Raw genomic sequence first — 55686 nt, 5'->3', positions numbered from 1 at the left:
AGCGCGGCCCGCATCGTGGTCGCCGCCACGTGCGAGAGGTCGACGAGCATGCCGGCCCGGTTCATCTCCCGTACGACCTCGTGGCCGAAGGGCGAGAGTCCGCCGACGCCCGGCTCGTCCGTCGCCGAGTCCGCCCACGCGATGTTGTCGTTGTGCGTGAGCGTCATGTAGCGCACGCCCAGGGTGTGCAGCGCGCGCAGCGTGGCCAGCGAGTTGTCGATGGAGTGGCCGCCCTCGGCGCCCATGAGGGACGCGATACGGCCCTCGGTGCGGGCGGCCTCCATGTCGGCGGCCGTCAGCGCGCGGCGCAGGTCGGCCGGATAGCGCTCGATCAGCTGCTGGACGCAGTCGATCTGCTCCAGGGTGGCGCTGACGGCCACGTCGCCGGCCATGTCCGAGCGCACGTACACGGACCAGAACTGCGCGCCGACCCCGCCGGCCCGCAGCCGGGCCAGGTCGGTGTGCAGATGCGCGCTCTGGTCGACGGCGATGTCCCGCGCGTCGATGTCGTACGCGACCTGCTCGCGCAGTGCCCACGGCAGGTCGTTGTGGCCGTCGACGACGGGGAAGTCGGCGAGTATCGCGCGGGCCCGCTCCAGGGAGGTGGTCATCGCGGTCACTTCCCGAAGCCGAAGCCGGACGCGCCCTCGACCTTGGCGCGCAGTCGCTTGCCCTTCTCCGTGGCCTGGTCGTTCAGCTCCTGCTGGAACTCCCGCATGCGGCCGAGGAGTTCCTCGTCGTGGGTGGCGAGGATGCGGGCCGCGAGCAGGCCCGCGTTGCGCGCGCCGCCGACGGAGACGGTGGCGACGGGGACGCCCGCGGGCATCTGCACGATGGACAGCAGGCTGTCCATGCCGTCGAGGTACTTCAGCGGGACCGGGACGCCGATGACGGGCAGCGGGGTCACGGAGGCGAGCATGCCCGGCAGGTGGGCGGCTCCCCCGGCGCCCGCGATGATCGCCTTGAGGCCGCGGCCGTCGGCGTGCTCGCCGTACGCGATCATTTCGCGCGGCATGCGGTGCGCGGAGACGACATCCACCTCGTAGGGGATCTCGAACTCGTCGAGAGCCTGGGCGGCGGCCTCCATGACGGGCCAGTCGGAGTCGGAACCCATGACAATGCCAACGACAGGGGACGTGCTCATTCGGTGATCGTTCCTCTGAGGTAGCCGGCTGCGTGACGGGCGCGCTCCAGCACGTCGTCCAGGTCGTCGCCGTAGGTGTTGACGTGGCCGACCTTGCGTCCGGGCTTCACGTCCTTGCCGTACATGTGGATCTTGAGCTTCGGGTCGCGGGCCATGCAGTGCAAGTACGCGGAGTACATGTCCGGGTAGTCGCCGCCGAGGACGTTGCACATGACCGTCCAGGGGGCGCGCGGGCGCGGGTCGCCCAGGGGGAGGTCGAGGACGGCGCGGACGTGGTTCGCGAACTGCGAGGTCACGGCCCCGTCCTGGGTCCAGTGGCCGGAGTTGTGCGGGCGCATCGCCAGTTCGTTGACGAGGATGCGGCCGTCTCGGGTCTCGAAGAGCTCCACCGCGAGGTGCCCGACGACACCGAGCTCCTTCGCGATGCCGAGGGCCAGCTGTTCGGCGCGCAGGGCGAGATCCTCGTCGAGGCCGGGGGCGGGCGCGATCACCGTGTCGCACACGCCGTCGACCTGCTGGGACTCGACGACGGGGTAGGCCACGGCCTGGCCGTGCGGGGAGCGGACGACATTGGCCGCGAGCTCCCGTACGAAGTCGACCTTCTCCTCCGCGAGGACGGGGACGCCGGCCTTGAAGGGCTCGGCAGCGTCCTCCAGGGACCGTACGAACCACACCCCCTTCCCGTCGTAGCCGCCGCGCACCGTCTTGAGGATCACGGGGAACCCGTCACTGGTGGAATCGCCGTCAGCGGCGCCCTCCGCCGCGAAGGCCGCCACGTCGGCGGGGTCCTTCACCATGCGGTGGCGCGGACAGGGGGCACCGATCTGCGTGAGCTTCGCGCGCATCACACCCTTGTCCTGGGCGTGCACCAGAGCATCGGGTCCTGGGCGCACGGGGATGCCGTCCGCCTCCAGGGCCCGCAGGTGCTCCGTGGGCACGTGCTCGTGATCGAAGGTGATCACGTCACAGCCCCGTGCGAAGTCACGCAGCGTGTCCAGGTCGCGATAGTCGCCTATGACGACATCGCTGACCACCTGCGCCGCGGAATCCTGAGGAGTGTCACTGAGGAGCTTGAACTTGATGCCGAGCGGGATGCCCGCCTCGTGTGTCATACGAGCGAGCTGCCCCCCGCCGACCATGCCGACTACCGGGAACGTCACACCCCCAGGGTATCGGCCGCCCCGCGGTGCCAGGATTACCGGCGTCCCCAGGCGCCCGACCAGCCGCCTGGTTAGCATGACGGGGTCGATATATCGGAATCTACGGGGGCTGGGGCAAGCACGATGAACGGACCTGCCACATGGCGTGCGCGGCTCGACCGGCTCGGCCGCGAGGTCGCCAAGTTCGGTGCCGTGGGCGCGCTCGGGACCCTGGTGAACTTCGGCGTCTCCAACTTCCTGTGGCACACCACGAACCTTCAGGCCGTGCGGGCCAACATCATCGCCACGGTCATCGCCATCGCCGTCAACTACGTGGGGTTCCGCTACTTCACCTACCGTGACCGCGACAAGAGCGGGCGGACGCGGGAGCTCTCGCTCTTCCTGGCGTTCAGCGCGGTCGGCCTGGTGATCGAGAACGGCGTGCTGTACGTGGCGATCTACGGCTTCGGCTGGGACAGCTCGCTCCAGCGCAACATCTTCAAGGTCGTCGGCATCGGCATCGCGACGCTGTTCCGCTTCTGGTCGTACCGCACGTGGGTCTTCAAGACCCTGCCCGGCCACGAGACCGCCACCCGGGCCGAATCGTTCCTGGAGACCCGGGACGGCCGGGACGGGCGCGAGGACCGCCGCTCCGACGTGCAGCGCACCCACCGCTGACCGGGCCGGGTCCGCTCACCAGCCAGCCGGCTAGCGGACCGTCTCGGGCCCGTCACCGGGCGCCGGCTTCTTCAGGGGCGTACGCGACAGGAACAGCCCGAACACCGGCGGGTTCGTCTGGAGCATCTCCAGACGGCCGCCGTCCGCCTCGGCCAGGTCGCGGGCGACCGCGAGGCCGATACCCGTCGAGTTGCGGCCGCTGATGGTCCGCTCGAAGATCCGCGCGCCCAGATCCGCCGGCACCCCCGGCCCCTCGTCCGTGACCTCGACGACGGCCTGGTTGCCGGTGACGCGGGTGCGCAGCGCGACGGTGCCGCCGCCGTGCATGAGCGAGTTCTCGATCAGCGCCGCGAGGACCTGGGCGACGGCGCCCGGTGTGCCCACGGCCTTCAGATGCCGCTTGCCCGAGGAGACGATGGCGCGGCCGGCGCTGCGGTAGGCCGGACGCCACTCCTCCAGCTGCTGCTTGATGACCTCGTCCAGGTCGAAGGAGACCGCGGACCCGGTACGCGGGTCGCGCGAGTTGGTCAGCAGCCGCTCCACGACGTCCGTGAGGCGCTCGACCTGCGCGAGCGCGATCGTCGCCTCCTCCTTCACCGTGTCCAGGTCGTCGGTGACGGTGATCTCCTCCAGGCGCATGGAGAGCGCCGTGAGGGGCGTACGGAGCTGGTGCGAGGCGTCGGCGGCCAGGCGCCGCTCGGCGGTCAGCATGCGGGCGATCCGCTCGGCGCTGGAGTCGAGGACGTCGGCGACCCGGTCCAACTCGGTCACCCCGTAGCGGCGGTGGCGGGGTCGGGGGTCGCCCGAGCCGAGGCGCTCCGCGGTGGAGGCGAGGTCGGTGAGCGGGGACGTGAGCCGGTTGGCCTGGCGTACGGCGAGCAGGACCGCGGCGATGACGGCGAGCAGCGCCACCCCGGCGATGATCAGCAGGGTGCGGCCGACCTCGCGGGTGACGGAGGAGCGCGGCTCCTCGACGGTGACCGTCTCGCCCTTCTCGCCCTTGGCCGTGGACTGGATGACTTCCCCTGCGGGGCGCTCACCGATCTCGATGGGGGTGCGCTCCGGCAGCTCGATCCTGGCGTACCGGTCGGGGCCGACCTGGTTCCTCAGGATCGCGCCGGTGACCTGTTCGTCACCGAGGAGCCGGCTGTCGACGATGCTGACGAGCCGGACCGCCTCGGAGTCCACCCGCTCCTGGGCGCTGTTGGTGATCGTGCGGGTCTCGACGATGACGAGCGAGACCCCGAAGACAGCGATCACGACGAGCACGACGGCGAGCGTGGAGTTGATCAGACGGCGGCGCATAGCTGTACCCGTACGTCAGCTCTTCTCGAAACGGAAGCCGACGCCGCGCACCGTGGCGATGTAGCGGGGATTGGCGGCGTCGTCGCCGAGCTTCTTGCGCAGCCAGGAGATGTGCATGTCGAGGGTCTTCGTCGAGGACCACCAGGTGGTGTCCCAGACCTCGCGCATCAGCTGGTCGCGGGTGACGACGCGGCCGGCGTCGCGCACCAGGACCCGCAGCAGGTCGAACTCCTTGGCGGTGAGCTGGAGTTCCTCGTCGCCCATCCACGCGCGGTGCGACTCGACGTCGATGCGGACGCCGTGCGTGGCGGGCGGCTGCTGGGGCTCGGCGGCGCCGCGCCGCAGCAGCGCCCGTACGCGGGCGAGCAGTTCGGCGAGGCGGAACGGCTTGGTGACGTAGTCGTCGGCGCCGGCGTCCAGGCCGACGACGGTGTCCACCTCGTCGGCGCGGGCGGTCAGGATGAGGACGGGCACCGTGTGCCCCTCGGCGCGCATCCGCCGGGCCACCTCGAGGCCGTCCATGCCGGGCAGCCCCAGGTCGAGTACGACGAGGTCGATGCTGCCCTGAAGTCCGGCGTCGAGCGCGGTCGGGCCGTCCTCACGCACTTCGACCTCGTAGCCCTCCCTGCGCAGGGCACGGGCCAGTGGCTCCGAGATGGACGCGTCGTCCTCGGCGAGCAGTACACGGGTCATGCAGTGATGGTAGTCCGCGCCGGACCGCGGCCGGGGGGTGATCCACCAGGGCCGTGACCCGGCCGGGCGGGCCTGCGGCTGTGGGATGAGATCCTGGCGGGCGCCTTCGAATTCGCGTGAACGGTTCCATCAAGACCTGTGATCCATGTCTCAAGTCCTTCCATATGCCGCACTGTGGTGTCGTATGGTGAATCAACGCCTGATGCACTAAGGAAAGGCCTTTGAGCGCACCGCGCTGCGAAGGTCTCTTTCATGTGTGAGCTGGTTACCGCCAGCGTTGAAGGAATGACCTGTGGGCCGGACCCCGGACGCGAAGTCGCGCACGGGGTGTGGATCCCGGAACAGCCGTACCTGGCCTCCGTAAGCGTCTTCGCACGCGGAGGCGATCCCCTGTGGGCGTGGGGAAGAGGACGGCATGTTGCGGTGCCGGCCACCCCCCTCACTGGCCGCGCGGTCACCCACGACCCGCGACCCGTACCAGCAAGGAACTTCCATGGCGACCAGCCTGACGAAGGAATCCACCGGGGCACCCTCCGGCGGCAAGACCTTCTTCGGCCACCCTCGCGGTCTGGCCACTCTGTTCATGACCGAGATGTGGGAGCGTTTCTCCTACTACGGCATGCGCGCCCTGCTTCCGCTGTACCTGGTGGCCCCCGAGGGGCTCGGCCTCGACGCGGGCACCGCGATCGCCATCTACTCCGTCTACGTCTCGACGGTGTACCTGCTCGCCATGCCCGGCGGCTGGTTCGGCGACCGCGTGTGGGGTCCGCGCAAGACGACCGCGATCGCCGGTGCGGTGATCATGGTTGGTCACCTGCTGCTGGCCGTCCCGTCGAACGGCGTCTTCTACGTCGGTCTGCTCTTCGTGGCCGTCGGTTCGGGTCTGCTGAAGTCCAACATCTCGACGATGGTCGGCCACCTGTACAACGGCCCGGACGACCCGCGCCGTGACGGCGGCTTCACCGTCTTCTACATGGGCATCAACCTCGGTGCGTTCGCCGCGCCGCTGGTCATCGGCACCGTCGGCCAGAACGTGAACTGGCACATCGGCTTCGCGCTCGCCGCGGTCGGCATGGCGATCGGCCTCGGCCAGTTCCTGCTGGGCACCCGCCACCTGTCGGAGAAGTCGTCGGTCGTCCCGAAGCCGCTGGACGCCGCCGAGCGCGCCGCCACGCTGAAGAAGTCGATGATCTGGCTGCTCATCGCGGTCGTCTTCTACGGCATCGTCGTGGGCACCGGCACCTACACCCTGAACTGGGTGATGGTCCCGCTCATGCTGATCGGCCTGATCGTCCCGATCGTGGTCCTCGGCCGCATCAAGCGCGACAAGGAACTGACGAGCGCCGAGCAGTCGAAGGTCTCCGGCTACATCTGGTTCTTCGTCGCCGCCGCCGTCTTCTGGATGATCTACGACCAGGGTGGCTCGACCCTGTCGATCTTCGCCGACAGCCACGCCAACACGAGCGTCTTCGGCTGGGACTTCCCGGTCTCCTGGTTCCAGTCCGTGAACCCGGTGATCATCATGGCGCTGGCCCCGGTCGCCGCCATGATCTGGCTGGCGCTGGCCCGCAAGGGCAAGGAGCCGAGCACGGTCACCAAGTTCTCGATGGGTCTGGCCCTCGTCGGTATCTCCTTCTTCGTCTTCCTGCTGCCGCTGACGGCCGCGGGCGACGGCAAGGTCAGCCCCTGGTGGCTCGTCCTGATCTACTTCGTCCAGACGGTCGGCGAGCTGACGCTCTCCCCGGTCGGCCTCTCGGTGACCACCAAGATGGCCCCGGCGAAGTACGGCTCCCAGATGATGGGTGTCTGGTTCCTCGCGGTGACGGCGGGCGACGCGGTGACAGGTCTGCTCTCCACCTACGGCGCCGACCTCAACGGCTCGGGCGTCGTGGCCCTGGAGGCCGCACTCGCGGTGATCGCGGGTGGCGCGGTCTTCATGTACCGCAAGAAGGTCAAGGAGCTCATGGGCGACGTCCGCTAGTCGCTCCGCTCTGCCGGCAGGCAGCTGATCGGCCTGCAGACATCTGAAGGGCCGCCGCACCGGATTCGGTGCGGCGGCCCTTCGGCGTTACGGGGCGTGCCCGGTCAGCGCAGCCGCGCCCGCCGCTTCGGCAGGAAGGTGAAGACCGCTCCGCCCAGGAGGATCACGGTGCCTGCCACCAGGCCGAGGGCCCGCAGGATGCCGTCGTTCGAGGAGCCCGTTTCCGCGAGGCCGCCGGACGTGTCCGAGCCGCCCGCCGAGCCGGAGCCCGAGCCGCCGGCCGCGCCGCCCGGCTGGGCCGCCGTGTCGATCTCCAGGGAGACCTCCGTCTTCGACGGGGTGCAGGTCGTCGTCGTACCGAGGGCCTTCACCGTGAGGACTCCGGGCGAAAGGGTCGACTTGCCGTCCGCTCCCGGCTTGTACGTGCCCGTCAGGTCGGGGATGTTGATGGGCTGGCCCGACTTGATCGGCTCCGCGTTCGTCGGGCCCTCCACGTGGACCGTGCCCTTGTCGGAGCCGCCCAGCTTCACCTCCATCGACGGCTTGACCGAGTCCTTCGGGATGTCGGCCGGGCTGTCCATGACGGACTTCTTGAACTTCACCGTGAGGCCGTAATTCCCGCCGTCCTTCTTGGCGTTGATCTGCACGGGCGAGGTGGCGTTCTTGTCGCCGATGGGCGTCTTGCACTTGTAGGGGATCTGGACTTCCTTGCCGGTGAAGTCGCTCTTGCCTCCCCCGCCGCTGCCGCCGGTGCTGGAGCCGCCGCTGTCACTGCCGCCGGAACCGGAGCCGCCGGTGCCGCCGCCGCCCGTGCCGCCGCCCGGCAGGCCCGTGGGGAGCCCGGTGGGCAGGCCGGTGGGCACGCCCGTCGGAAGCGCCGTGGGCAGGCCGCCCGTCGTCGCGCCGCCTGTACCGCTCCCGCCGGTGACCTTGATGGTCGCGCCGGGCTTCACGGTCTCCTTGGGCGAGCACTTGGTGTCCGTCGATATCGGCTTGCTGACGTTGATGTTGTACTTGTCAGGCGTCAGCGTCACCTCGCCGGGCGCCGTCAGCTTGATCTTGCCCTTCATGTCGGAGAGCACCATGGGGCTGTTCTTCTTGATGGGCGGGTTGGAGCGGGCGCCCTCCACCGCGAGGTCCGCGGTCTGCGCGCCGCCCACCTTCACCGTGCCCGTCGGCTTGACGGTGTCCTTGTCCAGGTCGAGGACGTCAGGGTTGTTCGAGGCGGCCTGTGTCGTCTTCCAGACGACCTCGACCTCGTCCCCCACCTTCGCCTCGGCGGGCGCCGTGATCTCCACCTTGGTCGTGCCCTCCACTGGGGGCAGGCCGGAGATCGAGGGCGGGATGCACTCGGTCTTGTACGCGACTTCGGCGGCCTGTGCCGGTGCGGCGGCGAGCAGGAGGCCCGCACCGCCCAGCATCAGGGCGACGCCGGCCGCGCTCACTCTCCGTTGGGTGCTCACGTGTTTCCCTTCGTTGTCGGGCTGTTGTCTGACGGTGCGGAGAGCTGACCGGCCGGTGCGCCCGGATCGGTGTCCGGGGTGAACCAGGGCAGGGCCGTAGTGGTGGTGGTACGCGTGACGGCTTCCGTGGGGTCGTCCGGCTGTCGCGCCGTGCGCGGGTGGAACTTGGGCCTGCGCGCGGCCAGTTCGGGAAAGTGCAGCGCACCCCGGTGCCTGCCCGCGCCGCCGGACCGTCGGGGGCGTAGGCGGTCGACGACGGCCATCCCGATCCGGAACACGGCGCCCGGTACGACGACGCAGAGCAGGATCCAGAAGAGCGTCACGCCCCAGGGACGGCCGACGCCCCACGGCTGCTCGGCGAGGACCTTGCCGCCGAACTTGAGGGAGACCAGGTAGTTGCCGTGTGCCCCCGAGGCGAGTTCGACGGGCAGCTTGATCTGCGCCTTCCTGCCGGGGGCGATCGTGCCGCGCCACTGCTGGTCCTCCCACTGCGGGGCGAACACGCCGTGGGAGGTGCCGACCTGGAAGACCGGGTCCTTGAGGGGGGCCGAGCCGACGTTGCCGACGGTGAAGACGAAGGTGCGCGACGCCGGGGCGCCGAACCAGGTCAGGACGCCGCTCGAACCGTCGAGCCGGGTGTCGCTGAGGACGGACAGCTTGCCGGCCCCCGACTGCGCGGGGAGCGCCCTGACCGGATGGCCCGCGACCTTGAGCACCGCGTCCGCCTGCGCCTTGTCGCCGGTGACGGTCGCCACGTGGACGACGCACGGGCAGGGCACGGGCGGCTCGGCGACCGGGAGCTTCTTGCTGAAGGTTCCCTTGTCCCCGGTGGTGACGGCGCGGCCGTCGGCGTTGGCGCAGGAGTTCGTGCCGCCGATGACTCCCCTGCCGGGTTCGGACTGACCGCAGATCAGCATCATGAGCAGCGTCTTGGGACGCCAGCCCGAGCCGCTGACGGTGATGGAACCGCCCGTGCCCGCCTGGGACTTGGAGAGGGTGACGGCCGGCCCCTCGGCGGCGGAGGCGGCCCGCAGCGGCAGGGCGGCGAGGCCGAGCGCGGTGACGAGGACGAGCGCTGCCGCCCACAGCCGGGGCCCGCAGCGGTGGCGGCGGTTCATGACCAACTCCCTTGGATCTCTTGGCTCCCGTGGTTCCCGCTGTTCGCGCCGTTCTCGTCATTGCCGCCGGTCGCGCCGTTCTCGCCATTGCCGCCGGTCGCATGCCGCCGTCGGCGTACGAACCAGAAGGCCGCGCCCCCGGCGGCCAGGATCACGGCGCACGCTCCGGCGACCGCCGCCCACGGCACGAACCGCTTCGTCGCCGTCGCCTCGCCGTGCGCGCCGCCCCCGGCCGTGACCGTGAGCCGCACCCGGACCGAGTCGAGGGCGGGGGCGTTCTTCCAGGGCTCGCTGAGGGTGACGCGGCGGCCGGGCAGCAGCTCGACCGGCAGGGTGCGCGGGCGCCGGTCGAGCGCCCGGCCGAGTACGCCGTCGGCGCGCACGGCGAGCCTCGGGGTCAGGACGGTGTTGCCGCGGTTGACGAGGTCGTACGAGATCCGGCCGCCGGCGACCCGGACCCGCTCGACGGTGAGCGCCGAGAGGGTGGGGCCGCTGACCCGCAGATGGACGCTGACCCCGGAGTCCCGCCCGTTCGCGCTCGCCACGACGGCGCCCGGGTGGTCGCCGGGTGTGGCGTCGGCCGGGACGGTGACGGTGAAGGGCACCTCGGCGCGGGTGCGCGCCGGGATCTTCACCTCGCGCCGGGCGAAGGTGATCCACGCGCCCGTGTCGGTCGACCTCGTGCGCAGGGAGAGGGCGCCGGTGCCGGTGTTGTCGGCATCGGCGCCACGCAGCCGTACGGTCAGGGGGCGGCCGCCGGGGTTGGTGACGGCCACCTTGTCCTGGAGCACGGTGCCGGGCACCCCCTCCGCGTAGAAGTAGGGGCGCCCGTCCTGCGCGGGCCTGGTGCCGCCGCCGGCCGACGGCGAGACGGACCAGGCGGGCGCCGTGCCGGCCGCGGCCGCCGGGACCCCCGCCCCCGCGGTCAGCAGGACGGCGGCCCCGCACAGCGCGCGCAGGCGGGCGCGGGCCCGGGGACTGGACGGCATCGGCGGCTCCAGGTCGTCGCGTACGGATGTCGGACGGGCACGGCCGCCGAGGTCAGCGCGCCGCCTGGTTGCGCCGCGTCAGCCACAGCACGCCCGCGGCGCCCGCGAGCAGCACCGTGCCGCCGAGGGTGCCGAGCGCGATCGCGGAGTCCTCGGGTCCCGTCTGCGGCAGCTCGCCGCCGGACGGGGTGCCCTGCGAGCCGCCCGAGGATCCACCCGAAGTGCCGCCGCCCCCGGCCGACTTGACGTCCAGGGTCAGTGACGGCTTCGGGCTGTTCGCGGGTGTGCACGTGGTCGTGGTGCCGAGCGCCTTGATGGTGAGGACACCCGCCGTGAAGGTGACCTTGCCGCTCTTCGCCGGGGTGTAGGTGCCCGACAGGTCGCTGATCTTGATGGGGGTGTTGGCGGGGACCGCCTCCGCGTTCGGCGGCCCGGACACGGGCAGGGAGCCGCTCTCCGCGCCGCCCAGTTTGATGACGGCGCTGGGCTTCATGGCGCCCTTGCCGAGCTCGACCGGGCTGGACGAGACGCCCTTCTGGAAGGACATGGTGATCTTGTAGCCGCTGCCGCTCTTCACGCCCTTGATGTCGATCGGGGAGACCGCTCCCTTGTTCCCGATCGGCGTCTTGCACTGGTAGTTGACGTCCTGCACATCGGCCTGGGCTGCGGGGGCGGCCATCAGCACCCCGGAGCCGGCCAGGGCCGCGGCCAGCGCGAGCGCTGTCGTTCGCTTCTGGTACGTCCGGTACGACACCTCGAGTTCCCCTCATGCCGGGAGTTCCTGAGTTGCACGCGCCAAGTTACTGACGGCACATCAGATTGGGCGCTCAAGGTACGCCGGGGACCTTGTCGAGGGAAGACATAAGTGCGCGCCGGATCCGATGGGATCCGGCGCGTGCGAAGAGACGTGCGAACCCGGGGTAACCCCAGGCCCCCCAAGGGCTCCCGTCAGGCGGGCGCCCCGACTTCGGCCCACACGGTCTTGCCGGGGAGGCCCGCGGTCCTGACGACCCCCCAGTCCACGCACAGGCGCTGCACGATGAACATCCCGTGCCCTCCGGGGCGGCCGGCGCGGTGCGGGGTCCGGGGCGCAGGCTGACCGGACCCCCGGTCGGAGACCTCGATGCGCAGCACCTTGCTGTCGCTGGAGATGCGCAGCTCCTCGGGGCCCTCCGCGTGCAGACAGGCGTTGGTGACCAGCTCGGAGACGACGAGCAGGACATCCTCGGCGGCGGCCCGCCGGTCGGCGGTGTCCGCGGGCATCCAGCCCCACGCGTGCAGCGCCTCGCGGGTGAAGTCACGGGCCAGGGGGACGATGCCGGCCGCCCCGACCAGGTTCAGCCTGCGGCTCTGGCGCCCGGCTGCCCGCCCGACGTCGACGGGGGGCAGACCTGGCGTGCCACCGGTTTCGCCGGCGGCTTCCGGCTCCGGGCCGCGGTCGCCCGGCGAGTAAGGCCGGGTGGTGCCCATCAGCACTTCACCTCACCGAGACTCTTGACGTGTGATGTGTGGAAAAGATCCGCCGTGGCGGCGTGGTCCGACGTGGGACCCAGCATGTCTCCTGCCCGACCGATCCGTGAGAACACCCACTTGTTCGGCATGACTGGTGTGACGCTGGTAACGCCTCGATCACGTAGAGACAACTGACGCGTAACTTCCGTGCTTCACCTGCGTACGCGTCCTGTCAGTCGTCGAGAGCCGCGCTCAGCGACTCATGGACGGTGAAGACGGCTTCCGCGCCGGTGATCTCGAAGACCCGGGCCACCACGGGCAGCATCCCGGCCAGATGGACTCCGCCGCCGGCGGCCTCCGCCTTGAGGCGGGCACCGAGCAGCACATTGAGCCCGGTGGAATCACAGAACTCGAGCCGTGAGCAGTCGATCACCAACCGTGAGAATCCGGCGGTGAGACAGCTCTCCAGGGGTTCTCGCAATAGATCGGCGGTGTGGTGATCCAGCTCACCCACCGGAGTCACGACGGCGCTGGCGCCCTCTTCCCGCACCTCGACCAGAAGCCGGCCCCGATGCGCGCTGCCGACTGTCCCGCGGTCCATGACGTCTCTCTCTTCCGAGTCTGCTCGACCGTCGTGGCTGTTCATTGACGCCCTCGAACACTACGCCCTCAGTATGCCCTCCGGTACCCGAACAACCCCTAGGAATCGGACATTTACGCACAGAACGCACTTGCGGGCAGAGCGTAAAAGCGGGTAGGCCTAGTAAGGACAGCTATCGACCACGGCCGGCTTTGGAGGCGCCGCACACCGCAGTGCACGTATTGGCACCGGCAGCCATATGCCGAGAACGATGGAGGACATCATGTCACCCCGGCTCGACGAATCGCGTACTGACCAGGCGTCGACGTCGACACCCCCACCGGAACACGAGGCCTTCGACCACCTGGCCGGCCTGCCGGAGATCCCGCCTTTCGACGAGGTGGGCCCCGTGGATGCCCGGGCCCTGTCCAAAACGCTTTTCGAACGGCTGGAGTCCCTCGAAGAGGGCACCCACGAGTACTCGTATGTCCGCAACACGCTGGTTGAACTCAATCTCGCCCTGGTGAAGTTCGCGGCGTCCCGGTTCCGCTCCCGCAGCGAGCCGATGGAGGACATCATCCAGGTCGGCACGATCGGCCTGATCAAGGCGATCGACCGCTTCGAGCTGAGCCGCGGCGTCGAGTTCCCCACGTTCGCGATGCCGACCATCGTCGGCGAGATCAAGCGCTTCTTCCGTGACACGTCCTGGTCGGTCCGCGTCCCGCGGCGGCTCCAGGAGCTTCGTCTCGACCTTGCCAAGGCGGGCGACGAACTCGCCCAGCAGTTCGACCGCGCACCGACGGTGGGCGAGCTCGCCGAGCGCCTGGGCATCACGAACGACGAGGTCGTCGAGGGCATGGCCGCCTCCAACGCCTACACGGCCAGCTCCCTGGACGCGCAGCCCGAGGAGGACGACTCCGAGGGCGCGCTCGCGGACCGCATCGGGTACGAGGACCACGGGCTCGAGGGCATCGAGTACGTCGAGTCCCTGAAGCCCCTGATCGCCGAACTCCCGTCCCGGGACCGGAAGATCCTCTCCCTGCGCTTCGTCGCCAACATGACGCAGTCGGAGATCGGTGAGGAGCTGGGCATCTCCCAGATGCACGTGTCCCGGCTGCTGTCGCGCACGCTGGTACGCCTGCGCAAGGGCCTCACGCTCGAGGAATAGCCGTCACGCCGGAACCATGACCTCCGTCGCCTCCGCGCACGCAGCGCGGAGGCGACGTGTGTGTCACGGCTCAGGCGGCGCGTACTCCGCGCCGCCAGACCGCCGACACCAGCGGCACGCCCGGCCGGTACGCCAGGTGCACATGGCTCGGCGCGTCGAGCAGGGCCAGGTCCGCGTACGCGCCCGGCGCCACGCGGCCGACGTCGTCTCGGCGCAGCGCCCGCGCGCCACCCGCCGTCGCGGACCAGATCGCCTCGTCCGGCGTCATCCCCATGTCCCGTACGGCCAGGGCGATGCAGAACGGCACCGAGGACGTGAAGGACGAGCCCGGGTTGCAGTCCGTGGACAGCGCCACGGTCGCTCCCGCGTCCAGGAGACGGCGGGCGTCGGGCCACTCCGCACGCGTGGAGAACTCGGCGCCGGGCAGCAGCGTGGCGACCGTCCCGCTGTTGGCGAGGGCGTCGACGTCCGCGTCCGTGAGGTGCGTGCAGTGGTCGGCGCTCGCCGCGTCGAGTTCGACGGCGAGCTGGACCCCTGGCCCGTGTCCGAGCTGGTTCGCGTGGACGCGGGGGTGCAGGCCACGGGCCTTGCCGGCCGTGAGGATCGCACGGGCCTGGTCGCCGTCGAAGGCGCCCTTCTCGCAGAAGACGTCGACCCAGCGGGCGTGCGGGGCGCAGGCGTCCAGCATCTCGCCGGTGACGAGCGCGACGTAGGCGGCCGGGTCGTCCGCGTAGTCCGGCGACACGATGTGCGCGCCGAGGTAGGTGACCTCGTCGGTGTGCCTTGCGGCGATGCGCAGCGCCCTCTCCTCGTCGGCGGTGGTCAGCCCGTAGCCCGACTTCGTCTCGAACGTCGTCGTGCCCTGGCGCAGCGCCTCGGCGAGGTAGTGGGTGAGGTTCGCCTCCAGCTCCGCGTCCGTGGCGGCGCGGGTGGCCGCGACCGTCGTACGGATGCCTCCGGCGGAGTAACTGCGGCCCGACATGCGGGCGTTGAACTCCTGGGTGCGGTCGCCCGCGAACACCAGGTGGGAGTGCGAGTCGACGAAGCCGGGGATGACGGCGCGGCCCTCGGCGTCGTGGGTGGCGTCGGCGGCGGGGGCCTTCTCCTGCGGCCCCACCCAGACGATCCGGTCGCCCTCGACGACCACCGCCGCGTTCTCGATGAGCCCGAGCGGGCTGTCGCCGTGGGCCGGGTCGTTGGTGACCAGGGAGCCGATGTTGGTGATGACGGTGGTGGTCATGGTTCCTCTCCGTGGGTGGGAAATCCTCAAACGCCGGAGGGCTGTTGTGTCAGCCCGTCCGGCGTTCGAGGACATTCGGGAAGAGGCGGGCTGACGGAGAGGAGACAGCCTTACGCCCGCAGCGCCCCGATCGCGGCGGCCAGCGCCCCGGGGACGTCTCCGACCAGCTCGTGGCTGCCGTCACGGACGATGTGCCGGCCGCCCACGACCGTGTGCCGCACGTCCGCGGCCGACGCCGCGAACACCGCCGTCTCCGCCCCGAGGCGCGGCACGGGGCCCGCCGTCCGTACGGAGTCCAGCGCGACCGTCGTGAGGTCGGCGAGGGCCCCGCGTTCGATCCGGCCGGCGTCGTTCCAGCCGAGCGCCGCGTGACCGTCGGCCGTGGCGGCGCGCAGCAGCGCCGCCGCCGTCCAGTGGCCCCGTGTCCGCGTGCGCAGCCGCTCGTTCAGCTCCATCGCCCGCGCCTCCTCGAAGAGGTCGATGACGGCGTGGCTGTCCGAACCCAGGGAGAGCGGTGAGCCCTCCTTCTGGAGGGCGACGGCGGGACCGATGCCGTCGGCCAGGTCGCGTTCCGTGGTGGGGCACATGCACGTGCCCGTCCCGGAACCGCCGAGCAGGGCGATGTCCTCGTCGGTGAGGTGCGTGTTGTGGACGCCCGTGGTGTTCGGGCCGAGCACACCGTGGTCCGCGAGGAGCCGGGTCGGCGTGCAGCCGTGCGCGGCCAGGCACGCCTCGTTCTCCGCGGTCTGCTCGGAGAGGTGGACGTGCAGGGGCGCGCCGCGCGTCCCCGCCCACTCGGCGACCGTGCCGAGCTGGTCCGCGGGGACGGCCCGCACGGAGTGGATCGCCGCGCCGATGCGCGCGTGGTCGCGGTCCTTGAGGAGCGTGGCCCGCTCGGCCCACGCCTCGGTGGTGCCGTCGGAGAAGCGCCGCTGGTGGCGGTCCGGCTCCTTGCCGCTGTGCTTGTCCCCTATGGCCGACGAGACATACGCCGTGTCGAGGAGCGTGATGCGGATGCCGGCCTCGGCGGCCGCCGCGATCAGGGCCTCGCCCATCGCGTTGGGGTCGTCGTACGGGGTGCCGCCCGGCGCGTGGTGCAGATAGTGGAACTCGCCGACGGTGGTGATCCCGGCGAGCGCCATCTCCGCGTACACCGCCCTGGCCAGCGCGTGATACGTGTCCGGGGTCAGCCGGTCCGCGACCGAGTACATGACCTCGCGCCACGTCCAGAACGTGCCCGAGCCCACCTGGACGGTGGAGCGCAGGGCGCGGTGGAAGGCGTGGCTGTGGGCGTTGGCCAGGCCGGGGACGGTCAGGCCGCGCAGAACGGTCGCGCCGGGGGGCGGGGTGTCGACGCCGGTGCGCACGTCCGCGATGCGGCCGTCCCGCGACACCTCGACGACCACGCCCGGCTCGACCTCCGGGTCGAGCCAGGCATGCTCCAGCCAGTACGTCACCTGCACGCCAAGCCCTCCAGTACGTCGGCGAGTGCGCTCACTCCGGCGAGGCAGTCGTCCTCCGCGGCGTGTTCGGCCGGGGAGTGCGAGACGCCCGTGGGGTTGCGCACGAACAGCATGGCGGTCGGCACGGAGTCCGCGAGGATTCCGGCGTCGTGTCCCGCGCCGGTGCCGAGCACCGGGACGGTGAGCTGGTCGTCGGTGCCGAGGATGCGGCCCAGCTCGTCGCGCAGCGCGTGGTCGAACTCGACGACCGGCGTGAACGACTCGCGCACGGTCTCCAGGTCGATGCCGTGCGCGTCGGCGTACTCGCGGGCCGCCTTCTCGACGGCCGTGACGACCGTGTCGAGGGTCTGCTGGTCGGCGGCGCGGGAGTCGAGCCAGCCGCGGACCAGGGACGGGATGGCGTTGACGCCGTTCGGCTCGACGGAGATCTTGCCGAACGTGGCGACGGCGCCCGCGAGTTCCGCCTCGCGGCGGGCCGCGAGGACGGTCTGCGCGTACGACAGCATCGGGTCGCGGCGGTCCACGAGACGCGTGGTGCCCGCGTGGTTGGCCTCGCCGCGGAAGTCGAAGCGCCAGCGGCCGTGCGGCCAGATCGCGCTCGCGATGCCCACGGCGTCGCCGGACAGGTCCAGGGCACGTCCCTGCTCCACGTGCAGCTCGACGAAGGCGCCGATGCGCGCGAGCCGCTCGGGGTCGGGGCCGATCGCCTCCGGGTCGTGGCCCGCCCGCTCCATGGCCTGCGGGAGGCTGACGCCGTCGCCGTCCCGCAGCTGCGCCGCCTGCTCCGGGGTGAGCCGGCCCGCGGTGAGGCGGGAGCCGACGCAGGCCAGGCCGAACCGGGCCCCCTCCTCGTCACCGAAGTTGGTGAGGGCGAGGGGGCGGGTGAACTCCGCTCCCCTGCGGCGGAGTTCGTCGAGGGCGGCGAAGGACGACACGACCCCGAGGGGCCCGTCGAACGCGCCGCCGTCCGGTACGGAGTCCAGGTGGGAGCCCGTGACGACGGCGTTCCCCGCGGCGGGGTCACCGAGCCAGGCCCACTGGTTGCCGTTGCGGTCGAGTTCGTAGGTCAGGCCGCGGGACTCGGCCTGGTCCTTGAACCAGGCCCGGCAGTCGGTGTCGGCGGCGGTCCAGGCGAAGCGACGGTAGCCGCCGCTCTCGCTGTTGCGGCCGATGGGCGCGAGGTCGCGCCACATCTCGCCGAAGGAAGAACTCGTCACGCGTCGTCACCCTCGCGCATCGGCACCCGCACCCCGCGCTCGGCCGCGACGTCGGCGGCGTGCTCGTAGCCCGCGTCGACGTGACGGATGACGCCCATGCCGGGGTCGTTGGTGAGGACGCGCTCGATCTTCTGCGCGGCCAGCTCGGTGCCGTCCGCGACGCACACCTGACCCGCGTGGATGGAGCGGCCCATACCGACGCCGCCGCCGTGGTGGATGGAGACCCAGGTGGCACCGGAGGAGGTGTTGACCAGGGCGTTGAGCAGCGGCCAGTCGGCGATGGCGTCGGAGCCGTCCTTCATCGCCTCGGTCTCGCGGTACGGGGAGGCGACCGAGCCGGAGTCGAGGTGGTCACGGCCGATGGCGACCGGGGCGGAGAGCTCGCCGGAGGCGACCATCTCGTTGAACTTCAGGCCGGCCAGGTGGCGCTCGCCGTAGCCGAGCCAGCAGATACGCGCCGGGAGACCCTCGAAGGCGATCCGCTCGCCGGCCATGTCGATCCAGCGGTGCAGGTGCTTGTTCTCCGGGAACAGCTCCTTGATCGCCTTGTCCGTCTTGGCGATGTCCTCCGGGTCGCCGGACAGGGCGGCCCAGCGGAACGGGCCGAGGCCCTCCTCGAACAGCGGGCGGATGTGCGCCGGGACGAAGCCGGGGAAGTCGAAGGCGCGCTCGCAGCCGGCCTTGCGGGCCTCGTCGCGGATGGAGTTGCCGTAGTCGAAGACCTCGGCGCCCTTGTCGAGGAAGCCGAGCATGGCCTCGACGTGGAGGCGCATCGAGTGGCGCGCCTTGTCGGTGAAGCCGGCCGGGTCGGCCTCGCGCTCCTTGTCCCAGTCCTCGACCGAGATGCCGACGGGCAGGTAGGCCAGCGGGTCGTGGGCGGAGGTCTGGTCGGTGACGATGTCGATCGGGGCGTCGCGGCGCAGCAGCTCCGGGAAGATCTCGGCGGCGTTGCCGACGACGCCGATGGACAGGCCGCGGCGCTCGTCGCGGGCCTGGACCGCGAGCTCCAGGGCGTGGTCGAGGTTGTCGGCCTTGACGTCCAGGTAGCGGGTGCCGATGCGGCGGTCGATGCGGGTCTCGTCGACGTCGACGCAGATCGCGACGCCCTCGTTCATCGTCACGGCGAGGGGCTGGGCGCCGCCCATGCCGCCGACGCCGGCGGTGAGGGTGATCGTGCCGGCGAGAGTGCCGTTGAACTTCTTACGGGCGACCGCGCCGAAGGTCTCGTACGTGCCCTGGACGATGCCCTGCGAGCCGATGTAGATCCACGAGCCGGCCGTCATCTGGCCGTACATGGTGAGGCCCTCGGCCTCCAGCTTGCGGAACTCCTCCCAGTTGGCCCAGTCGCCCACCAGGTTGGAGTTGGCGAGCAGCACGCGCGGCGCCCACTCGCTGGTGCGCATGACACCGACCGGCTTGCCGGACTGCACGAGGAGGGTCTCGTCCGACTTCAGCGTCTTGAGCGTGCGCACGATCGCGTCGTACGCCTCCCAGGACCGGGCCGCCTTGCCGGTGCCCCCGTAGACGACCAGCTTGTCGGGGTACTCGGCGACCTCTGCGTCGAGGTTGTTCATGAGCATTCGCAGGGCACCCTCCTGCTGCCATCCCAGGGTGTTCAGTTCCGTACCGCGCGGGGCTCGTACGGGGCGGGGTCCTGACATGGCTGCCTCCTAGAAACTGTTGCCGTAGTTATTCACATCCTGGCGTTCTGAATAGAGCTAGTCAATACATCTCCGCGGCCGGTTGCCGCGCCGCCGCGCCGGACATGGGTGATTGCCTGGTCACGGAGATCTTCAGGAAGGTCCGGCGGGCAACGCTCCGGAGGGCCCTGCCGGAGCCCCGAGGGGGCTGCGAGGGGGCCCTGAGAGGGCTCCGGGAGGGCCACGCAGAGGGGCTTCCTCCGGGCAGGGCGGCACCCCCGACTCCCGCGGGTATCAGGCCGGTTGGCGGATTTTAGTCGCCCCACGCATGTTCCACCGGAAAATGCCAGAACCCTCACCTGGCCTCCGTACGTTGCGTAACGTCGTGCACACGGCCGAACGTCACGTACGGGAGGAGTCCGGTGTGCCCGGAATCGACGAGTGCCTGCTGGAAGCCATGCGGCTGCCCGGTGCGCGGGGTGCCTCCGTGGTCGACTGGACCAGCGGACTCGCCCTCGGCACCGTCGGGGACTCGCCGAACGGGGACCACGAGGCGACCGCCGCGGAGGCCGCCGAGCTGGCCCGGATGACGGCCGAGCACCGCGCCTTCGCACCCGCGGGGGGCGCTGACTGGTCCGCCGGCGAGCCGCCGGTCGAGGACGTCATCGTCACCAGCCGGGACGGCTATCACGTACTGCGCTTCGTGCGGACCACGTTCGACAGCAGCGTCTTCCTCCATCTCTGGCTCGACCGCGAACAGGGCAACCTGGCGCTGTCCCGCATCCGGCTCGGCGAGATGGCGGACCGGCTGGTGCTCGGGTGACCACGACGGCGGCGGCCAGGGCCGAGGGCCGCACCACGACACCGGCCGGGGTCTCCCCCATGCTGCGCCGCCTCGCCGAGGAGCGGGCCACCGGCGCCCTGCTGCGCGACCGCGGCACGCTCTATCTCGCCGACGGGCAGGTCGTGCACGCCGAGAGTCCCGCGACGCCCGGCATCGACGTCCTGCTCACCACCGGCGGCGCCCTGCACCCCGACCGCTGGTGGGAGGCCGTCGACGCGGCCGGGACACGGCAGCGGGTCGGCCGGTACCTCGTGGAGAGCGGCCGACTCACCGACGGCGCGCTCGAACTGTGCCACCTGGGCGCCCTCTACGACGCCGCGTTCTTCGCACTCGCGCCCAGCGGCGCCCCGGCCCGCTTCCGCTACGGGGCCGCCCACTGGTTCGGCACCGTCCACCCCGTCTCCGTCGCGTCCGTGGAGGCCGAGACGCTGCGCCGGCGCGAGCTCCTACACGGCATCTGGCCCGACGCCGCCGCTGACACGGCACCGCTCGAACAGGGCGGCGGCCACAGCCCCGCGGTCCCGCCGCGCCAGCGCGCCGTGCTCGCCCTGGTCGACGGGGCGCGCACCGCGGCCGACATCTCCCACGTCCTCGGCAGGCCCGCCTTCCACACCCTGGTGGATCTGCGCAGGCTCGCCGCCGCCGGCCTCGTACGGGCCGCGGTACCGCGTCCGCTGCCGCCCCCGACCGCGCCCGCCTGGGCGGGCGCGGCGTCGACCGACCCCGATGTCGCCCTGTTACGCCGCCTCAGAGACGCGCTGGAGGCCCTGTGAGACGCGCGCTCCGCCAGCGTGCCGAGAGGAGACAGCTGATGACGGCCGAGGCCGAAGTCCTCGAAGAACTGCACCGGTTGAGAGCCCGCGTGCCCCGCCTCACGGGTGCGCTCGCGGCAGGTGTCGACGGGCTCGTCCTCGCCCACGACACCCCGGGCGTGGAGGCCGAGGGTATCGCCGCGCTCACCGCCGCCGCGCTCGGTGTGGCCCTGCGCATGGCCGACGCGACGGGGCGCGGCGACCTCCGCGAACTCCTCGTGCGCGGCACGCACGGCTATGTGGCCACCTACGCGGCCGGCCCGTCCGCGGTCCTGACGCTGCTCGCGGACGACCAGATCAGCGTCGGCCGCCTGCACCTGGAGGGCCGCCGCTGCGGGGCGCGTATCGGCGAACTCGTGGCGGACGTCCTGACACCCGTCGAACCGCCCGCGCCCGACCGGCGCCAGCCCCGGCCGTCGACCCGGCAGCAGCGGCTGCCCACCCGCCCCGTACCGCCCCAGTCCGCTTCCTGAACGAAACCACCGCACACGCGATCCCTCGAAAGGACCGACCATGGCCAACACCGAAGCCGCCCTCAAGGACGCCGTCACCTCGATCGAAGGCGCCGCCGCCGCCGCGCTCGTCGACTACACGAGCGGCATGGCGCTCGGCACCATCGGCGGCACCAAGGACTTCGACCTCGAAGTGGCCGCCGCCGGCAACACCGACGTCGTACGGGCCAAGCTCCGCACCATGGAGCACCTCGGCCTCAAGGACGAGATCGAGGACATCCTGATCACGCTCGGCACCCAGTACCACCTGATCCGCCTGCTGTCGGGGCGCTCAGGCAACGGCCTCTTCCTCTACCTGGTCCTCGACAAGAGCCGTGCCAATCTGGCGATGGCACGCCACCAGCTGAAGAAGATCGAGGCCGACCTCGAGGTCTGAGCCTCCCGCCGCCCAGGAACGGCGCCGCGCCCCGACGGGCGCGGCGCTCCGGGCGGCGGTACCGGGTCTCAGTCCTCCCAGTCCGACGTCTCGCGCTGCCTGCGCGTCGCCCCGAACCTCGGCATCCCCCGCACCGCGTGCAGCGCGTTCACCCCGACGATGCCGGTCCAGGCGATCAGCAGGCCGGGCAGATCGGCGTTGACGACGGCGATCGCGGACAGCGGGATGGCGAGGACCAGGGAGACGATGCCGAAGCCGAAGCGCTCGCCCCAGCTGTCGCCGTCACCGCGCGGGGAGCGCGCGCCCCGGGCGACCACCATCTGCTGCTCCGCCAGCTGCCGCCGCACGCGGCGGTCCACGGCACCGTCGAGGCGCTGCTCGACCTTGTCCAGGAACGAGTCGACGAGCGCGGACTCGTACTCTTCGCCGAGTTCCCTGCGTGCGTGCAGGGTGGCGTCGAGTTCCTTCTTGAGTTCGGCGTCACGGGCTTCCATACCGGCCAACGTTACGGAGCCGGCGCCGCCGTGACAGTGGGGCTAACCCCCCTCTTGTCCCTGGGCCGTGCCCTACTCGGCCGCCACCGGCTCACGCAGCGTCCGCTCGGGGATGTGCGCCGTGTTGCGCCGGGCCACGGCCCAGTACAGGACGGCCGGCACCACGAGCCCCACGATCCAGGAGATGTCGGCGCCGCCGAGCGGCCCGACGAGCGGGCCCGTGTAGAAGGCCGTGGCGAGGAACGGGAGCTGGGCCAGGAGCCCGACGACGTACACGGAGAGCGCGTCCCAGCGCCAGGCCCCGTAGCGCCCGTGCGGGTCGGAGAGGGCCGGGATGTCGTACCGCTCCTTGGAGATCAGGTAGTAGTCGACCAGGTTGATCGCCGACCACGGCGTGAAGAACGTCAGCAGGAACAGCAGGAAGTCCTTGAAGGACGACAGGAAGCTGTCCTTGCCGACCAGCGCGACCGCCGTGCCCGCGATCATGATCAGCGCGATGTACACGGCCCTGGCGCGCTGCGAGAGGACCTTCTGCCCGCGGAATCCGCTGACGCTCGTCACCATCGACATGAAGCCGCCGTACGTGTTGAGCACGTTGATGGTCAGCTTGCCGAGCGCGATCACGAAGTACAGGAACGAGGCGATGATCCCGGCGCCGCCGAGACCGACCACGTAACTGACCTGGTTGTCGAGGAACTTCGCGCCCGCCGTCGCCGCGACGAGGACGCCGAACGTCATCGACCACTGCGAGCCGATCGCCGACCCCGACAGCGTCCACCAGAACGTCGACTTCGCCGACGTCGTGCGGGGCAGATAGCGCGAGTAGTCCGCGACGTACGGGCCGAAGGCGAGCTGCCAGGACGCGGAGAGCGAGATGGCGAGCAGGAACATCGGGGCGTCGAAGTGCGCGTCGTGCAGCAGCGCGGAGAGGTCGACCCGGTCCAGGAGCCGGATGCCGAGGTAGACGAAGGCGATCGCACACACGATGCTGGCGACCCGGCCGAGCGCGTGGATGACGCGGTAGCCGACGGTCGCCATCGCCCCGGTGACCAGGGCGAACACGACGATGCCCGTGGTGTCCCCGGTATGCGTGAGCTCGCCGACGGCCTGCCCGGCGAGCACGCTGCCGCTGGCGAAGAACCCGATGTACATCAGGATCACCAGGAGCAGCGGGACGACCGCGCCGCGCACACCGAACTGAGCGCGGGACTGGATCATCTGCGGCAGGCCGAGCCTGGGGCCCTGCGCCGAGTGCAGCGCCATGACGGCGCCGCCCAGCAGGTTGCCGACGACGAGACCGACGAGCGACCAGACCACGTCGCCGCCGAAGACGACGGCGAGCGCGCCCGTCACGACGGCGGTGATCTGGAGGTTCGCGCCGAGCCAGAGCGTGAACTGCGAGAACGCCGTGCCGTGGCGTTCCGCGTCGGGTACTACGTCGATGGAGCGCCGCTCCACGAGTGCTTCGGCCATGATCCGACTCTCCTTCAGCCCTTGCTGATCCCGTGCTGACGCGCGTACGCGTCGGCGACGTCCTGGGGATCCTTCTTGTCCTTGTCCACCTGCCGGTTGAGCTCGGTGAGCTGCTCCGTCGTCAGTACGTTGCCCAGGCGCGCGAGCGCCTTGCGGACCGTCGAGTCGGCCTTGCGGTCGGCGACGAGCGGGACGACGTGCTGGCCGGGGACGAGGTTCTTGGGGTCGGTGAGGACGACCCAGTGGTTGTCGACGATGTCCGTGTCGGTGGTGAAGAGGTTCGCCACGTCGACGTCGCCCTTCTTCAGGGCGCCCTTGACCAGCGGCCCCGACGAGTCGAGGGACTTGAACTCCTTGAACTCGACGCCGTACACGTCCTTCAGGCCGACCGCGCCGACCTGGCGCTTCTTCACCTCGGGGGCGGCGCCGATGACGAGCTTGCCGTTGTGGTTCGCCAGGTCGGCGAGCGAGGTCAGCTTGTACTTCCTGGCCGTCTCGCGGGTGACGACGAACGCGTCGGAGTCCTCCGCCAGGCCGTAGGGCAGGATCTGCAGGCCCTTGGGCAGGGCGACGGCGAGGGCGTTCTGCATCTCGCCCTCCTCGGTGGCCTTCGACTTCGGGTCGAGGTAGTGCAGGAGGGCGCCCTGGTACTCGGGGAGCAGGTCGATGTCGCCGCCCTCGAGGGCGGGGATGAGGATCTCGCGGGTGCCGAGGTTGGGACGGACCTTCGTCTTCACGCCGGCCGCTTCGAGGGCGGCCGCGTACAGGTAGCCGAGCACCTGGTTCTCGGTGAAGTTGGCGGTGCCGATGGTGACGCCGTTCTTGCTGGAGCCGCCGCCCCCGCCGCCCGAGCCCTGGCCGTCGAGGGAGGTGATGCCGCCGCCGCACGCGGCGAGCGCGGGGACGGAGGCTGCGGCGAACAGGCCGCCGATGACAGTCCTGCGGTTCATCTTGCGTGCTCCTAGGCCGACTTGGCGGGGCGGTGGCGGAAGAGGGCGCGCTGCAGTGCCGAGAGCGCGAGGTCGAGTACGACGGCGACGACCGCCACGAGGACGGCACCGCCGAGCACCTGCACGAGGTCGCGCTGGGCGAGCCCGTCGAAGACGTAGCGGCCGAGGCCGCCGAAGGAGACGTACGCGGCGATGGTCGCCGTGGCGACGACCTGGATCAGGGCGAGCCGCAGGCCGGTCATGATCAGCGGCATCGCGAGCGGCAGCTCCACCTGGAACAGGACCTGGTGGCCGCGCATGCCCTGGCCGCGCGCCGCGTCCTTGACCTCCGGGTCGACGGCGCTCATGCCCGCGTACGTGTTGGTGACGATCGAGGGGACCGCGAGGGCCACGAGCGCGATGTAGACCGGCCACATGGACAGGCCGCTCGCCAGGAAGACGAGGACGACGAGACCGACGGTCGGCAGCGCGCGGCCGAAGCTGGACAGGTTGATCGCGAGGAACGCGCCGCGCCCGGTGTGGCCGATGAGCAGGCCGAGCGGCAGTGCGATGACGGCCGCGATGAGCGTGGCGAGCAGCGAGTACTGGAGGTGCTCGGCGAGGCGGTGCCCGATGCCGTCGGGGCCCGCCCACTGGTCGCCGTCGACCAGCCACGCGCCGAGGTTCTTGAAGAGCTCGTACATCTCAGGCACTCCTCCGGCGGCGGGTCCAGGGGGTCAGCACGTACTGCACGGCGACGAGGACCGCGTCCGCGGCGAGCGCGAGGAGCAGGGTCAGCACGACGCCGGCGATGACCGGGGTCGGGAAGTTGCGCTGGAACCCGTCGGTGAACAGCTGGCCGAGCCCGCCGTCGCCGATGTACGTCGCCACGGAGACCAGGGAGATCGCCATGACGGTCGCGATGCGCACCCCGGCCATGATCACCGGCAGGGCGAGCGGCAGTTCGACGGTGAGCAGGGTGCGCAGCGGGCGCGTCCCCATGGCCTTCGCGGCCTCCTTGGTCTTCGCCGGCACCGAGTCGAGGCCCTCGACGGTGTTCCGCAGGAGCACCACGAGCGTGTAGATCGTCAGGCCGATGACCGTGGTGGTGCGGGTCAGCCCGGAGACCGGGAGCAGCAGGACGAACACCGCGATCGACGGGATCGTGAACAGGACGTTCGAGAACCCGAGCAGGAAGCCGCGCAGCGGCTTGACGCGATGAGCGACGACGGCGAGCGGCAGCGAGATGACCAGGCCCAGCACGACGGCGGAGAGCGCCGCCTGGAGGTGCGAGAGCGTGAGCGTGGTGAGGTCGGACGTGTGCTCCGATATCCAGGACCAGTCGATGGTCATGAGGCCACGTCCGTGTCCTCGTGGACGGCGGTGTCACTGGTGTCGCCGGCGTCCTCGGGGGTGTCCAAGCGGGTGCCGGCGGCTATGTGGGCGAGGCCCGCGCGGTCGTGGATCTCGTCGCGGGACGTGACGCCCGTCAGGACGCCGTCCGCGTCGACCCGGGCCACGAGGCCGCCGGGCGCCGCGATCGACTCGTTCAGCGCCGACAGGAGCGAGTCCGAGTCCCGCAGCGGGCGCACCGGCACCTCGGCGGAGGTGCCCTCGTCGCGCCACAGCAGCGGCTTGCGGGCCGCGTCGAGGACCAGTTCCCAGCCGGTGCCCTCGGGGGCCGGCCCCTGGCCGACGTCCGCGAGCGTGGTCAGGGACAGCAGCTTCAGGCCGCGCTCGGCGCCCAGGAAGTCGGCGACGAAGTCGTCCGCGGGGCGGGCGAGCAGCTCGGCGGGCGGCGCGCACTGCACGAGGTGACCGCCCGTGCGGAAGACGGCTATCCGGTCGCCGAGCCGCACGGCCTCGTCGATGTCATGGGTGACGAAGACGATGGTCTTGTTCAACTCCTGCTGGAGGCGCAGGAGTTCGTCCTGGAGCTGAGTGCGCACGACAGGGTCGACCGCGCCGAAGGGCTCGTCCATGAGCAGCACCGGCGGGTCGGCGGCGAGCGCGCGGGCCACGCCGACGCGCTGCTGCTGACCGCCGGAGAGCTGGTGCGGGTAGCGCTTGCCGGCCTCGGCGGTGAGGCCGACGGTCTCCAGGAGCTCGGCCGCCCGCGCCCGCGCCTTGCGCCGGCCCCAGCCGAGCAGGAGCGGCACCGTCGCGATGTTATCGAGGACGGTGCGGTGCGGGAAGAGGCCCGACTGCTGGATGACGTACCCGATGGAGCGGCGCAGCTCGGCCGCGTCCTGCTCAAGGACGTCGCGGCCGCCGACGCGGATGGTGCCGGAGGTCGGGTCGACCATCCGGTTGATCATCCGCAGACTGGTCGTCTTGCCGCAACCGGAAGACCCGACGAAGACGGTCACGCCCCCCTCCGGCATGTCGAGCGTCAGGTCGTGCACTGCCGTCGTGCCGTTCGGGAAGCGTTTGTGGACCGTATCGAACTGGATCATGTGGAGTCCCCTTGCCCGGGCTGCATATCGTCATGCAGAGTTCTCTGTATCTGAATAAGTTGTCAATGCCCCGGCACACATCGCCAGGTAAATCGCTGGTTAACGAAGCCGAGGAACGAGACAAGACGTCCGGTTAAGGAGGGTTCGGCGCACCATGTCGTCTCACATCGCGGACACCGCGGGTAAGCCCCGCATGACGGCCCCCCAGCGTCCCACGCCCGTCGTCGTGCTCGACGGCCACGGGCTCCCCGTGCCCGACGTCGTCCGGCTGGCCGACTCCGCCGCCAGGCCCGTCCCCGGCACCGACGCCATGAAGCGCGTCGAGGAGTCCTGGAACGCCGCCCGCGAGATCGCCGCCTGGGGCCGCGTCTACGGCCGCTCCACCGGCGTCGGCGCGAACCGGAACGAGGACGTGCCCACCGAGGCCGCCGCCGACCACGGCCTGCGCCTGCTGCGCAGCCACGCCGGCGCCATCGGCGAAGAGCTCCCCGCACGCCAGGTCCGCGCCATGCTCGCCGTCCGCGCCAACCAGCTCCTCGCCGGCGGCGCGGGACTACGTCCCACCGTCGTCACGGCCCTGTGCGAAGCCCTGGAGACCGGCGCCTACCCGGTCGTCAACGAATTCGGCTCCGTCGGCACCGGCGACATCGCCGCCCTCGCCCAGATGGGCCTCGCCCTCGCCGGCGAACACCCCTGGCGCGGCGACGGCGCCCCCGAGGCCCAGCCCCTCGACAACAACGACGCCCTCGCCCTCATCAGCAGCAACGCCCTCACCCTCGGCCAGTCCGCCCTCGCCCTCCACGAACTGCGCGACCTGATCTCCGCCACCCAACTCGTCGCCGCACTCTCCCTGCTGGCCGTCGACGGCTCCTACGAGGCGTACGCCCTGCCCGTCCACGAGGCCCGCCACCACCGCGGCTCGTACGACGTCGCCGCACGCATGCGCGCCGTCCTCGGCGCCCCCGAACGCCCCACCCCGCCCCTCGGCCGCATCCAGGACCCGTACGGCTTCCGCTGCGTCCCCCAGATCCACGGCCCCGCCCAGGACGCCGCCGACGCCCTCGAAGACGTACTCACCGTCGAGATCAACGCCGCCGCCGAGAACCCCCTCATCTCCCCCCAGGACATGGCCGCCTACCACCACGGCGGCTTCTACATGGCCCAACTCGCCCTGGCGCTCGACCACTTCAGGCTCGCCGTCGCCCAGGTCGCCCGGCTCTCTACCTCACGCCTGTCCACCCTCAACGAACCCGCCTACACCCGCCTGCGCCCCTTCCTCGCCGACGGCGAGGCCGCCTCGTCGGGCGTGATGATCCTCGAATACGCGGCCGGAGCGGCCCTCGGCGACCTGCGCGCCTTCGCCGCCCCCGCATCGCTCGGCCACGCGGTCCTCTCCCGCGGCGTCGAGGAACAGGCCAGCTTCGCGTCCCTCGCCGCCCGCCAGACCCTGCGCGTCTGCGACGCCTACCGTCTCGTCGTGGGCTGCGAACTCGTCGCCGCCGTACGGGCGTTGCGCCAGCGCGACATGCGCCCCGACCCCGAACTCCCGGTCGGCCGCGCCTTCGCCCTCGCGGATTCGGTCCTCGACCCCGACGCCACCGACCGCCCCCTGACGGAAGATGTCACCCGGGCGGCGGGGCTCCTGGACAGCTTCACCCGTATCGCCGACGGAACAGACGGACCGGCCGCAGCCACCGCGACAGCCGGATCAGACCGCCCTGGGGGGACGGAATGAACGACAGCCCAGCCGCACGACTGCAACAGCTCTTCGAGGTCCACCGCCTGACACCCACTCAGCGCCGCATCGCGCACTGCATGGTGCGCCGCGCCGCCGACGTCCCGTTCCTCTCCTCCGTGGAACTCGCCGAACTCGCCGGAGTCAGCCAGCCCTCCGTCACCCGCTTCGCCGTGGCACTCGGCTTCGACGGCTACCCCGCCCTGCGCAAACACCTGCGCGAGGTCGCCCCCGTCGAACCCACCACGCCCGCATCGGCCAACGAGTACCAGCAGGCCGTCGAGGCCGAGATCGAGAACCTCCGCCACCTCGCGCAGCTCCTCGCCGACCCCGCCCCCATCGAACGCGCGGGCCGCCTCCTCGCCGCCTCCCGCCCGCTCCTCGTCCTCGGGCTGCGCGCCGCCGCATCCCAGGCCTACGGCTTCTCGTACTTCGCGGCGAAGGTCCACTCCGACGTACGGCTCCTCGACGAGGGCGGCACGATGCTCGCCGACCGCGTGGACGCCGCCGTCCGCGCCGGAGCCACCGCTCTCCTCTGCTTCGCGCTGCCTCGCCACCCCAAGGAAGTCGTGGACGCGCTCGCCTACGCCAAGTCGGCCGGCCTCACCGTGGTCACCGTCGCCGACTCGACCTTCGCCCCCGTCGCGAAGCACTCGGACCTGCTCCTGCCCGCCGCGGTCGGCGAGGGCCTCGCCTTCGACACGGCGTGCTCACCGATGCTGCTCGGCCGCGTGCTCCTGGAAGCGATGTGCGACAACCTGCCCGAAGCACAGGCCCGCCTGGAGGAATTCGACGGACGCGCCGCGGAGCGGGGCCTGTTCGTCGAATAGAGGAGTGTGGCGCGGGGACCGCCGCACCCCCGTGAACGGGGGGCGGGACGACGGCGGTCCCCGCGAAGGACACGGAACCGGGTCAGGACCGGGTCACCGCGTCCGCAGGCGTCCATGGAGGTCCGGGAGCCGCTCCGGAGGTCCTTGACGCCGCTACGGTGCCGGCCTGGGCGGGGAGCCGCTCCCACCCCTGCCGACACCCACCAATGTGCCGTACCCGTGTTAAGCGGGTGCTGCGCGCACGTGTCGCGCTCGTACCGATTGCACGAACCCGCTCCGCGTTACTTCCCGCCGCTCTTCGCGAGGAAGGACAGCAGGTCCTGACGGCTCACCACACCCTTGGGCTTGCCCTCCACCAGGACGATCGCCGCGTCCGCCGAGCCGAGCACGGACATCAGGTCCTCCACCGGCTCGCCCGAGCCGACCTGCGGCAGCGGGGACGACATGTGCTTCTCCAGCGGGTCGCCGAGCGAGGCGCGCTGCGTGAACAGGGCGTCGAGCAGCTCCCGTTCGACGACGGAGCCGATGACCTCGGCCGCCATCACGTCCGGGTGTCCGGCTCCCGGCTTCACGATGGGCATCTGCGAGACGCCGTACTCGCGCAGCACCTCGATGGCCTCGCCGACGGTCTCCTCCGGGTGCATGTGGACGAGCGACGGCAGCGCGCCGCCCTCCTTGTCCTGGAGCACGTCGCCCACGCGCGCGCTCGTGCCCGTGTCGGCGAGGAAGCCGTAGTCGGCCATCCACTCATCGTTGAAGATCTTGCTGAGGTAGCCGCGGCCGCTGTCCGGGAGGAGGACCACCACCACGTCGTCCGGGCCGAGGCGTTCGGCTACCCGGAGGGCCGCCACCACCGCCATGCCGCAGGAGCCGCCCACGAGGAGGCCCTCCTCCTTGGCGAGGCGGCGGGTCATCTGGAAGGAGTCCTTGTCGGAGACCGCGACGATCTCGTCCGCGACCGTGCGGTCGTACGCCGTCGGCCAGAAGTCCTCGCCCACGCCCTCCACGAGGTACGGGCGCCCGGAGCCGCCGGAGTACACCGAGCCCTCCGGGTCGGCGCCGATGACCTGGACGCGGCCCTCGCTCACGTCCTTCAGATAGCGGCCGGTCCCGGAGATCGTGCCGCCCGTGCCGACGCCCGCCACGAAGTGCGTGATCTCGCCCTCCGTCTGCTCCCACAGCTCGGGGCCGGTGGAGTGATAGTGCGAGAGGGGGTTGTTGGGGTTGGAGTACTGGTCCGGCTTCCAGGCGCCGGGCGTCTCACGCACCAGCCGGTCGGAGACGTTGTAGTACGAGTCCGGGTGCTCCGGGTCCACCGCCGTCGGGCAGACGACGACCTCAGCGCCGTACGCCCGCAGCACGTTGATCTTGTCCGTGGAGACCTTGTCGGGGCACACGAAGATGCACTTGTACCCCTTCTGCTGCGCCACGATGGCCAGGCCGACGCCCGTGTTGCCGCTGGTCGGCTCCACGATCGTGCCGCCGGGCTTGAGGGCGCCGCTCTCCTCCGCCGCCTCGATCATGCGCAGGGCGATGCGGTCCTTCACCGAACCGCCGGGGTTGAAGTACTCGACCTTGGCCAGGACGGTCGCCTGAATGCCTTCGGTCACGTTGTTGAGCCTGACGAGCGGGGTGTTGCCGACGAGGCTGATCATCGAGTCGTGGAATTGCACCGTTGTCTCCGGGCTGCGATGGATCTGTGAGGGATCCGCGATGTGGTGTGCGGTCAGCGTAAGCCGACTGCCGCCGCTTCATCGCCTGTTGCGATTGGCCGACGGTGCTTACGGGGCAATGACTGGATGTACGGCTGAAAAGGACTACGCAGAGGCAGGTGGCTGCGACGTATGTCGAGGGCGAGGGTGGCACGGCGGATCGCCGCGGGCGCGGCGTACGGCGGCGGCGGGATCGGTCTGGTCGGCGCGGCCGCGGTCGGTCTGCTGATCGCGGAGGTCCAGCTGGCGAAGCGGCAGGTGGGCAACAACGGCAGGGGGAACGTCCAGGTCCCGTCCGCGAACGGTCTGTACGGGAGGGTGTTCGCCGAGCGTCAGGGCACCGAGGTGGCGGAGACCGAGCCGCTGCGGTTCGCGATGCTGGGGGACTCGACGGCGGCGGGGCAGGGCGTGCACCGGGCCCGGCAGACGCCGGCCGCGCTGCTCGCGTCGGGGCTCGCGGCGGTGGCCGAGCGGCCCGTGGAGATGCGCAACGTGGCGCTGCCGGGAGCCATGTCCGACGACCTGGACCGTCAGGTCGCGGTGATCCTGTCGGATCCGGACTGGGTGCCGGACGTGTGTGTCGTGATGATCGGCGCGAACGACGTGACGCACCGCATGCCGGCGACCCGCTCGGTGCGTCATCTCTCGGCGGCGGTGCGCAGGCTCCGAACGGCGGGTGCGGAGGTGGTGGTGGGGACCTGCCCGGATCTGGGCACGATCGAGCCGGTGAACCAGCCGCTGCGGTATCTGGCGCGGCGGGCCTCGCGGCAGCTGGCGGCGGCGCAGACGATCGGCGCGGTGGAGCAGGGCGGGCGCACGGTGTCGCTGGGTGACCTGCTCGGCCCGGAGTTCCTGGCCAACCCGCGGGAGCTGTTCGGCCCCGACAACTACCACCCGTCGGCCGAGGGGTACGCGACGGCGGCGATGGCGGTGCTGCCGACGCTGTGCGCGTCGCTGGGCCTGTGGCCGGAGGAGGAGCGTCCGGACGTGTCGCGGCGCGAGGGTTTCCTGCCGGTGGCCAGGGCTGCGGCCCAGGCGGCGGAAGAGGGCGGTACGGAGGTCACGGCGGCGATGCCTACGGGGCCGCGGGGACCTTGGGCGTTGCTGAAGCGCCGCAGGCGCCGGCGGGTGACGACCCAGGACCCGGCGCCGCTGAACCTCTGACCCGTCCGGGAGCGGGGTCCGGGGCGGAGCCCCCGAACCCCGGACCTCGCTCCCGGGCCGGAAACCCGCTACCCGGACAGCGCCCTGAGCAAGCGCTTAGAAAAATGCGGCAGGCATCACACGCGCACACCGGTGACCTGGACTGTACGTACAGGTAACTTCCCTCACGGTCCTGCCTTTAGCTCGTAGGCGAATAGCTCGTACGTAGACCTCTTGGAGCCGTGATGCCCGAAGCCGTGATCGTCTCGACCGCCCGCTCCCCCATCGGCCGCGCTTTCAAGGGGTCCCTCAAGGACCTGCGCCCGGACGATCTGACCGCCACGATCATCCAGGCCGCGCTGGCCAAGGTCCCCGAGCTCGACCCGCGGGACATCGACGACCTGATGCTCGGCTGCGGTCTGCCCGGCGGCGAGCAGGGCAACAACCTGGGCCGCATCGTGGCCGTGCAGATGGGCATGGACCACCTGCCGGGATGCACGGTCACCCGCTACTGCTCCTCGTCCCTGCAGACCAGCCGCATGGCGCTGCACGCCATCAAGGCCGGCGAGGGTGACGTCTTCATCTCGGCCGGTGTCGAGATGGTGTCGCGCTTCGTGAAGGGCAACTCGGACTCGCTGCCGGACACGCACAACCCCCTGTTCGCCGACGCGGAGGCCCGTACGGCCGCCGTCGCCGAGTCCGAAGGCGCGTCCTGGCACGACCCGCGCGAGGACGGCCTCGTCCCGGACGCGTACATCGCGATGGGCCAGACCGCCGAGAACCTGGCGCGGACGAAGGGCGTCACGCGCGCGGACATGGACGCGTTCGGCGTGCGTTCGCAGAACCTGGCCGAGCAGGCCATCAAGAACGGCTTCTGGGAGCGGGAGATCACCCCGGTCACCACCCCCGACGGCACGGTCGTCTCGCAGGACGACGGCCCGCGCGCCGGTGTCACCCTGGAGGGCGTCTCGGGCCTGAAGCCGGTCTTCCGCCCCGACGGCCTGGTCACGGCCGCGAACTGCTGCCCGCTCAACGACGGCGCCGCGGCCCTCGTGATCATGTCCGACACGAAGGCCCGCGAGCTCGGCCTGACGCCGCTCGCCCGCATCGTCTCCACCGGCGTCTCGGGCCTGTCCCCCGAGATCATGGGCCTCGGCCCGGTCGAGGCGTCGAAGCAGGCGCTGAAGCGCGCCGGCCTCGGCATCGGCGACATCGACCTGGTCGAGATCAACGAGGCGTTCGCCGCGCAGGTCATCCCCTCCGCGCGTGACCTCGGCATCGACGAGGACAAGCTGAACATCAACGGTGGCGCGATCGCCGTGGGTCACCCCTTCGGCATGACGGGCGCCCGCATCACCGGCACCCTGATCAACAGCCTCCAGTTCCACGACAAGCAGTTCGGCCTGGAGACCATGTGCGTCGGCGGTGGCCAGGGCATGGCGATGGTCATCGAGCGTCTCAGCTGAGCTGACGACCCCGGGGCCGGGTTGCGCCTCGGCTGAATCGTGATCCAATCTCCCCCAGGATGTGACGTATCTCCTGGGGGAGACGGTTTTTGCAGGTCAGCAGGGTTCCCAGCGCATAACACCCCTAAACACCCGGCCAAATACCTGTCCATTTCGTGACGTAATGCACTGACAGCGGGATGGTCCAGGCTTCAAGCTGATGTAGGAAGTCGGGGGTCGACTTGAAACCGGGAGTACGTCAGTGAGCGCCATGCCTCTTGCTCTGCTCATCGCCACGGCCGCCGCCACGGCCGTGGGCGCCGCTGCCCTGCACACCGTCCACGGACTGCGCAGGCAGATCACCGAACTGCGGGACGAGCTCGCCCATGACCGCGCCGTCGGCGCCGGTCGTGGCGTGCCCGCCGCGCGCACCACGCCCGACACGGAGGAGATACGCGCGGCCGTCGCCGACGCACTCGCGGAGGAGCGGGAGCGCGAGCTCGCCGAAGCGCGTGCCTTCTGGGCCGCGCAGGAGGCGCGGGACGCCTCCGACACGCCGCCCATGCTCGGTGGCGCGCTGGGCCTCGGTGACGATCTGTTCATGCCGCGCCAGGCCGATTTCGCGGGCCTGGAGCCGGGTCTCGCGGCGGGCCTCGAGCCCGTGGTGGAGCCGGCCGACGCGGGCGCCGACGAGTTCTCCGGGGAGTCCGCGGAGCTCGCGGCCGCCCGTCGCCGTCACCCCTCGCACCCCGACTTCGTGCCGGTGCAGTCGCCCGTCTCGGGCGGAAGCAGCGACCACGAGCGGACGGTGACGTGTCTGGAGGAGCTGGCCGACGCCCGCACCGCCCTGGCCGATGTGCGCCCGGGCCCGCTGGGCACGCTCGACGTGTACGTCTTCGTGGACGGCACCACGCTCTGCATGACGCCCGGCCACCGCGAGACCGCGGAGCAGCTGGCCGCGGCGCTGCGCGAGGGCGAGTCCCCGGTGCTGCTGGGCGGCTCGGGTGTCTCGGGCGCGTACGCGCTCACGTTCGCCTGCGGCCGCGAGAACGTCTACATCCTGGCCGACCGGGTCATAGCCTCCGTCTGAGCGCCCCCGCTCGGCTTCCGTCCCCACATATCGAAGAACGCGCCGGGTCGGCTCACACCCCGGCGCGTTTTTGTGCCTCCTCGACGAGCGTGAGCGCCTCGCCCAGTTGGGTGGGGTTCTGAAGGACGACGGACAGGTCGCGCGCGGCGACGGTGATCTGGTCGGCCCCGGCGAACATCCCGGCGTCCGGCATCTCCCGTACGGGTCCCTCGGGATCCTCCAGGCGCTGCGCCCACGCGGACAGTTCCCTGGCGAGGGCGAGCGCCTCGGCGGCGGCCCCCCGCTGGAGCCTGCTCTGCGGCGCGGCGCGCAGCCGGTCGGCGAATCGGTCCACTGCGTCCGTCAACGGCGTCGTATCGAGCATGCCGCGACCCTATGCGCCTTCCCTCGACTGTTGCCAACAACCGAACGCTCAGGCACGGTGGCCTGAAGGACCGGCTACATCGCAACGCGTCCGGAGGCGCCGATGTCCCAAGTGTTCTCGCAGGAGACCCACCAGAATCTGTTGGCTCGCATCCCCCACTGCACCGGTCGTGATATCTCCGACTGGCTGCGCACCGTCGAGGAAGGCCCCTGCTTCCTCCGCTTCGAAGACAAGGTCAGCTGGCTGCGCGGGGAGCACGAACTCGCGTACGGCCACGCCAAGGCGATCATCCACGAGTACGACCTGCGGCGGGCCGCCCGCCGCCTGGGCTGAGCGTTCCACCCCCGACCCACCAGTCCCCACGACAGCCGCACCCATGAAAAAGGGCCCGCACACCGATGGTGCGCGGGCCCTTTCAGTTCTGACTGCCGGGTGATCAGTCGTTGCCCTGCAGGATCGCGATGAGGCGCAGGAACTCGAGGTAGATCCACACGAGCGTCATCGTCAGGCCGAAGGCGGCGAGCCAGGCCTCCTCGCGCGGGGCGCCGTACGCGATGCCGTCCTCGACCTGCTTGAAGTCGAGGGCCAGGAAGCACGCGCCGAGCAGCACGCCGATGATGCCGAAGACGATGCCAAGGCCGCCGCTGCGGAAGCCGAGGCCGTCACCGCCGCCGAAGACGGCGAACAGCAGGTTCACCGCCATGAGCAGGATGAAGCCCATGGCCGCGGCCATCACGAAGCCGTAGAAGCGGCGGTTGACGCGGATCCAGCCGGCCTTGTACGCGACGAGGACGGCCACGAAGACCGCCATCGTGCCGAGCACGGCCTGCATGGCCGCACCGCTCGCGATGTAGTTGTCGACGATGCTCGACAGGACGCCGAGGAAGACACCCTCGAGCGCCGCGTACGCCAGGATGAGCGGCGGCGACGCCTTGCGCTTGAACGACTGGACGAGGCCCAGCACCATCGCGACGAGGCCTGCGCCGATCGCGATGCCGTACGACTTGTTGATGTTCGCGGTGTCGACCGGCAGCAGCGCCCAGGCAAGCGCGGCCGTCAGGACGAGGACGCCGAGCGTGGTCGCGGTGCGCATGACGACGTCGTCCATCGTCATACGGCCGGTGGTGGCCGGGGCCTGCGGCGGAGCGCCGTACTGCAGGTCCTGCTGGGCGTAGGGGTTCTGCGCGTACGGGTTGTTGCCGGCGTAGGGGTTGCCCTGTGTGCCGACTGCGGGTCCCCCGGCCTGCGGCTGCGCGTTGAAGCCCGCGTAGCCGTTGTCGCGGCTGAACCCCCGTCGCGAGAAGACCGGGTTACTGCTCCTCATCTCACTCCTCCATAGCCACCCTGCGCGGCCTTGGCTCAAGGGTAATAGGCAGGCAAAGACCCCAGCCTAGTGCTCAGGGAGGATCTTTCCCATCCTGCTACCCGAAACGTCCGGGGCATGCCCGGTGTTCCGCCGAACGAGGGGCACCAGGGAGACGGCGACGGCGCCGAGGACCGCGGCCGCGGCGAAGGTGGTGAAGCCGAGGCCCGCGTTGCCTCCGGCGACGACCGCGCCGCCCAGCCAGGGGCCGACGACGGCTCCGGTGCGGCCCACGCCGGTGATCCAGCCGAGGCCGGTGGCGCGCTGGCCGGGCGTGTACACGGACGGGGCGGCCGCGTAGACCATGACCTGGGCGGAGAACAGCCAGACGCCGGTGACGAAGACCAGGGCGTACGCGACGCCGAGCGGCAGGTGGGCGCGGAGCAGGAAGGCGCCGCAGGCGGTCAGGACGAACCAGAGCGCGGACACCTTGACCGCGCCGAACCGGTCGGCGGCGCGGCCCGCGACGAGCATGCCGACGATGCCGCCCGCGTTGATCACCATGAGGAAGGTGACGGACGAGGAGAGCGAGTAGCCGGAGGCGCGCATCAGCTCGGGCAGCCAGGTGGAGACGCCGTAGACGAGGAGCAGGCCGGCGAAGGAGGCGACCCACAGGAGCGGGGTCGCGGCCCGGGTGCCGGGTGCGAAGAGCGAGGCGACGGCGGCGAAGCGGCCCTTGGCGCCGGCGGCGGGGGCCTCGGCGCGGGTCGGCTCGGCCAGCCCGTAGCGGGCGGCGACGGCGCTCGCGTCGGCGGTACGCCCCTTGGCGAACAGAACGGCCGGCGATTCGGGCAGCCACTTCAGGACCAGGGGGACGGCGATGACGGCCGGGATGACGCCCGCCCAGAAGACGACGCGCCAGCCGTGGTCGGGGCCGAGCGCGAGGCCGAGGCCCGTCGCGGTCATGCCGCCCGCGTGGTACGAGGTCATCATCAGGCCGGTGGCGAGGGCGGCCCTGCGGGGCGGGGCGAACTCGGCGACGATCGCGAGCCCGATCGGCATCAGGCCGCCGAGTCCGAGCCCGGCGAGGAAGCGGCCCCCGCCGAAGACGGCGGCGCTCGGGGCGAGCGCGCACACGGCGGAGCCGGCGGAGAAGAGGACGACGGAGCCGGTGACCATCGGCTTGCGGCCGAGCCAGTCGGTCAGCGTGCCGCAGCCGAGTGCGCCGATCAGCATGCCGAACGTGGTCCAGGAGCCGATCGTGCCGGCGGTGGACGCGGTGAAGCCGAAGCCCTTGTCGTCGAGGAGGTGCGGCATGACGGCGCCGTAGATGTTGACGTCCATGCCGTCGAAGAAGACGACGAGCCAGCACAGGGCGATGACGGGGGCGACGGCCCTGAAGGTGCGGGGCGGGGAGGGTATGGCGGTGCCTTGGGAGGTGTCGGGGGACATGAGCACTCACTTCGTCGTGCGTACGCGGGGGACGGGTGTGCGGCGGTTCGTGGGGAGGGGGGTGACGGGGCTCAGTCGAGGGGGAAGCCCGTGTAGCCCTCGGCGAGGTCGGTCTCGGCGGCGCGCGAGGCCGTGATCCGGTCGAGGCCGGCGCGCTGGACGCGGTCGTCGAAGGGCGTCGCGTCGGGGGCGCGGTGCAGCATCGTCGTCATCGCGTACGAGAACCGCTCGGCCTGCCAGACGCGGCGCAGGCAGGTCTCCGAGTAGGCGTCGAGGAGCTCGGTGGAGCCGGTCTTGTGTCGGTGGGTCAGGGCGCGGGCGAAGGTGACGACGTCGCCGACGGCGAGGTTGAGGCCCTTGGCGCCGGTCGGCGGGACGATGTGGGCGGCGTCCCCGGCGAGGAAGAGCCGTCCGTGGCGCATCGGCTCGTGGACGTAACTCCTCATCGGGGTGACGGACTTGGAGGTGATGGGGCCGCGCTCCAGCTTCCAGCCGTCCGAGGTCTCCAGGCGGCGGTCGAGCTCGTCCCAGATCTCCTCATCGCTCCAGTCGTCGGCGTTCGTGCCCTCGGGGACCTGGAGATAGGCGCGCGACACGGACGGGGAGCGCATGGACAGGAGGGCGAAGCCGCGGTCGTGGCGGGCGTAGACCAATTCGTCGTGGGACGGGGCGACATCGGCAAGGATGCCGAGCCAGCCGAAGGGGTACGTGCGCTCGAAGACCTGGGAGACGTCGGCGGGTACGGCCTTGCGGCCCACGCCCCACGAGCCGTCGCAGGCGACGACGTAGTCGCAGTCGAGGACGTTCTCGCGGCCCTCGTGGCGGAAGCGGACGCTCGGGCTCTCGGTCTCGGCACCCTCGACGGCCAGCGCCTGCGCCTCGAAGAGCAGCGGGCCTCCCTCGGCGAGCTGGAGGGCGATGAGGTCCTTGCACACCTCGGTCTGGGCGTAGACCATGACCGACCTGCCGCCCGTCAGGGCGGGGAAGTCGACGCGGTGGCGGCGCTTGTCGAAGCGCAGCTCGATGCCGTCGTGCGGGAGGCCCTCGCGGTCCATGCGCTCCGCCGCGCCCGCCTCGCGCAGTACGTCGACGGTGCCCTGCTCCAGGATCCCGGCACGCTGGCGCTGCTCGACGTACGCGCGGTCGCGGCCCTCCAGGACGACGGAGTCGATTCCGGCGTTGTGCAGGAGCCGGGCGAGGAGCAGTCCGGCGGGGCCCGCTCCGATGATGCCGACGGTGGTGCGCATGGGTACCTTCTTTTTCGTTCAGCCTTGTTCGCGTGGTGAACTTTCGTTCATAATGTGCTCAGCGGAGTCTCCGCCCGGCTCGATCCGCTGTCAACGGTCCCGAGCGGAGAAAACGGTCCCGGGACTCCGGAGGGCACGAAAAAACGCCGCGGCGATCGGATGCGATCGGCACGCGGCGACAGGGAGCGGCTCAGAAGCGACTCGGTCGGGAGCGAGGAGGAGAAGCGGGAGGTGCCCGGAACCGGACTTGAACCGGTACGCCCGCGAAGGGGCAGCGAGGTTTAAGCTCGCCGTGTCTGCATTCCACCATCCGGGCAGGCCGTGGGCTCCGCAACGAGGTTCTGAGCCTATCGGGACAGATCCCCCGAACAGCGGAACGCCCGCTCGATGTTGTCTTATTTTATTGGCGCCTGAGGGTGCATCAGACCACGGTAGCCGCCATCCGCACATGCCGCAGGCCCTTCCACGCCCCTCGGCGCCCTCGCCCCCGTCACCGTGGATTGACGGGATTTCACCTCCCGCGGTGATCTTCGCTCTCAGGGTCCCGGGTCATCCCCAGGTATGACCCGGGCGGCCCCGGTCCCCCCGAAGTCGCCCCCAGGAACCGGAACAGCGGCTGACTTCACGGCCCAAGACGGCCACGACGATGGAGAGGTCCCTCCAACGGGACCCCGTCCCCACCCGTCGACCGACAGGAGCCCCCTTCCGTGACCACCACCCCCATCGCCGGCAAGGCCACCGCAGTGGCCGCGCGCGCCACGGATCTGTCCAAGGTCTACGGACAGGGCGAGACCCAGGTGGTCGCGCTCGACCGGGTCTCCGTCGACTTCCGGCAGGCCGAGTTCACCGCGATCATGGGCCCGTCCGGGTCCGGCAAGTCGACCCTGATGCACTGCGTCGCCGGCCTCGACACCTTCTCGTCGGGCTCCGTGCGCATCGGCGACACCGAGCTCGGGTCCCTCAAGGACAAGCAGCTCACCAAGCTCCGCCGGGACAAGATCGGCTTCATCTTCCAGGCGTTCAACCTGCTGCCCACCCTGACGGCCCTGGAGAACATCACGCTCCCCATGGACATCGCGGGCCGCAAGGCGGACAAGCAGTGGCTGGAGAACGTGATCGCGATGGTGGGCCTGTCCGACCGGCTCGGCCACCGGCCCTCGGAGCTCTCCGGCGGCCAGCAGCAGCGCGTGGCCGTCGCCCGCGCCCTCGCCTCCCGGCCCGAGATCATCTTCGGTGACGAGCCGACCGGGAACCTGGACTCGCGCTCCGGCGCCGAGGTCCTCGGCTTCCTGCGCAACTCCGTGCGCGAGCTGGGCCAGACCGTCGTCATGGTCACCCACGACCCGGTCGCCGCCGCCTACGCGGACCGCGTGATCTTCCTCGCCGACGGCCGCGTCGTCGACGAGGTGTACGCCCCGACCGCCGACTCGGTCCTGGACCGCATGAAGCAGTTCGACGCCAAGGGACGCACGAGCTGACGCCCGCCCGCACAGCCGCCGCCCCGCCGCCTCGACGCCTCGTCGCCGTACCCCTGGACTGAGAAACCCCATGTTCCGTACCGCCTTGCGCAATGTGTTCGCGCACAAGGCCAGGCTCCTGATGACCGTGCTCGCCGTCATGCTCGGCGTCGCCTTCGTCTCCGGCACCCTGGTCTTCACCAACACCATCTCCGACGCCTTCCAGAAGAGCTCCGCCAAGGGCTTCGACCAGGTCGACGTCGCCGTCACGCCCAAGACCGCCGCCTCGAAGGGCGACCGGCTCGCCAAGGACCCGAAGCTCACGCAGGCCACCCTCGACCGGGCCGCGAAGACACCCGGCGCCGCCTCCGCCATCGGCGTCGTCAGCGGCTTCGCGGCCGTCGCCGACAAGGACGGCAAGCTCGTCGGCAACGGCTTCTCCACCCAGGGCGCCAACTACTGGGGCGAGCACGACCCGCGCTACCCGCTCAAGAGCGGCAAGGCGCCCAGCGGCAAGGGCGAGGTCGCGCTCGACTCGCAGACCGCGAAGCGCGCGGGCTACAAGGTCGGCGACACCGTACGGATGTCCATCGACGGGCCCGTCCTGACGCCCACCGTCACCGGCATCTTCACCACCGAGGACGGAAACGTCGCGGCCGGCGGCAGCCTCGCCCTGTTCGACACGGCGACCGCGCAGCAGCTCCTGCACAAGCAGGGCTCGTACGACGAGATCGACGTCAAGGCCGCGGCGGGCACCGGCCAGGCCGCCCTGCAGAGCGCGCTCGACAAGGCTCTGCCGAAGGGGCAGGCCGAGACCACGACCGGCAAGCAGCTCGCCGACGACCAGGCCGAGCAGATCTCGTCCAGCATGAGCTCGATGAAGTCGAGCCTGCTGGTGTTCGCCGGTATCGCGCTCTTCGTCGGCGTCTTCATCATCGCCAACACGTTCACGATGCTCGTCGCCCAGCGCACCAAGGAACTCGCGCTCATGCGGGCCGTCGGCGCCTCGCGCAGGCAGGTCACGCGCTCCGTGCTCGCGGAGGCGTTCGTGGTCGGCGCGGTCGCGGCCGTCACCGGTCTGGCGGCTGGCATCGGCATCGGCGCCGGGATGCGCTCCCTGATGGGCGCGACCGACGCGCAGATCCCCGACGGGCCGCTCGTGGTCTCGCCCGGCACGGTCGTCACGTCCCTCGTCGTCGGTGTCGTCATCACGATGCTGGCCGCGTGGCTGCCGGGCCGCCGCGCCGCGAAGATCCCGCCGGTCGCGGCGATGAGCAGCGTGCACGCCACGGCGACCACCCGCTCCCTCGTCGTACGGAACACGATCGGCGCGCTGTTCGCGGCGGCCGGCATCGCCTCCTCCCTGTACGCGACGACGATGAGCGACGGCACCTCGGCGCAGGCTCCCCTGGGCCTCGGCGCGGGCCTCCTCGTGATCGGCGTCTTCATCCTCACCCCGCTGCTGTCCCGCCCGCTGATCGCGGCCGCGGCACCGGTCCTGCGCGTCTTCGGGATCTCCGGCAAGCTGGCCCGCCAGAACGCCGTCCGCAACCCGCGCCGCACCGCCGCGACCGCCTCCGCCCTGATGATCGGCCTCACCCTGATCACCGGCATGACGGTCATCGCGGGCAGCGCCCAGCAGGCCATCGACAAGATGGCGTCGTCCGCCCTCAAGGCCGACTACGTCGTCTCCATGGCGAACAGGAACTCCCTGTCCCCCGAGGTCGCCGGCAAGCTCGCCGAGGTCGACGGCGTCACCGCCACCAGCGGCCTGGGCAACGCGCCCTCGCGCATCGACGGGAAGACCGAGTTCCTGACCGGTGTCAACGGCGCGACCATCGGCTCCCTCACCGACCTCAAGGTCGACAGCGGCACCTTCCGGATCGGCGGCCGTGACGTCGTCGTGGACGACAAGACCGCGAAGGACCACGGCTGGCGCACCGGCTCGACGTTCACCACGAACTTCGAGGACGGCAAGAAGCAGCGGCTGACCGTCGCCGGGGTCTACGAGGGCAACGACATGATGCGCGGCATCATGCTGGACTCCGCCGTCCTGACCCCGCACGTCACGGACCCGTCCGACATGCAGGTCATGGTGAAGACCGACGGCGGCACGTCCGCCGCCGCCAAGGACCGGATCGAGAAGGCGCTCGGCGACAACCCGGCGATCCTCGTCCAGGACAAGCAGGACATCTCCAACGCGATCTCGAAGATGTTCACGCTGATGCTGAACATGCTCTACGGCCTGCTCGCCATGGCGGTCATCGTCGCCGTCCTCGGCGTCATCAACACCCTCGCCATGTCGGTGTTCGAGCGCTCGCAGGAGATCGGCATGCTGCGCGCGATCGGCCTCGACCGCAAGGGCATCAAGCGCATGGTGCGCCTGGAGTCCCTGGTGATCTCGCTGTTCGGCGGCGTGCTCGGCGTCGGCCTCGGCGTGTTCTTCGGCTGGGCGGCCGGCCGGCTCATGGCGATGACCCTGTCGACGTACGAGCTGGTCCTGCCCTGGGGCCGGATCGGGATCTTCCTCGCGTTGGCCGCCCTCGTCGGCATCCTGGCAGCCCTGTGGCCGGCCCGCCGCGCGGCCCGGCTGAACATGCTCGCGGCCATCAAGTCGGAGTAGCGGGACACACGGACGGGGCGCACCGGCAGCCGGCCGGTGCGCCCCGTCCGTGTGTACGGGACTTCAGTTCCAGGTACGCGCCCTCAGGGGCGTACCAGGCTCGCCCGAGAGGGGTGTCTTCACGGCGAGGATCTGGTTCACGCCGATCTTGTTGCGCTCGAAGCTCAGTGCGGACGCGGCCATGTAGAGGCGCCAGATGCGGGCCCGGCCGGGGCTGGTCAGTTTCACGGCCGCGGGCCAGCCCGCCTCCAGGTTGGCCACCCAGCGGCGCAGGGTGAGCGCGTAGTGCTCCCGGATCGCCTCCAGGTCCCTGACCTCGAACCCGGCCTGTTCCAGGAGCCCGGTGGTCGTGCCGACCGGCGCGAGCTCCCCGTCCGGGAAGACGTACGCGTCGATGAACTCGTCGACCTCGTACGTCGACTCGTCCTTCTGGGGGCGTCGGCCGATCTGGTGATTCAGGAGCCTGCCGCCCGGCTTGAGGAGGGTGTAGAGCGCCTCGGCGTACTCCAGGTACCGCTCGGAGCCGACGTGTTCGGCCATGCCGATGGACGAGATCGCGTCGAAGGGGCCGTCGCGCACGTCGCGGTAGTCCTGGACCCGGATCTCCACCCGGTCGGTGAGCCCCTCCTCGGCCACCCGCTTACGGGCGTACGCGGCCTGCTCCTGCGAGAGGGTGACGCCGACGACGCTGACGCCGTACTCGCGGGCGGCGTGGATGGCCATGGAGCCCCAGCCGCAGCCGACGTCGAGCAGGCGCTGACCGGGCGCCAGGCCGAGCTTGCGGGAGACGAGTTCGAGCTTGTCGCGCTGGGCGTCCTCGAGGGTTCCGTCCGGCGAGTCCCAGTACGCGCACGAGTAGACCATCGAGGGGCCGAGGACCAACTCGTAGAAGTCGTTGCCGACGTCGTAGTGGTGGCTGATGGCCCGTCGGTCGCTGCCCTTGGTGTGCAGATGCAGGCGGCCGCGCCTGCGCATCTCCTCGCCCGGCGGCGCGGGCGGCAGGAAGGGCGCGGCGAGCTTGACCAGCTCGGCGACGGCGGCCCTGACCCTGGGCTCCTTCAGGGCCTCGACGAGGCTCCTGCCGTCCTCCTCGGGGCGCTCCCAGATGAGCCCGGCCATCCGGCCGAGGGCGTCGTACAGATCGCCCTCCACGTCGAGGTCGCCGGCCACCCAGGCGCGGGCCAGGCCGAGTTCTCCCGGCTTCCACAACATGCGGCGCAGGGCGCGGCGGTTGCGTACGACGAGAGTGGGTCCGGCGGGCGGCCCGGCCTCCGAACCGTCCCAGGCGCGAAGCCTTACGGGAAGCGGTACTCCGAGTAGCTGCTCGGCGAGGTTCTTCAGCCGCTGTGCGGCGTCCTGCATGGCGCACACCTCCGTAATGGGGGACGATCCCGGAATCGTCCAACACCACGTAAACACCAACGGGGCGCTCTCGCAGTCCCGTTACTGCGTTACGGATCGGCAAAATACATGTAGCCGCCATGTATATCGGCGGCCCGGAGCACCGGCCGGGGCGGATCCGGGAACGCCGAAGGGGCGCTCGCACCACGGATGGCGAGCGCCCCTTCAGGGGTGTTACTGGACCGGGGTCAGGAGGCCTTGGCCTTCTCCTCGACCTTCTTCTCCTCCGCCTTGGCGGCGGGGGCCGGCGCCGGCTTGGCGGCCTCGTAGAACTCCTCGCGGGGAGACTCGAGAGCGCCGAGCGCGGTGATGTCGCGCTTCTGGAACATGTTGATCGTCCACTCGGCGATCACACGGATCTTGCGGTTGTACGTCGGCATGGCCATGCCGTGGTAGCCACGGTGCATGTACCAGGCGAGACGGCCCTTGAGCTTGATCTTCATCTTGCCCATGACGATCATCGCGACGCCCTTGTGCAGGCCGAGACCCGCGACCGCGCCCTTGTTGGCGTGGCTGTACTCCTTCTGCGGGAAGCCCCGCATACCGGAGATCACGTTGTCGCCGAGAACCTTGGCCTGGCGCATGGCGTGCTGCGCGTTCGGCGGGCACCAGGCGTTCGGGTTGCCCGCCTTGCGGCCGACCAGGTCCGGGACCTGGGCGTTGTCGCCCGCGGCCCAGATGTAGTCGGTGCCCTGCACCTGGAGGGTGGCCTGGGTGTCCACGTGGCCGCGGGGGCCGAGCGGGAGACCGAAGCGCGCGAGGGCCGGGTTCGGCTTGACGCCGGCGGTCCACACGACGGTGTTGGAGTCGACCTCGAGACCGTTGCTGAGCACGACGTGACCGTCGACGCAGGACGGCATCGTGGTACCGAGGTAGATCTCGATACCGCGGGACTCCAGGTGCTTCTTGCCGTACTGGCCGAGCTCGGGCCCGACCTCGGGCAGCACCTTGTCGGCGGCGTCGACGAGCACGAAGCGCATGTCCTCGCGCTTCACGTTCTTGTAGAACTTGGCCGCGTCGCGCGCCAGGTCCTCGACCTCACCGATCGTCTCGGCACCCGCGAAGCCACCGCCGACGAACACGAAGGTGAGCGCCTTGCGGCGGATCTCCTCGTCGTTCGTGGACTCGGCCTTGTCGAGCTGCTCGAGCACGTGGTTGCGCAGGCCGATGGCCTCCTCGACACCCTTCATACCAATGCCGACCTCGGCGAGGCCCGGCGTCGGGAAGGTGCGGGAGACCGCGCCGAGCGCGATCACCAGGTAGTCGAAGGGAACCTCGTACGCCTCGCCGACGAGCGGGGCGACCGTGGCGACCTTGCGGTCCTGGTCGATGGTGGTGACCCGGCCGGTGAGAATCTCGGCTCCCGGCACAGCGCGTCGCAGCGGGACGACGACGTTGCGCGGCGAGATGCTGCCGGCGGCGGTTTCGGGGAGGAAGGGCTGGTAAGTCATGTACGAGCGCGGGTCCACGACCGTGACGGTCGCTTCCGCATAACGCATCTTCTTGAGAATGCGTCGTGCTGCGTACAGGCCTACGTACCCACCGCCTACTACGAGGATCCTGGGACGCTCCGTGGTGCTCATGCCATCGAGTATCCACCCGTCCGGAGGGGGTCGCTCGTGCGCCCCTTCACAAGCACAGGCGGGGCCTCTGCTACACTGCGCCGCTCACGTGACCCAGGTCATGGTCCTGGCGGGGAACCACGGTATCCCCCCGGTCGTTTCTTACCCCTCTTGAGCTGCCGCTCCGGGCATCCGGCGGGGGTGGACCACTCATCCGGTTCATCCGCCCGCAACAAGCCTGGAACGCCCCGCACGGCAGCCGCCAGAGCCCGAAGACCCCCTCCCGCGGGCCATCTGGCCCGGAACTTTGCCCCATGAGGCCGAATTCCTTGTGAAGAACTTCACGAACTTTCCCGACGGGGTGTCGCCGCAGCGTGTCGCCCCCCTCCTCGACCGTGCTCAGACGACGCCCTGAGCGCTCAGGGGAGTCGGCCACGGGTGGTACCGGCAGGTCAGAAGGGGGGCTAGGAAGAGGTCGGGAAGGGGTCAGGAAAAGGCCTGGATCGGACCGGGAACAGGCCGGGAACGGGCTAGGCGATCGACCAGGCGATCCCATCGAGGATGTCGTGCTCGCTTACCACGACCTCCTTGGCGCCGATCCACTCCATGATCAGACGCAGCACCAGCGCGCCGGAGGCGATGACGTCGACGCGGCCCGGGTGGATGACCGGGTTCAGGGAGCGCTGGTCGTGCGTGGATGCCATCAGCCAGTCCGTGAGCTCGGCGACGCGCTCGTAGGAGATACGGGAGTGGTGGATGGCCACCGAGTCGTACTCGGTCAGGCCGAGCGCGAGCGCGGCGACCGTCGTCACGGAACCGGCGAGACCCACGAGGGTGCGGGCCGCGGTCAGCGGGACGGTCTGCGTCACCAGGTCGAGGGCCTCGACGATGTCCTCGCGGATGGCCTCGATCTGCGCGGGCGTCGGCGGGTCGGTGACCTGGCCGTCCTCCCCCATGAGGTGGCGCTCCGTCATACGGACGCAGCCGATGTCGACGGAGCGCGCGGCCACAACCGTGTCCTCGCCGACGACGAACTCCGTCGAGCCGCCACCGATGTCCACGACCAGGTAGGGCTTGTCGAGGTCGGCCCGGCCCGTCAGCTCCTTCGTCGCGCCGGTGAAGGAGAACTCGGCCTCCTGGTCACCGGTGATGACCTCGGGCTCGACGCCCAGGATGTCCATGACCCCGCGCACGAAGTCGTCCCGGTTCTCGGCGTCGCGGGACGCGGACGTGGCCACGAACCGGATCTTCTCGGCGCCGTGCGCCTTGATGACCTCGGCGTACTCGCGGCAGGCCGCGAAGGTGCGCTCCAGCGCCTCGGGCGCGAGGCGTCCCGTGCGGTCCACGCCCTGCCCGAGCCGCACGATCGTCATGCGGCGGTCCCGTTCGACGAGTTCACCCGTGGCGGGGTCGGCGTCGGCGACGAGCAGCCGGATCGAGTTCGTGCCGCAGTCGACGGCGGCGACCCTGGTCACTCGCTCTCCTCGGGCGCGGCCGACACGCAGGGACCCTTCGCCCACCACTCGGGCAGCATCGCGATGGCCTCGTCGCCGAGCGGGTTCACGCCCGGGCCCGCGGCCAGGGAGTGGCCGACCAGGACGTGCAGGCACTTCACCCGGTCCGGCATGCCGCCCGCGCTCGGGAAGCCCTCGAGGACCTCGATGGCGTCGCGGCGCGCGATGTAGTCCTCGTGCGCCTTGCGGTACGCGTCCGCGAGCTCCGGATCCGTCTGAAGGCGCTCCGTCATCTCCTTCATGACGCCGTTCGCCTCCAACGTGCCGATCGCGGACGCGGCGCGCGGGCACGTGAGGTAGTACGTCGTCGGGAAGGGCGTGCCGTCCTCGAGGCGCGGCGCCGTCTCGACCACGTCCGGGTTGCCGCACGGGCAGCGGTGCGCGATGGCCCGCAGGCCGCGCGGCGGGCGGCCGAGCTGCTCCTTGAACGCCTGGATGTCGGCATCCGTGGGCGCGGTCGGCTCGGTCTGGGGCGGGGGCGTGTCCATGCCTGGGGGCTTTCCTTCAGTGAACTTCGGTGGGGGTACTGCGGGTTCGGGGTTCGGGGCTTCGGGCTTCGGTGAGGGCGGGTCAGTCGTCGGGGCGGTCGGCCTTGTCGACGCCGTCCCAGACGTTCGAGTACCAGGGCCGGCCCTTCGCGTCCCCCTCGGAGCGGGTGCGCTTCGCCGCGTCGGGGTCACGCGCGACGTAGCCGGTCTCGCCCGGCATCACCAGGTGGAGCCGGTCGCGGATCCGCTGCTCGGCGTACGAGTCGTCCTGCCAGCGTGCCTTCTCGTCACGCAGCCTGTCGACCCTGCTCTGGGCCTCCTGCTGCCGGCGCTGAAGGTCGGCGATCTCCCCGCGCTGGGAGACGTACTGCCTTATGGGGTAGGCGAGCGCGACGACCAGGGTGCACAGGACGAGGGCCAGGAGTGCCGCCCGGCCGGTGAGGCGGGAGCGGCGGGCCTGGCGTCTGGTCTGGGAGCGGTAGACGCGCTCGGCGGTCTGCTCGCCGAGCAGACGCAGCCGGGTCGCGGTGGAGAACCGGTCACGGTCCCTGTCCCGGACTCTCCCGGCCATGTTCGCGCCTCCCCTTTACGTGCGTACGTCCCCGCACACGGTACGGGACCGGGTGCGGGGACGTACGTACGACGCTTCCTAAGGCAGTGCCCTAAGGGCGTGCTCAGCCCTTGAAGCGGGGAAAAGCGCTGCGGCCGGCGTAGACCGCGGCGTCGTCGAGGATCTCCTCGATGCGCAGGAGCTGGTTGTACTTGGCGACGCGGTCCGAGCGGGCCGGGGCGCCGGTCTTGATCTGGCCGCAGTTCACCGCGACGGCGAGGTCGGCGATGGTGACGTCCTCGGTCTCGCCGGAGCGGTGGGACATCATGCACTTGAAGCCGTTGCGCTGGGCCATCTCGACGGCGTCCAGGGTCTCGGTCAGCGAACCGATCTGGTTGACCTTGACGAGCAGGGCGTTGGCGGAGCCCTCCTCGATGCCGCGGGCGAGGCGCTCGGGGTTGGTGACGAAGAGGTCGTCGCCGACGATCTGGACCTTGTCGCCCAGCTTCTCGGTGATGACGTTCCAGCCGGCCCAGTCGTCCTCGTACAGCGGGTCCTCGATGGAGACCAGCGGGTACGCGGAGACGAGCTCCTCGTAGTACTCGGTCATCTCGGCGGCCGAGCGGGACTTGCCCTCGAACTCGTACTTGCCGTCCTTGTAGAACTCGGACGCGGCGACGTCGAGCGCGAGCGCGATCTGCTCGCCGGGGACGTAACCGGCCTGCTTGATGGCCTCGACGATGAGGTCGAGGGCCTCGCGGTTCGAGCCGAGGTTCGGGGCGAAGCCGCCCTCGTCGCCCAGGCCGGTGGACAGACCCTTGGTCTTCAGCACCTTCTTGAGGGTGTGGTAGACCTCGGCGCCCCAGCGAAGGGCCTCGGAGAAGGACTCCGCGCCGATCGGCGCGATCATGAACTCCTGGATGTCGACGTTGGAGTCGGCGTGCGACCCACCGTTGAGGATGTTCATCATCGGGACGGGCAGCAGGTGCGCGTTCGGACCGCCGAGGTAGCGGAACAGCGGCAGGTCGCTGGCCTCGGAGGCGGCGTGCGCGACGGCGAGGGAGACGCCGAGGATGGCGTTGGCGCCGAGCGAGCCCTTGTTGTCGGTGGCGTCCAGGTCGAACATGGCCTGGTCGATCAGGCGCTGCTCGGTGGCGTCGTAGCCGACGAGCTCCGGGCCGATCTGCTCGATGACGGCGAGGACGGCCTTCTCGACACCCTTGCCCTGGTAGCGGTTCGGGTCACCGTCGCGGAGTTCGATGGCCTCGAACGCGCCGGTGGACGCACCGGACGGGACAGCGGCACGACCGGTGCTGCCGTCGTCGAGGCCGACCTCGACCTCGACCGTGGGGTTGCCTCGGGAGTCCAGGATTTCCCGGGCTACGACGACGTCGATGGACGGCACGAGCATCTCCTTCTGGGATGTGACGCAACTACGCCGGGCCGCATGGTCCGGCAACACCTGAGCCTAACCGGCTCCGGGGCTCAAACCGGCCGACCGACCGGCCCGTGGACAAACCGAGAGCGAATTGTTTCCGAACGGAACAAAAAGCCGCGGCCGACAACGGACGAAAGCCCAGGACCCCTCACGCACCAAAACCCCGCCCCGGGTGCGACGGGGGAATGCGCACCCGGGGCGGGGAGTCCTTGGGGGGCGTGGTACCGGCCGTCCGCCGAAAGCCGGTACCCGAGCGGCCTGAGGGCTGCCGCTCTCCTCTATTACTCACTTGAGGTGGAGCTGCTGGCCCGGGTAGATCAGGTCGGCGTCCTCGACGATGTCCTTGTTCAGCTTGAAGAGCTTCGCCCAGCCGCCCTTGGTGTGGTGCGCCTCGGCGATGGTGCTGAGGGTGTCGCCGGCCTTCACCTTGTACTCGCCGTCACCCTTCTCGACCTTCTTGCCGGCCGGGGTCTCGACGGTCTTCTTCGACTCCTGCTTCGGGGCGGCAGGCGCCGTGCGCTCCTGGCTGCGGGTGGTCGGCTGCTCGGCCTTGCGCTCCGGCTTCGGGGTGGCGGCCGGGGCGGAGCCGGTCGAGGCGGCGGACAGGCCCACGCCGCAGCTCGGCCAGGCGCCCTTGCCCTGGCTGGCCAGGACCTTCTCGGCGACGGCTATCTGCTGCGCCTTGGAGGCCTTGTCGGCGGTGGAGGCGTAGGCGGTGCCGCCGTACGCGGCCCAGGTGGACGAGGAGAACTGGAGGCCGCCGTAGTAGCCGTTGCCCGTGTTGATCGACCAGTTGCCGCCGGCCTCGCACTGCGCGACCGCGTCCCACTCGGAGGCGGTGGCGGCGGAGGCTCCGGTGGCACCCATCAGCGGGACGGCGACAGCGGCACCGGCGACACCGGCGAGCGTGGCGACACGGACGGCCTTGGACGGGCGGCGGTGCTTGCCCTTGCTGGAAAACAGCATCGAGAGATCCCCTCACCGACGCCTACGAGGTGAGCTGTCGGGTTCGGGCCGGATGAGTGCCCGGTCGCACGTCCTGCGTGCGACTTCACCCCAAGCCGGTCGGTCGGCCGTCTCTCAACGGCCGGGGCCGGCACTTACCTTGGGTCCCCCGCTCCTGCCTACGGCGCTTACGCGACGACTGTTCCCGTACGGACATTGGCAGGATTCGGCGTGACATCCGACGGGGCCCGCTGTGGCGAGCGGTGATGACCGTAAGCAGCGGATCGCCCTAATTTCAAAGACGATCAGGGCCTTTGAGACCCATCTCTCACTCTCGCCAAAGCGGACAATAAGCCCGAACTGCCGCTACTTTTCGCCCGATTCGAGCCCAAGATCCAGACTCTGACCAGGAAGGATGAGGTCGGGATCGGCGCCGACGGTCTTCTTGTTCTCGGCGTACAGAGCGGCCCATCCGCCGTCCACGTCATGGGTGTCGGCGATATCCCAGAGGTTGTCGCCGGCGCGCACGGTATAGGCGCCTTCGTCCGTATTCGCTTCCTTGCGCCCGCTTTCACCACCGCGCGAGGCGTGGCGGCCCGAGCTGTCGTCGGCGCGCGAGGAGCCCGTGGCGTCGTCCGCGGCGGCGCCGCCGCGGTGCCGGCCGGAGGCGGGCGGAGTGGCGGAGTCCGAGCTGCCGGAGGCCTCCGGCGAGGGCGCGCCGGGGGTCGAAGTCGAGCCGTCATGGCCGGACTTGTCGCCCTTGGAGTCATCCGCAGCATTACCCGCGGTATCACCCGACTGGTCGTGATTCTTCTCTCGGGAGTCGTCCTTCGCACCCGAGGACGAGGAGTCCGCCGGCTCGTCGCTCGCGTCGTCCTTCGTGGTGTCGCCGTTCGCCGCGTCGTCACTGCCGGAGTCGCCGGAGGACGCGGACGGGGTCGGCAGGGCCGCCCCGGGATCGACCTTGGCCGCCGCGTCGTCCGTCGTGAGGCCCGAGGTGACCGAGCAGACCGGCCACGCCCGCGGACCCTGGTCGGCGAGGACCTTCTCGGCGACGGCTATCTGCTGCGAGCGGCTGGCCTGGTCGGCACGCGGCGCGAAGTCGAGGCCGCCGTAGTCCTCCCAGGTCTCCTGCGAGAACTGGAGCCCGCCGTAATAGCCGTTGCCCGGATCGGCGCTCCAGGAGCCGCCGCTCTCGCACTCGGCGAGCTTGTCCCACGTGGCCGTCGACGCGGCGCTCGCGCTGGTCGCGCCGAGCAGGGGGATGGCGATGGCGGAGCCGGCCACTCCCGCGGCGACGATGAGCGCGGGAGCCTGGCGGGGGCGACGGTGACGACCGTTCCCGGTGAGCATGGAGGCGCCTTTCGGGGGCTCGGGGAATGCTGCGGCGGGTGGTGCCGCGATGACTGGTGAACGTAGCGGGAGTCGAACGCTTGTCACAAGTCGATGCAGCCGAGATCACGTGAAAGTCACAGTCTTGACGGACCGTCAGTCACGAGGCTTCGTCCGAGCCCTCCCGATGCGGCGTGAACTCGACCGGAAGCGTGCGCAATCCCCGCATGATGAGCCCGCCACGCCAGCGCAAATCGGCAGGATCCCCCGCGAGTCGCAGGTCCGGAAGGCGCGTCAGAAGCGTCGCCAGGGCGGTCTGCCCCTCGAGGCGCGCGAGAGGGGCGCCGAGGCAGTAGTGGATGCCGTGCCCGTATCCGAGGTGCTGATTGTCACGCCGGGAGAGGTCGAGGGTGTCGGGCTCGTCGAAGCGCGCCGGATCACGGTCGGCGGCGGCGAGTACGACGAGGACGGGGTCACCGGCGGCGATGTCCTGCCCTCCGACGGTCAGCGGTTCGGTCGCGAAGCGCCAGGTGGCGAGCTCCACGGGGCCGTCGTAGCGCAGGAGTTCCTCGATTCCGGTCTCCAGGAGGCCGGGTTCGTCGGCGCCGGGGGCCAGCGACCGCTGGAGCCGCTCGCGCTGCTCGGGGTGGGTGAGCAGGGCGTACGTGCCGTTGCCGATCAAGTTGACCGTGGTCTCGAACCCTGCGAACAAAAGGATGAAAGCCATGGCGGCGGCCTCGTTCTCCGTGAGGTGCTCGCCGTGGTCGGAGGCGCGGATGAGGCCGGAGATGAGGTCGTCGCCCGGGTCGTTGCGCTTGCGGTGGATGAGTTCGGCCAGATAGCCGCGCATCTTCTTGACGGAACGTGCGACGCCCCCGCGCGGGCCCCCGCCGTGGCGGATCATCATGCCCGCCCAGTCGCGGAAGTCGTCCTGATCCTCGCGCGGGACGCCCAGGAGGTCGCAGATCGCGTAGATGGGGAGCGGGAAGGCGAAGTCGTGGATCAGGTCGGCCTCGCCCTCAGCGGCGAACCCGTCGATGAGCTGGTCCGTCAACTCCTGGACGCGGGGGGCGAATTCGGCCACCCGGCGCGGGGTGAACGCCTTCGAGACGAGGCGGCGTAGGCGGGTGTGGTCCGGCGGGTCGATGTTGAGCAGATGGGTCATCAGCTCGGCCTTGCGCTCGCCCGGAATGCCGGTCTTGCCCTTGGCGTGCGCAGGCTCGTCGTGGTGCGCCGGGTTCTTGGACAGGCGCTGGTCGGCCAGCGCCTGCTTCGCGTCCGCGTACCGCGTGACCAGCCAGGCCTCGACACCGCTGGGGAGCGTCGTGCGGTGAACGGGCGAGTGCTCGCGCAGCCAGGCGTAGGCAGGGTACGGATCAGTGGCGAACTCCCAGGTGAAGAGTTCGGGAGCGGTGCGCTGCGCGGGCTTGTCGGTCACGCCTCGACGGTATCCGGCGCGGGACGCCCCTCCCGCCGGACCCCGCCGCCGGCACGACCTAGGCCAGCCCCTCCGCCGCCCGGATCGCGTCCCGGTACGCGCGGGCCGCCGCCCGCAGTGCCGCTTCCGGGTCGACGCCGTCGGCCTCGGCGCTCAGGGCGAGCGCCAGCAGTTCGTAGCCGACGCCCTCGCCGCCCGGCGCCGGCACGTCGAGGCCGGCCGTGCGGACCCGGGATCCCAGCTTCGCCGCGAGCGCGAGGCCGGGCTGTCCCACCGGCACCCCGTCCGTGACGGACTCGCGCTGCTTCTCCACGGCCTTCGTGCGCAGCCAGTGCTCCTTCACGTCCTCCGGGGTGAGCGCCGTGTCGTCGCCGAAGACGTGCGGGTGACGGTGGATGAGCTTCTCGACGATGCCGCCGGCGACGTCGTCCACGGAGAACGCCTCGTCCCCTTCCTCACCGGAGGCCTCCTCGGCGATCCGGGCGTGGAAGACGACCTGGAGGAGCACGTCCCCGAGCTCCTCGCGCAGCTCGTCCCGGTCGCCGTCCTCGATCGCCTCGACGAGTTCGTACGCCTCCTCGATCGCGTACTTCGCCAGGCCCTTGTGGGTCTGCTGCGAGGACCACGGGCACTCGCGGCGGATGCGGTCCATGACCTGGACCAGGTCGAGGAGGCGGGCGCCCGGCAGGTCGTAGGAGGCCGGGAGCAGTTCCAGGTCGGGCATCGCGACACGGCCCGAGCCGGCGAGCGCGGCCAGGCCGTCGGTCAGGCGCCGGTCGCCCTCGGCGGTGGCGACGACCACGACGGTGCGGCCCCCGGCACAGGCGTCGACGAGCTCGTGGGCCGTCGGCGCCGCCTCCCGCACCTCGATGCCGGCCTCCCGCAGATACGGCAGCTGCGGGTGCGCGGTGTCGGCGCACAGCACCTCGTCGGCGGCGTGCAGGAGCTGCCAGGCCGACCAGGACAGCAGGCCGGGCGCGACGCGGTGGCTGGTGGTGAGCAGGACGATGCGGCCGGTCGGGGCGGCGTTGGGTGCGTTCTCGGCGTTCACGCCTCGAACGTAACCCAGGCCGCCTGCCGTGCCCTACGCCGTCTGCTCGTCCCCCGTCTTCGGGGAGGTGACCTCGCGCACCCACGGCGTCTTCGCGTCGGCGCGGCCGTGGCTCTTGGCGATGTCCCAGGTGCCGTAGCGCGGGTTCAGGTCGACGTTCAGCTCCTTGGAGGCCTGGTCGAGCGCCTTCCAGAAGGGGGCCTGGTCGCTCTCGGACTGGGACTGCATGTTCGCGCCGACCTTCTGCGCGAGGCCCATGACCTCGAGATCGGTGCGGGCGCTGTCCGCGATGCGCTCGGGCGCGATGTTGTACTGCTCGAGCAGGGCGAGCTGCATCTGCCGGACGCCGCCGGCCTGCTGCGCCATCGCGGCTTGCCGCTCCTGGATCTGCCTGCGGCTC

General features: G+C 70.8%; 52 protein-coding genes, 1 tRNA gene and 1 riboswitch (2 of these 54 only partly in view). Of the genes, 15 read left to right on the top strand and 38 right to left on the bottom strand.

Annotated features, from left to right (window positions below):
- The 3 genes in view from OG456_RS21635 to OG456_RS21625 are tightly spaced (at most 5 nt apart) and all read right to left on the bottom strand, a layout consistent with a single transcriptional unit that may run on beyond the window.
- Window positions 1–611, bottom strand: the 5' portion of a protein-coding gene (locus tag OG456_RS21635; protein WP_266563448.1) for a dipeptidase. The gene continues 577 nt to the left of window position 1, outside the view; the window shows 611 of its 1188 coding nt (coding positions 1–611); the start codon lies at window positions 609–611; its stop codon lies beyond the left edge, outside the window.
- A 5-nt stretch (window positions 612–616) separates the two neighbouring features.
- Entirely contained in the window at window positions 617–1144 is a 528-nt protein-coding gene (purE, locus tag OG456_RS21630) for a 5-(carboxyamino)imidazole ribonucleotide mutase (RefSeq protein ID WP_266563446.1), read from the bottom strand.
- On the bottom strand, window positions 1141–2304 hold the full coding sequence (locus tag OG456_RS21625) for a 5-(carboxyamino)imidazole ribonucleotide synthase (protein ID WP_266563444.1): 1164 nt from the start codon (window positions 2302–2304) through the stop codon (window positions 1141–1143). The genes purE and OG456_RS21625 overlap by 4 nt, the downstream gene beginning before the upstream one ends.
- 123 nt (window positions 2305–2427) lie before the next feature.
- On the opposite strand from OG456_RS21625, the gene OG456_RS21620 reads away from it, so the two are divergent.
- The gene (locus OG456_RS21620; protein ID WP_266563442.1) at window positions 2428–2961 is read left to right on the top strand and encodes a GtrA family protein; all 534 of its coding nucleotides are present in this window, start codon (window positions 2428–2430) and stop codon (window positions 2959–2961) included.
- 30 nt (window positions 2962–2991) lie between these two features.
- Here OG456_RS21620 and OG456_RS21615 read toward each other — a convergent pair whose 3' ends face one another.
- Both OG456_RS21615 and OG456_RS21610 read right to left on the bottom strand, forming a co-directional pair.
- Window positions 2992–4266: an ATP-binding protein gene (locus OG456_RS21615; protein WP_266563440.1), complete on the bottom strand. Its 1275-nt coding sequence runs from the start codon at window positions 4264–4266 to the stop codon at window positions 2992–2994.
- A 15-nt stretch (window positions 4267–4281) separates the two neighbouring features.
- Complete coding sequence (locus tag OG456_RS21610) at window positions 4282–4959, bottom strand: response regulator transcription factor (RefSeq protein WP_100597941.1); 678 nt, start codon at window positions 4957–4959, stop codon at window positions 4282–4284.
- 493 nt (window positions 4960–5452) lie between these two features.
- On the opposite strand from OG456_RS21610, the gene OG456_RS21605 reads away from it, so the two are divergent.
- Window positions 5453–6940: a peptide MFS transporter gene (locus OG456_RS21605; protein WP_266563437.1), complete on the top strand. Its 1488-nt coding sequence runs from the start codon at window positions 5453–5455 to the stop codon at window positions 6938–6940.
- Window positions 6941–7044: 104 nt separating this feature from the next.
- Here OG456_RS21605 and OG456_RS21600 read toward each other — a convergent pair whose 3' ends face one another.
- From OG456_RS21600 to OG456_RS21575, 6 genes are all read right to left on the bottom strand, one after another.
- Window positions 7045–8361: a hypothetical protein gene (locus tag OG456_RS21600; protein WP_266569373.1), complete on the bottom strand. Its 1317-nt coding sequence runs from the start codon at window positions 8359–8361 to the stop codon at window positions 7045–7047.
- A 38-nt stretch (window positions 8362–8399) separates the two neighbouring features.
- Window positions 8400–9521 carry a hypothetical protein gene (locus OG456_RS21595; RefSeq protein ID WP_266563435.1) on the bottom strand — a complete coding sequence of 374 codons (1122 nt, stop codon included), beginning with the start codon at window positions 9519–9521 and terminating at the stop codon, window positions 8400–8402.
- On the bottom strand, window positions 9518–10510 hold the full coding sequence (locus OG456_RS21590) for a hypothetical protein (RefSeq protein ID WP_266563433.1): 993 nt from the start codon (window positions 10508–10510) through the stop codon (window positions 9518–9520). The genes OG456_RS21595 and OG456_RS21590 overlap by 4 nt, the downstream gene beginning before the upstream one ends.
- A gap of 52 nt (window positions 10511–10562) precedes the next feature.
- Window positions 10563–11264, bottom strand: coding sequence for an LPXTG cell wall anchor domain-containing protein (locus OG456_RS21585; protein WP_266563431.1), 702 nt, complete (start codon window positions 11262–11264; stop codon window positions 10563–10565).
- A gap of 194 nt (window positions 11265–11458) precedes the next feature.
- Window positions 11459–11980 carry an ATP-binding protein gene (locus OG456_RS21580; RefSeq protein ID WP_266563429.1) on the bottom strand — a complete coding sequence of 174 codons (522 nt, stop codon included), beginning with the start codon at window positions 11978–11980 and terminating at the stop codon, window positions 11459–11461.
- Between the two features lie 214 nt (window positions 11981–12194).
- Window positions 12195–12563 carry an STAS domain-containing protein gene (locus OG456_RS21575; protein WP_266563427.1) on the bottom strand — a complete coding sequence of 123 codons (369 nt, stop codon included), beginning with the start codon at window positions 12561–12563 and terminating at the stop codon, window positions 12195–12197.
- Window positions 12564–12825: 262 nt separating this feature from the next.
- Between OG456_RS21575 and OG456_RS21570 the strand changes: the two genes are divergently transcribed.
- Window positions 12826–13710 carry an RNA polymerase sigma factor SigF gene (locus tag OG456_RS21570; protein WP_266563425.1) on the top strand — a complete coding sequence of 295 codons (885 nt, stop codon included), beginning with the start codon at window positions 12826–12828 and terminating at the stop codon, window positions 13708–13710.
- Window positions 13711–13780: 70 nt separating this feature from the next.
- Here OG456_RS21570 and hutI read toward each other — a convergent pair whose 3' ends face one another.
- The 4 genes from hutI to hutU form a co-directional block, all read right to left on the bottom strand.
- On the bottom strand, window positions 13781–14950 hold the full coding sequence (gene hutI / locus OG456_RS21565) for an imidazolonepropionase (RefSeq protein ID WP_266563423.1): 1170 nt from the start codon (window positions 14948–14950) through the stop codon (window positions 13781–13783).
- Window positions 14951–15060: 110 nt separating this feature from the next.
- Window positions 15061–16413: a formimidoylglutamate deiminase gene (locus OG456_RS21560; RefSeq protein ID WP_266563421.1), complete on the bottom strand. Its 1353-nt coding sequence runs from the start codon at window positions 16411–16413 to the stop codon at window positions 15061–15063.
- Complete coding sequence (locus OG456_RS21555; RefSeq protein ID WP_266569372.1) at window positions 16404–17606, bottom strand: allantoate amidohydrolase; 1203 nt, start codon at window positions 17604–17606, stop codon at window positions 16404–16406. The genes OG456_RS21560 and OG456_RS21555 overlap by 10 nt, the downstream gene beginning before the upstream one ends.
- A 20-nt stretch (window positions 17607–17626) precedes the next feature.
- Window positions 17627–19291: a urocanate hydratase gene (gene hutU, locus OG456_RS21550; RefSeq protein ID WP_266563419.1), complete on the bottom strand. Its 1665-nt coding sequence runs from the start codon at window positions 19289–19291 to the stop codon at window positions 17627–17629.
- A gap of 403 nt (window positions 19292–19694) precedes the next feature.
- Between hutU and OG456_RS21545 the strand changes: the two genes are divergently transcribed.
- The 4 genes from OG456_RS21545 to OG456_RS21530 are packed head-to-tail and all read left to right on the top strand — an operon-like array spanning window position 19695 to window position 21814.
- Window positions 19695–20093, top strand: coding sequence for a hypothetical protein (locus tag OG456_RS21545; protein WP_100597931.1), 399 nt, complete (start codon window positions 19695–19697; stop codon window positions 20091–20093).
- 59 nt (window positions 20094–20152) lie between these two features.
- Window positions 20153–20887 carry a transcriptional regulator gene (locus OG456_RS21540; RefSeq protein WP_266569371.1) on the top strand — a complete coding sequence of 245 codons (735 nt, stop codon included), beginning with the start codon at window positions 20153–20155 and terminating at the stop codon, window positions 20885–20887.
- Window positions 20888–20925: 38 nt separating this feature from the next.
- Complete coding sequence (locus OG456_RS21535) at window positions 20926–21399, top strand: roadblock/LC7 domain-containing protein (RefSeq protein ID WP_266563417.1); 474 nt, start codon at window positions 20926–20928, stop codon at window positions 21397–21399.
- Between the two features lie 40 nt (window positions 21400–21439).
- On the top strand, window positions 21440–21814 hold the full coding sequence (locus tag OG456_RS21530) for a hypothetical protein (RefSeq protein WP_266563415.1): 375 nt from the start codon (window positions 21440–21442) through the stop codon (window positions 21812–21814).
- Window positions 21815–21882: 68 nt separating this feature from the next.
- On the opposite strand, the gene OG456_RS21525 is transcribed toward OG456_RS21530, so the two are convergent.
- From OG456_RS21525 to OG456_RS21500, 6 genes are all read right to left on the bottom strand, one after another.
- The gene (locus OG456_RS21525) at window positions 21883–22308 is read right to left on the bottom strand and encodes a hypothetical protein (RefSeq protein ID WP_266563413.1); all 426 of its coding nucleotides are present in this window, start codon (window positions 22306–22308) and stop codon (window positions 21883–21885) included.
- 72 nt (window positions 22309–22380) lie between these two features.
- Window positions 22381–23781 (bottom strand): cytosine permease, encoded by a 1401-nt coding sequence (locus OG456_RS21520; RefSeq protein WP_266563411.1) that lies wholly within the window; start codon window positions 23779–23781, stop codon window positions 22381–22383.
- 14 nt (window positions 23782–23795) lie between these two features.
- Window positions 23796–24731, bottom strand: a complete 936-nt coding sequence (locus tag OG456_RS21515; protein WP_266563409.1) for an ABC transporter substrate-binding protein — start codon at window positions 24729–24731, stop codon at window positions 23796–23798.
- Window positions 24732–24742: 11 nt separating this feature from the next.
- The gene (locus OG456_RS21510; RefSeq protein WP_116512595.1) at window positions 24743–25414 is read right to left on the bottom strand and encodes an ABC transporter permease; all 672 of its coding nucleotides are present in this window, start codon (window positions 25412–25414) and stop codon (window positions 24743–24745) included.
- 1 nt (window position 25415) lies between these two features.
- Window positions 25416–26063: an ABC transporter permease gene (locus tag OG456_RS21505; RefSeq protein WP_266563407.1), complete on the bottom strand. Its 648-nt coding sequence runs from the start codon at window positions 26061–26063 to the stop codon at window positions 25416–25418.
- Window positions 26060–27166 (bottom strand): ABC transporter ATP-binding protein, encoded by a 1107-nt coding sequence (locus OG456_RS21500; RefSeq protein WP_266563405.1) that lies wholly within the window; start codon window positions 27164–27166, stop codon window positions 26060–26062. Before OG456_RS21500 ends, OG456_RS21505 begins: the two co-directional genes overlap by 4 nt.
- Before the next feature lie 193 nt (window positions 27167–27359).
- On the opposite strand from OG456_RS21500, the gene OG456_RS21495 reads away from it, so the two are divergent.
- Complete coding sequence (locus tag OG456_RS21495) at window positions 27360–28901, top strand: aromatic amino acid ammonia-lyase (RefSeq protein WP_266569370.1); 1542 nt, start codon at window positions 27360–27362, stop codon at window positions 28899–28901.
- On the top strand, window positions 28898–29731 hold the full coding sequence (locus tag OG456_RS21490) for a MurR/RpiR family transcriptional regulator (RefSeq protein WP_266563403.1): 834 nt from the start codon (window positions 28898–28900) through the stop codon (window positions 29729–29731). The genes OG456_RS21495 and OG456_RS21490 overlap by 4 nt, the downstream gene beginning before the upstream one ends.
- Before the next feature lie 281 nt (window positions 29732–30012).
- Here the strand turns inward: OG456_RS21490 and OG456_RS21485 are convergent, their stop codons facing one another.
- Window positions 30013–31404 (bottom strand): cystathionine beta-synthase, encoded by a 1392-nt coding sequence (locus OG456_RS21485; RefSeq protein ID WP_266563401.1) that lies wholly within the window; start codon window positions 31402–31404, stop codon window positions 30013–30015.
- A gap of 171 nt (window positions 31405–31575) precedes the next feature.
- Between OG456_RS21485 and OG456_RS21480 the strand changes: the two genes are divergently transcribed.
- The 3 genes from OG456_RS21480 to OG456_RS21470 all read left to right on the top strand — a co-directional run bounded on the left by OG456_RS21480 (window position 31576) and on the right by OG456_RS21470 (window position 35121).
- Window positions 31576–32607, top strand: coding sequence for an SGNH/GDSL hydrolase family protein (locus OG456_RS21480; protein ID WP_266563399.1), 1032 nt, complete (start codon window positions 31576–31578; stop codon window positions 32605–32607).
- Between the two features lie 224 nt (window positions 32608–32831).
- Window positions 32832–34052 (top strand): acetyl-CoA C-acetyltransferase, encoded by a 1221-nt coding sequence (locus OG456_RS21475; RefSeq protein WP_266563392.1) that lies wholly within the window; start codon window positions 32832–32834, stop codon window positions 34050–34052.
- 250 nt (window positions 34053–34302) lie between these two features.
- Window positions 34303–35121, top strand: a complete 819-nt coding sequence (locus OG456_RS21470) for a hypothetical protein (RefSeq protein ID WP_266569369.1) — start codon at window positions 34303–34305, stop codon at window positions 35119–35121.
- 52 nt (window positions 35122–35173) lie between these two features.
- On the opposite strand, the gene OG456_RS21465 is transcribed toward OG456_RS21470, so the two are convergent.
- On the bottom strand, window positions 35174–35485 hold the full coding sequence (locus tag OG456_RS21465) for a hypothetical protein (RefSeq protein WP_266563390.1): 312 nt from the start codon (window positions 35483–35485) through the stop codon (window positions 35174–35176).
- A 102-nt stretch (window positions 35486–35587) separates the two neighbouring features.
- Here OG456_RS21465 and OG456_RS21460 point away from each other — a divergent pair, with 102 nt between their 5' ends.
- Window positions 35588–35818 carry a DUF4287 domain-containing protein gene (locus OG456_RS21460; protein ID WP_266563388.1) on the top strand — a complete coding sequence of 77 codons (231 nt, stop codon included), beginning with the start codon at window positions 35588–35590 and terminating at the stop codon, window positions 35816–35818.
- Between the two features lie 103 nt (window positions 35819–35921).
- On the opposite strand, the gene OG456_RS21455 is transcribed toward OG456_RS21460, so the two are convergent.
- From OG456_RS21455 to OG456_RS21440, 4 genes are all read right to left on the bottom strand, one after another.
- Window positions 35922–36809: a Bax inhibitor-1/YccA family protein gene (locus OG456_RS21455; RefSeq protein WP_266563386.1), complete on the bottom strand. Its 888-nt coding sequence runs from the start codon at window positions 36807–36809 to the stop codon at window positions 35922–35924.
- 66 nt (window positions 36810–36875) lie between these two features.
- Entirely contained in the window at window positions 36876–38240 is a 1365-nt protein-coding gene (locus OG456_RS21450) for an MFS transporter (protein ID WP_266563384.1), read from the bottom strand.
- 71 nt (window positions 38241–38311) lie between these two features.
- Window positions 38312–39487: a 4-hydroxybenzoate 3-monooxygenase gene (locus OG456_RS21445; protein WP_266563382.1), complete on the bottom strand. Its 1176-nt coding sequence runs from the start codon at window positions 39485–39487 to the stop codon at window positions 38312–38314.
- A 232-nt stretch (window positions 39488–39719) separates the two neighbouring features.
- A tRNA-Leu gene (locus tag OG456_RS21440) sits at window positions 39720–39803 on the bottom strand.
- 391 nt (window positions 39804–40194) lie between these two features.
- On the opposite strand from OG456_RS21440, the gene OG456_RS21435 reads away from it, so the two are divergent.
- Both OG456_RS21435 and OG456_RS21430 read left to right on the top strand, forming a co-directional pair.
- Window positions 40195–40965, top strand: coding sequence for an ABC transporter ATP-binding protein (locus tag OG456_RS21435; RefSeq protein ID WP_116512584.1), 771 nt, complete (start codon window positions 40195–40197; stop codon window positions 40963–40965).
- A 70-nt stretch (window positions 40966–41035) separates the two neighbouring features.
- Entirely contained in the window at window positions 41036–43567 is a 2532-nt protein-coding gene (locus OG456_RS21430; protein WP_266563379.1) for an ABC transporter permease, read from the top strand.
- Window positions 43568–43630: 63 nt separating this feature from the next.
- On the opposite strand, the gene OG456_RS21425 is transcribed toward OG456_RS21430, so the two are convergent.
- From OG456_RS21425 to OG456_RS21375, 11 genes are all read right to left on the bottom strand, one after another.
- Window positions 43631–44929: a cyclopropane-fatty-acyl-phospholipid synthase family protein gene (locus OG456_RS21425; protein ID WP_266563377.1), complete on the bottom strand. Its 1299-nt coding sequence runs from the start codon at window positions 44927–44929 to the stop codon at window positions 43631–43633.
- Between the two features lie 227 nt (window positions 44930–45156).
- The gene (locus OG456_RS21420; RefSeq protein ID WP_266563375.1) at window positions 45157–46551 is read right to left on the bottom strand and encodes an NAD(P)/FAD-dependent oxidoreductase; all 1395 of its coding nucleotides are present in this window, start codon (window positions 46549–46551) and stop codon (window positions 45157–45159) included.
- 509 nt (window positions 46552–47060) lie between these two features.
- Window positions 47061–48005: a Ppx/GppA phosphatase family protein gene (locus tag OG456_RS21415; RefSeq protein ID WP_266563373.1), complete on the bottom strand. Its 945-nt coding sequence runs from the start codon at window positions 48003–48005 to the stop codon at window positions 47061–47063.
- Complete coding sequence (locus OG456_RS21410) at window positions 48002–48532, bottom strand: DUF501 domain-containing protein (protein WP_266563371.1); 531 nt, start codon at window positions 48530–48532, stop codon at window positions 48002–48004. The genes OG456_RS21415 and OG456_RS21410 overlap by 4 nt, the downstream gene beginning before the upstream one ends.
- A gap of 82 nt (window positions 48533–48614) precedes the next feature.
- Window positions 48615–49103 carry a septum formation initiator family protein gene (locus OG456_RS21405; protein WP_266563369.1) on the bottom strand — a complete coding sequence of 163 codons (489 nt, stop codon included), beginning with the start codon at window positions 49101–49103 and terminating at the stop codon, window positions 48615–48617.
- Window positions 49104–49206: 103 nt separating this feature from the next.
- Window positions 49207–50493 (bottom strand): phosphopyruvate hydratase, encoded by a 1287-nt coding sequence (eno, locus tag OG456_RS21400; RefSeq protein WP_116512577.1) that lies wholly within the window; start codon window positions 50491–50493, stop codon window positions 49207–49209.
- A gap of 312 nt (window positions 50494–50805) precedes the next feature.
- A complete protein-coding gene (locus OG456_RS21395) occupies window positions 50806–51486 on the bottom strand; it encodes a transglycosylase family protein (RefSeq protein WP_266563367.1) in 681 nt (226 codons plus the stop codon).
- Between the two features lie 4 nt (window positions 51487–51490).
- Window positions 51491–51707, bottom strand: a riboswitch (cyclic di-AMP (ydaO/yuaA leader).
- 124 nt (window positions 51708–51831) lie between these two features.
- Window positions 51832–52818 (bottom strand): transglycosylase family protein, encoded by a 987-nt coding sequence (locus OG456_RS21390; protein ID WP_266563365.1) that lies wholly within the window; start codon window positions 52816–52818, stop codon window positions 51832–51834.
- 139 nt (window positions 52819–52957) lie between these two features.
- Window positions 52958–54235, bottom strand: coding sequence for a cytochrome P450 (locus OG456_RS21385; RefSeq protein WP_266563363.1), 1278 nt, complete (start codon window positions 54233–54235; stop codon window positions 52958–52960).
- A 58-nt stretch (window positions 54236–54293) separates the two neighbouring features.
- A complete protein-coding gene (locus OG456_RS21380; RefSeq protein ID WP_266563361.1) occupies window positions 54294–55286 on the bottom strand; it encodes a nucleoside triphosphate pyrophosphohydrolase in 993 nt (330 codons plus the stop codon).
- A 33-nt stretch (window positions 55287–55319) separates the two neighbouring features.
- On the bottom strand, window positions 55320–55686 hold the 3' portion of the coding sequence (locus tag OG456_RS21375) for a SurA N-terminal domain-containing protein (protein ID WP_266563359.1). It continues 314 nt past the right edge of the window; only the last 367 of its 681 coding nucleotides appear in the window; its start codon lies beyond the right edge, outside the window; it ends in the stop codon at window positions 55320–55322.

The organism is Streptomyces sp. NBC_01446, assembly GCF_026340095.1.
Lineage (GTDB): Bacteria > Actinomycetota > Actinomycetes > Streptomycetales > Streptomycetaceae > Streptomyces > Streptomyces aureus.
This window is presented reverse-complemented; position numbering and strand designations above follow the sequence as displayed.

Excerpts from the sequence above, each read along its gene's own strand:
- purE (WP_266563446.1), bottom strand. The coding sequence starts at position 1,144 with ATGAGCACGTCCCCTGTCGTTGGCATTGTCATGGGTTCCGACTCCGAC.
- OG456_RS21620 (WP_266563442.1), top strand. The coding sequence starts at position 2,428 with ATGAACGGACCTGCCACATGGCGTGCGCGGCTCGACCGGCTCGGCCGC.
- OG456_RS21615 (WP_266563440.1), bottom strand. The coding sequence starts at position 4,266 with ATGCGCCGCCGTCTGATCAACTCCACGCTCGCCGTCGTGCTCGTCGTG.
- OG456_RS21610 (WP_100597941.1), bottom strand. The coding sequence starts at position 4,959 with ATGACCCGTGTACTGCTCGCCGAGGACGACGCGTCCATCTCGGAGCCA.
- OG456_RS21605 (WP_266563437.1), top strand. The coding sequence starts at position 5,453 with ATGGCGACCAGCCTGACGAAGGAATCCACCGGGGCACCCTCCGGCGGC.
- OG456_RS21600 (WP_266569373.1), bottom strand. The coding sequence starts at position 8,361 with ATGCTGGGCGGTGCGGGCCTCCTGCTCGCCGCCGCACCGGCACAGGCC.
- OG456_RS21595 (WP_266563435.1), bottom strand. The coding sequence starts at position 9,521 with ATGAACCGCCGCCACCGCTGCGGGCCCCGGCTGTGGGCGGCAGCGCTC.
- OG456_RS21590 (WP_266563433.1), bottom strand. The coding sequence starts at position 10,510 with ATGCCGTCCAGTCCCCGGGCCCGCGCCCGCCTGCGCGCGCTGTGCGGG.
- OG456_RS21580 (WP_266563429.1), bottom strand. The coding sequence starts at position 11,980 with ATGGGCACCACCCGGCCTTACTCGCCGGGCGACCGCGGCCCGGAGCCG.
- OG456_RS21575 (WP_266563427.1), bottom strand. The coding sequence starts at position 12,563 with ATGGACCGCGGGACAGTCGGCAGCGCGCATCGGGGCCGGCTTCTGGTC.
- OG456_RS21570 (WP_266563425.1), top strand. The coding sequence starts at position 12,826 with ATGTCACCCCGGCTCGACGAATCGCGTACTGACCAGGCGTCGACGTCG.
- hutI (WP_266563423.1), bottom strand. The coding sequence starts at position 14,950 with ATGACCACCACCGTCATCACCAACATCGGCTCCCTGGTCACCAACGAC.
- OG456_RS21555 (WP_266569372.1), bottom strand. The coding sequence starts at position 17,606 with ATGTGGCGCGACCTCGCGCCCATCGGCCGCAACAGCGAGAGCGGCGGC.
- hutU (WP_266563419.1), bottom strand. The coding sequence starts at position 19,291 with ATGTCAGGACCCCGCCCCGTACGAGCCCCGCGCGGTACGGAACTGAAC.
- OG456_RS21540 (WP_266569371.1), top strand. The coding sequence starts at position 20,153 with ATGCTGCGCCGCCTCGCCGAGGAGCGGGCCACCGGCGCCCTGCTGCGC.
- OG456_RS21535 (WP_266563417.1), top strand. The coding sequence starts at position 20,926 with ATGACGGCCGAGGCCGAAGTCCTCGAAGAACTGCACCGGTTGAGAGCC.
- OG456_RS21530 (WP_266563415.1), top strand. The coding sequence starts at position 21,440 with ATGGCCAACACCGAAGCCGCCCTCAAGGACGCCGTCACCTCGATCGAA.
- OG456_RS21525 (WP_266563413.1), bottom strand. The coding sequence starts at position 22,308 with ATGGAAGCCCGTGACGCCGAACTCAAGAAGGAACTCGACGCCACCCTG.
- OG456_RS21520 (WP_266563411.1), bottom strand. The coding sequence starts at position 23,781 with ATGGCCGAAGCACTCGTGGAGCGGCGCTCCATCGACGTAGTACCCGAC.
- OG456_RS21515 (WP_266563409.1), bottom strand. The coding sequence starts at position 24,731 with ATGAACCGCAGGACTGTCATCGGCGGCCTGTTCGCCGCAGCCTCCGTC.
- OG456_RS21510 (WP_116512595.1), bottom strand. The coding sequence starts at position 25,414 with ATGTACGAGCTCTTCAAGAACCTCGGCGCGTGGCTGGTCGACGGCGAC.
- OG456_RS21505 (WP_266563407.1), bottom strand. The coding sequence starts at position 26,063 with ATGACCATCGACTGGTCCTGGATATCGGAGCACACGTCCGACCTCACC.
- OG456_RS21500 (WP_266563405.1), bottom strand. The coding sequence starts at position 27,166 with ATGATCCAGTTCGATACGGTCCACAAACGCTTCCCGAACGGCACGACG.
- OG456_RS21495 (WP_266569370.1), top strand. The coding sequence starts at position 27,360 with ATGACGGCCCCCCAGCGTCCCACGCCCGTCGTCGTGCTCGACGGCCAC.
- OG456_RS21490 (WP_266563403.1), top strand. The coding sequence starts at position 28,898 with ATGAACGACAGCCCAGCCGCACGACTGCAACAGCTCTTCGAGGTCCAC.
- OG456_RS21480 (WP_266563399.1), top strand. The coding sequence starts at position 31,576 with ATGTCGAGGGCGAGGGTGGCACGGCGGATCGCCGCGGGCGCGGCGTAC.
- OG456_RS21475 (WP_266563392.1), top strand. The coding sequence starts at position 32,832 with ATGCCCGAAGCCGTGATCGTCTCGACCGCCCGCTCCCCCATCGGCCGC.
- OG456_RS21470 (WP_266569369.1), top strand. The coding sequence starts at position 34,303 with ATGCCTCTTGCTCTGCTCATCGCCACGGCCGCCGCCACGGCCGTGGGC.
- OG456_RS21465 (WP_266563390.1), bottom strand. The coding sequence starts at position 35,485 with ATGCTCGATACGACGCCGTTGACGGACGCAGTGGACCGATTCGCCGAC.
- OG456_RS21460 (WP_266563388.1), top strand. The coding sequence starts at position 35,588 with ATGTCCCAAGTGTTCTCGCAGGAGACCCACCAGAATCTGTTGGCTCGC.
- OG456_RS21455 (WP_266563386.1), bottom strand. The coding sequence starts at position 36,809 with ATGAGGAGCAGTAACCCGGTCTTCTCGCGACGGGGGTTCAGCCGCGAC.
- OG456_RS21450 (WP_266563384.1), bottom strand. The coding sequence starts at position 38,240 with ATGTCCCCCGACACCTCCCAAGGCACCGCCATACCCTCCCCGCCCCGC.
- OG456_RS21445 (WP_266563382.1), bottom strand. The coding sequence starts at position 39,487 with ATGCGCACCACCGTCGGCATCATCGGAGCGGGCCCCGCCGGACTGCTC.
- OG456_RS21430 (WP_266563379.1), top strand. The coding sequence starts at position 41,036 with ATGTTCCGTACCGCCTTGCGCAATGTGTTCGCGCACAAGGCCAGGCTC.
- OG456_RS21425 (WP_266563377.1), bottom strand. The coding sequence starts at position 44,929 with ATGCAGGACGCCGCACAGCGGCTGAAGAACCTCGCCGAGCAGCTACTC.
- OG456_RS21420 (WP_266563375.1), bottom strand. The coding sequence starts at position 46,551 with ATGAGCACCACGGAGCGTCCCAGGATCCTCGTAGTAGGCGGTGGGTAC.
- OG456_RS21410 (WP_266563371.1), bottom strand. The coding sequence starts at position 48,532 with ATGGACACGCCCCCGCCCCAGACCGAGCCGACCGCGCCCACGGATGCC.
- OG456_RS21405 (WP_266563369.1), bottom strand. The coding sequence starts at position 49,103 with ATGGCCGGGAGAGTCCGGGACAGGGACCGTGACCGGTTCTCCACCGCG.
- eno (WP_116512577.1), bottom strand. The coding sequence starts at position 50,493 with ATGCTCGTGCCGTCCATCGACGTCGTCGTAGCCCGGGAAATCCTGGAC.
- OG456_RS21395 (WP_266563367.1), bottom strand. The coding sequence starts at position 51,486 with ATGCTGTTTTCCAGCAAGGGCAAGCACCGCCGCCCGTCCAAGGCCGTC.
- OG456_RS21390 (WP_266563365.1), bottom strand. The coding sequence starts at position 52,818 with ATGCTCACCGGGAACGGTCGTCACCGTCGCCCCCGCCAGGCTCCCGCG.